Source organism: Streptomyces sp. NPDC001157, assembly GCF_053598255.1.
This window is the reverse complement of the sequence record NZ_JBSFJW010000009.1, coordinates 57,672-113,991: the sequence shown is the minus strand read 5'-3', so window position 1 is coordinate 113,991 and position 56,320 is coordinate 57,672. Positions and strand designations below refer to the sequence as shown.

Genomic DNA, 56,320 nt, shown 5'->3' with positions numbered 1-56,320 from the left:
CTCGGTGCCTTGACGACCAGGTCCTCGCCGTTCTCCAGGTGCACCGTCGCCTTCTTGAACAGCGGTGATCCGATGGCGTACTCGCCGCTGCCCATCACCAGCGGGTAGAACCCGAGCGCGGAGAAGAGGTACCAGGCCGACTGCTCGCCGTTGTCCTCGTCGCCGTGGTAGCCCTGCCCGATCTCGCTGCCGGTGTAGAGGCGGGAGAGCACCTCGCGGACGTTCTTCTGCGCCTTGTAGGGCTGCCCGGCGGCGTCGTACATGTAGATCACGTGGTGCGCGACCTGGTTGGAGTGCCCGTACATGCCCAGCCGGACGTCCCGCGCCTCCGTCATCTCGTGGATGACGCCGCCGTACGAGCCGACGAAGTCCGGGGAAGCCGTCTCGGGGGTGGCGAAGTACTCGTCGAGCTTGTCCGCGAGGCCGCCGCGGCCGCCGTAGAGGTTGGCGAGGCCCCGGCTGTCCTGCGGGGCGGTGAAGGCGTAGCCCCAGCCGTTGGTCTCCGTGTAGTCGTAGCCCCAGACGCGGGGGTCGTACTTGGCGGAGTCCACGCGCCAGTCGCCCTTGTCGTCCTTGCCCTGGAAGAAGCCGGCCTTGGAGTCGAACAGATCCACATAGTCCTGCGCGCGGTTGAGGAAGTACTCCGACTCCTCCCTGTAGTGCTTCTCGCCCGTCTTCTTGTAGAGCGCTTGACCCATCCGTGCGATGCCGTAGTCGTTGACGTAGCCCTCCATCGCCCACGACAGGCCCTCGTGCGTGTCGGTGCTCGTGTAGCCGAGGAAGGGCGAGGTGTCCATTCCCTTGCGGCCCACACCCGCCTCAGGGGGCACGACCGTCGCGTTCTTCAGGGCCGCGTCGTACGCCGCCTTCGCGTCGAAGCGGACGCCCTTGACGTACGCGTCCGCGAACGCCACGTCCGAGGAGGTGCCCGTCATCAGGTCCGCGTAGCCGGGGGAGGACCAGCGTGAGGTCCAGCCGCCGTCCTTGTACTGCTGGACGAAACCGTCGACCATCTCGCCCGCCTGAGAAGGCGTCAGGAAGGAGTACGCGGGCCAGGTCGTCCGATAGGTGTCCCAGAAGCCGTTGTTGACGTACACCTTGCCGTCCACGATCTTCGCGCCGGTGTGCGTCGGGGTGTCCTGGCTGGGCATCGGCGAGAACGGGGAGGCGTACTGGTACGTCGAACCGACCTTCTCGAAGCCGGAGTTGGGGTACAGGTAGAGCCGGTACATGGACGAGTACAGCGTGGTCAGCTGGTCCGGCGTCGCGCCCTCGACCTCCACCTTCCCGAGCAGGCGGTCCCAGATCCGCTGGGCGCGGTTCTTCACCATGTCGAAGGACGTGCCGTCCGGGATCTCCTGGCGGAGGTTGTCCTTGGCCTGGTCGACGCTGATGAGCGAGGTGGCCAGCCGCAGGGTGACCGCGTGGTCGTCGCCGGCGTCGAAGCGCAGATAGCCCTTGACCCCGCTCGACGACCCGTCCGTCACCTTCCTGTCGAAGACGCCGTACACGAACAGCCGGGTCGCGCCCGTCGACAGCCCGGACTTCACGTCCGAGTAGCCGGTGACGATCCCTTTGTCCTTGTCGAGCGTGAGCCCCGCCTGCTCCGTCACGTTGTCGAAGACCACGCTCGCGTCGTCGCCGGGGTAGGTGAACCGGAGCGCCGCCGCATGATCGGTCGGGGCCATCTCGGCCTTCAGACCGTTCTCGAACCGCACCCCGTAGTAGTACGGCCGCGCGGTCTCGTTCTCGTGCCGGAAGGCCAGCCCCCGGGCCTGGCGGCCGGTGTCCGGAGTGCCGGGGGCGGCCGACGGCATCACCTGGAAGGTCTGCCGGTCGCCCATCCACGGGCTCGGCTCGTGACTGGCGCTGAACGCCTGGATCGTCGGCAGGTTGTCGTCGTTGTTCGCACGTGCATAGTCGTACAGCCAGCTCAGCGAGGACGCGTTGGTCACCGGCGTCCAGAAGTTGAAGCCGTGCGGCACGGCGGTCGCGGGGAAGTCGTTGCCGCGTGAGAAGCCGCCGCTGGAGTTGGTGCCGCGGGTGGTGAGCGCGTAGTCGGACAGATGGGCCTTCGGCTGCTCGGGCGCCACCTGCTGGAGCGCGATGTCGTCCAGCCAGCCACGGAACTTCGCCGGGCCCCTGGGGGAGTCGTACGCCACCAGGATCCGGTCGACCGTCCTGCCGGCCGCGACCGATCCGATCCGCGAGGCCACGTTGTTCCACTGGTTGACGTAGAGGGCCTTCGAGGCGCCCTGGCCCTGCGGTGACAGCGTGAAGCCGTGCTGGTCCGTCGCGCCGAGATCGCTCAGATAGGTGCCGTCCGTGAAGGCGAGATCCACCGACACGTTCGTGGCGTCGTAGTCGCGGTCCCCGTCCGCCATCGACGGGAAGATCCGGTACGACAGCCGGGTGCCTGGGCCGACGGCCACGTTCACGTCGAAGACCTTGTTGTACGAGTACGCCCGCCCGTCGGCGGTGTGCCGTCCGGCGTAACGCAGGGCCCTCTTTCCGGTGAACCCTGCGCCCGCCTTGGCGGTGGGCGATCCGCTCGGACCGCGGTCCACCAGCGAGAGCATGTCCTGCGGGACGGGGCCGCCGCTGCCGCCCGTGGAGAACTGCACGTCGGCCAGCTGCAGGATGTCGTCCGCGCCGTTGTTCTTCGTGATGTCGAGCCGGAAGTGCTGGTACTCGGCCGGCTCGGCGAGGTCGTACGACCTCGTCTGGAAGCGCTCGGCGAAGGACTCGCCGGAGCGGCTGTCGACCGTCTTCCAGTCCTTGCCGTCCGTGGAGCCCTGCAGGGTCCAGTCCCTCGGATCGCGCTCGGCGAAGTCATTGGCCGAGGTGAGCGCGTAGGTCACCAGCTTGATCGGCTTGTCCAGGTCGAACTCCACCCAGCCGGTGGGATCGAAGGTCAGCCACTTGGTGCCGGACTCACCGTCGACGAGGTTCTCCTTCACCTCGCCGCCGCCCGCGTTCTCGGCACTGGCGCGCACGTCCGTGACATGGTCGGTGACATTGCCCGGGATGCCGGTGCTGTAGCCGCCGTCGACACCGGAGGCCCGCTTGCTGCCGTCCGCCGCGGTGTCGACGGTGTTGAGCCAGTCGGGCGCCGGGTCGCCCGCCTCGAAGGAGGAGGCGAACTCCCGGTCGGCCTTGGACGGCGCGTCGGGCAGGGCGACCGCCGCCCCCTGCGAGCCGACCGCCATGACAAAGGCGGCCGTGAGCACGACCGCCGGACCCCATCTGTGCCGAGCTCTGTGCCGCATACGCCGACACCCTCCCTGCGCTCCCTGCGCTTGTGGACAACGTTGTCAACTGTGACGCGCAGAGACCAGTAGTGGGTCAAGTGCTCAGTGATGTCAAGGGTGTTGACTGTGGCATTCGGGGCGTATGTCGCGGATTTTTCCGGCAAGGTGGCCACAGGCGGCTCATATTTCCTGGAGGTCTCAACTCGGATAAGACCATTGGCCAACCTTGCATTCGATCTTGCTCCGTTGGCGGGAAGTGGACTATACCTGTCGGCGATTCACCTGATCCGTTCTTCACCATCCGCACTTCCTGCACGACCCTGCTGACCTGACCGCGGTGCCGGGGAGGATCCGGTTCACCGCCTGAGTCCTGGAGAAGGCGAGGACTTGAGCATGGGATCCACTTCCGCCGAGAACACCGGCAACGCGGGTGTCGGCCGCCGCGATCTGATCAAGCGGTCTGCCGCGCTCGGACTGATCTCCGTACCCACGATGAGTTTCCTGTCGGCCTGCGCCAGCAGTGGCGGCGGCGACAATGGGAACAAGGCCAAGGCGGGCAAGAAGACCGCCAAGAACCCGCTGGGCGTGAACGACACCGCGGGTATGGAGTTCGTCCTGTTCGACGGCGGTTTCGGCAAGGAGTACGCCCAGGACGCCGTGAAGATCTACGAGAAGAACTTCCCCAAGGTGAAGGTGAAGTTCTCCGCCACCCAGAAGATCCAGTCCACACTCCAGCCCCGCTTCAACCAGGGCACCCCGCCGGACCTCATCGACAACTCCGGCGCCGAGCAGATGGACATGGGCGTCCTGGTCGGCAAGAAGCAGCTCGCCGACCTCACCCCGCTCCTCGACGCCCCGTCCTACGACGACCCGAACAAGAAGGTCCGCGACACGCTGCGCCCCGGCATCGTGGAGATGGGCCAGTTCGACGGCAACCCCGTCTGGATCATGTACTACGCCTACACGGTGTACGGCGTCTGGTACTCGCAGAAGGCGCTGGACTCGCTCGACGCCCAGTACCCGAAGACCTGGGACGAGATGCTCGCCGTGTGCGAGAAGGCCAAGAAGAAGGGCATGGCGGGCTGGACGTACGCGGGCAAGTACCCGTACTACATCCCGTTCTCGCTCTACCCGATGATCGGCAAGGTCGGCGGCCGCGAGGTCCTCGACGCCATCGACAACCTGGAGCCGAACGCCTGGAAGCACCCCGCCGTGAAGGCGTGTTTCGACGCCTACTACGAGCTCTACAAGAAGGGCTACATCCTCAAGGGCACCCCCGGCCTCGACCACATCCAGTCGCAGACGGCGTGGGCCAAGGGCAAGGCGCTGTTCATCCCGAACGGCTCCTGGGTGGAGAACGAGTCGGCGAACGTCATCCCGGCCGACTTCAACCTCGCGGTCTCCGCGCCCACCGGCATCGACAGCTCCGACAAGATGCCCTTCGGCACCATCTGGGCCTCCGGCGGCGAGCCCTTCATCGTCCCGGCCAAGGCGGCGAACCCCGAGGGCGGGATGGAGCAGCTGCGCATCATGCTCAGCGAGGCCTCCTCGAAGAACTTCACCACCAAGGTCAAGTCGCTGACCGCGTTCAACGGCGGCACCACCGGGATCTCCCTGACCCCGGGCCTGAAGTCCGGTGTCGCGGCGCTGAAGCTGGCCGGGGACAACGTCCTGAATCCGCGCCTCCAGGACTGGTACGTCCAGTTGCAGAAGGAGCAGATTGGTGTGGCGGGCCTCGGCGAGATGATGGCCGGCCGTCTCACCCCGGCCGAAGCCATCAAGAAGATCCAGGGCTTCGCCGACGCGGCCGCCAAGGACACGTCGATCAAGCACTACAAGCACCAGTGAGGGTCCGTCACCACCTGCAGCACAGGCAGCACCCGCCCAGAGATCGGGGTAGGTAGTAATGCAGCACGGCAAGTACCGGTTCATCGTGGGGTTTCTGGCGCTGCCCCTGGGGCTGTATGCGCTGTTTGTCGTCTGGCCGTTCATCCAGTCCATCTACTACTCGTTCACGGACTGGACCGGCCTGAGCCCCGAATTCAAGATGGTCGGCTTCGACAACTACAAAAGGATGCTCGACGACGAGATCTTCTGGAAGTCGTTGCAGCACAGCCTGCTGTTCGCGTTGGTGCTGCCGGTGGTGACGATCAGTCTGGCGTTGTTCTTCGCCTTCATGATCAATGTGGGCGGGCGGAGAAGGCGGGGCGGCCCGGTGATCTCCGGTGTCCGCGGTTCGTCCTTCTACAAAATCGTCTATTTCTTCCCGCAGGTGCTCTCGATCGCGATCGTGGCGCTGCTGTTCGCCTTCGCGTACAACCCGGACAGCGGCGCGATCAACTCCCTGCTGCGGGGAATCGGGCTCGACAGCGTCCAGCCGCTGTGGCTGGGCGACCCGAGCCTGGCCCTGTGGTGCGTGATGGCGGTGCTGGTCTGGTCCACGGTCGGGTTCTTCGTGGTCCTCTTCTCCGCCGGTATGGCCTCCATTCCGGCGGACCTGTACGAGGCCGCGCTGCTGGACGGGGCGAGCCGCGTCAGCACGTTCTTCCGGATCACCCTGCCCCTGTTGTGGGACACCGTGCAGTCCGGCTGGGTCTACATGGGCATCCTCGCGCTGGGAGCCGAGTCGTTCGCGGTCGTACAGATCATGACGACCGGGCCCGGTGGTCCCGACTACTCGACCACCGTCATGGTCCTGTACGTGTACCAGAAGGCGTTCCGGGACGGACAGGCCGCCTACGCGACCACCATCGGCGTCGCCCTGCTCGTCGTCACGCTGGCCTTCGCGGCGATCGTGATGCGGCTGGGCCGGCGCGAGCGGCTGGAGTACTGATCACATGAAGACGACCGACACCCCCGCCTCCGTACCGGCCGAGTCCGGCGCCTCCGTCTCCAAGGTCGACGCCCCGGCCACCGCGCCCGCGAAGGAGAAGAAGGAGGGCAACGTCCTCAACGTCTTCTCCCACGGGATGCTCGTCCTGTGGGCGTTCATGGTGGTCATGCCGCTGCTGTGGGCGGTGATGACGTCCTTCAAGGACGACAGCTCCATCTTCAGCTCGCCCTGGGCGCTGCCGGACAAGCTGCACTTCGACAACTGGGCGCGGGCCTGGACCGACGCCAACATGAGCGACTACTTCCTCAACACCATTCTGGTGGTGGGCGGTTCGCTCATCGGCACGCTGGTGCTGGGCTCCATGGCGGCATATGTGCTCGCCCGGTTCGACTTCCCGGGCAACCGCTTCATCTACTTCCTCTTCATCGGCGGCATGAGCTTCCCGATCATGCTGGCGCTGGTCCCGTTGTTCTACGTCGTGAACAACATGGGCCTCCTGAACACCATCCACGGCCTGATCCTGGTCTACATCGCCTACTCGCTGCCGTTCACGGTCTTCTTCCTGACGGCGTTCTTCCGCACCCTGCCGACCTCGGTCGCGGAGGCGGCGTTCGTCGACGGGGCCTCGCACAGCCGGACGTTCTTCCAGATCATGCTGCCGATGGCCAAGCCCGGTCTGATCAGCGTGGGGATCTTCAACTTCCTCGGGCAGTGGAACCAGTACATGCTGCCGACGGTGCTCAACACCGACCCGGACAAGCGCGTGCTCACCCAGGGCCTGGTGCAGCTGGCGGCCAGCCAGGGCTACAAGGGCGACTGGTCCGGGCTCTTCGCCGGCCTGGTGATGGCGATGCTGCCGGTGCTGGCGGCGTACATCATCTTCCAGCGGCAGGTGGTGCAGGGGCTGACGGCGGGCGCGCTGAAGTAGCGCTCCGACGCCCGGTGTGCGCGTCGTTCCCCGGCCTGGGGGGCACGGCGCGCACATCTCTGTGTGCGGGTGCCCGGGTGGGTTCAAGGGCCCGGAAACAGTTCAACCTCTTGACGGGAGGCGACCCGAACGGCTCAGCTTAGAGTTCACTAGTTGGACATAGACGGGGCCTCATTGAAGCGGTCCCGCGCGCAGGAGGTCGTCGTGGAGACTCCGGGGTCGCAGTCGTCGCTGCACCGAGCCAACCTGGAGCGGGTCGTACGGGCCGTCCGGCTGGCCGGGTCACTCACGCAGGCGGAGATCGCGAGGACCACGGGGCTGTCCGCGGCAACGGTCTCCAACATCGTCCGCGAGCTCAAGGACGGCGGAACGGTCGAGGTCACGCCCACATCGGCGGGTGGCCGAAGAGCTCGCAGCGTCTCGCTCAGCGGCGACGCCGGGATCGTCATCGGTGTGGACTTCGGGCATACGCATTTGCGCGTCGCGGTCGGAAACCTCGCCCACCAGGTGCTGGCCGAGGAGTCCGAGCCGCTGGACGTGGACGCCTCTTCGTCGCAGGGCTTCGACCGGGCGGAAGAGCTGGTCAATCGCCTGATTGCAGCAACCGGTGTCGACCGGTCCAAAGTCGCGGGCGTGGGCCTCGGCGTGCCCGGTCCGATCGACGTCGAGTCCGGCACTCTCGGCTCGTCCGCGATCCTGCCCGGCTGGATCGGCACGAAGCCCGCCGAGGAGCTGCGGGGGCGGCTCGGCGTGCCCGTTCACGTGGACAACGACGCCAACCTCGGCGCCCTCGGCGAGCTGGTCTGGGGCAGTGGCCGGGGGGTCAGGGACCTGGCGTACATCAAGGTCGCGAGCGGTGTCGGCGCGGGTCTGGTGATCAACGGGAAGATCTATCGGGGTCCCGGCGGCACCGCGGGAGAAATCGGACATATTACACTCGATGAATCGGGCCCTGTCTGCCGCTGCGGTAACCGGGGATGCCTGGAAACCTTTGCGGCAGCGCGCTACGTGCTTCCGTTGCTCCAGTCGAGCCACGGCACCGACCTGACGATGGAAGGCGTCGTGCGGCTGGCCAGGGACGGAGACCCGGGCTGCCGTCGGGTGATCGCCGACGTCGGCCGTCACATCGGTTCTGGAGTCGCCAATCTCTGCAATCTGCTGAACCCGAGCCGGGTGGTCCTCGGTGGTGATCTCGCCGAGGCCGGTGAGCTGTTGCTCGGTCCGATCAGGGAGTCCGTCGGCCGCTATGCGATCCCCAGTGCAGCGCGCCAACTGTCCGTTCTCCCGGGGGCACTTGGGGGTCGTGCGGAGGTGCTCGGAGCGCTCGCTCTCGCGCTCAGCGAGATGGGCGATTCGACCCTTTTGGACGGCACCTTGTCGACTGCGACACCTGCCTTCACTTAGAGAACGCATGACGCCGTTGCCATCTCGTTAAGTATTTACTTCTTGACGTCGCACGTGTGGCCGAGTTGACTTCCAGCCACCTCGGCCGCAGCGTTGCGGCCCTGTCAGGGAGGCACCCCCAAATGAACGCAACGATGCGTAGAGTCGTGATCGGCACGGCCGCGGTTTCGATGGCACTGTCCATGGCCGCCTGCGGCAAGGCCGGTGACAAGAAGAACGACTCCGGCAGCTCGAGCTCCGGCGGCACCAAGGCCTCGATCGGCCTGCTTCTTCCCGACAACACGCAGACCCGTTACGAGCAGTTCGACCGGCCGCTGTTCGAGGCCAAGGTCAAGGAGCTGTGCTCCGGCTGCACCGTGCAGTACGCCAACGCCAACGCCGACGCGGCCAAGCAGGCGCAGCAGGTCAGCAGCATGATCACCAAGGGCGTCAAGGTCATCGTGATCAGCGCCCAGGACTCCGCGGCCATCAAGTCCTCGATCCAGACCGCGGTCAACAAGGGCATCAAGGTCGTCGCCTACGACCGTCTCGCGCAGGGCCCGGTCTCCGCGTACATCTCCTTCGACAACGTCAAGGTCGGCGCCCTGCAGGGCCAGGCGCTGCTCACCTCGCTGGGTTCCAAGGCGACCAAGAGCTCCAAGGTCGTCATGATCAACGGTGACGACGCCGACCCGAACGCCGCGCAGTTCAAGAAGGGCGCGCACCAGGCCCTCGACGGCAAGGTGAACATCGCCTACGAGCAGTCCGGCCTCTGGAAGGACACCGTCGCCGCCCAGAAGATGTCCGCGGCCATCACCCAGCTCGGTGCCAAGAACATCGCGGGTGTCTACTCCGCCAACGACAGCATGGCCGGTGGCATCGCCAACACCCTCAAGGGCGCCGGTATCTCCGGTATCCCGCTGACCGGTCAGGACGCGGAGCTCGCCGCCATCCAGCGCATCCTCGCCGGCAGCCAGTCGAGCACCGTCTACAAGGCCTACAAGCCGGAGGCCGAGGGCGCTGCCACGCTCGCCGTCGACCTGGCCCAGGGCAAGAGCATCTCCTCCCTCGCCACCACGACGCTGACCAGCGGCTCCGGCGACAAGGTGCCCTCGCAGCTGCTGACCCCGGTCTCGGTCACCAAGGCCAACATCAAGGACACGGTCGTCAAGGACGGGCTGTACACCGTCCAGCAGATCTGCACCCCCGCCTACGCCAAGGCGTGCGCGGCCGCAGGCCTCAAGTAGACGCCGCACCCGAGTGACCGCCCGGACCCCCGGGCGGTCCTTCGACCCGTGACCGCCCAGCGGTCCCGCGAAGCCTGTCCGGCGCCCGCCCCGGCCCAACCACCCCGCTGCCGGGACGGGCGCCGGACGGAACCGTTGCCAAGCGCAGCGGATTCGCGCATGTTCATCTTGTAAACCGCGTGCGTTCGCGCACGCCTCTCCGCGCACTACCCCAAGCGCGGCATCCCCGCCGGTCAGGCGGCGAAGGAGATGGTTCACGTGTCCGCTACGCCCGTGCTGGCGTTGCGCGGAGTCTCCAAGCGGTTCGGTGCGGTCCAGGCCCTCACCGACGTAGAGCTGGAGGTCCACGCCGGCGAAGTCGTCGCCCTGGTCGGTGACAACGGCGCAGGAAAGTCGACCCTGGTCAAGACGATCGCAGGTGTCCACCCCATCGATGAGGGCGTCATCGAGTGGGAGGGCAACCCGGTCAGCATCAACAAGCCGCACGACGCCCAGGGTCTCGGTGTCGCGACCGTCTACCAGGACCTCGCCCTGTGCGACAACCTCGACGTGGTCGGCAACCTCTATCTCGGACGTGAGCTGCTGCACCGCGGCGCCATCGACGAGGTGACGATGGAGAAGAACGCCCGGGAGCTGCTGTCCACGCTCTCCATCCGCATCCCGAGCGTCCGCATCCCGATCGCGAGCCTCTCCGGCGGTCAGCGCCAGGTCGTCGCCATCGCCCGCGCGCTGATCGGCGACCCGAAGGTCGTCATCCTCGACGAGCCCACCGCCGCCCTCGGCGTCGAGCAGACCGCCCAGGTCCTCGACCTGGTCGAGCGGCTGCGCGAGCGTGACCTCGGCGTCATCCTCATCAGCCACAACATGGCCGACGTCAAGGCGGTCGCGGACACCGTCGCCGTTCTGCGCCTGGGCAGGAACAACGGCTCCTTCCCCGTGAAGGACACCAGCCACGAAGAGATCATCGCCGCGATCACGGGTGCCACGGACAACGCCGTGACCCGTCGTGCGGGGCGTCGCAGCACGGAGGCGGCAAAGTGAGCGACACGTCCAAGGTTTCCAAGACGGACGCCGCGCCGGAGCAGCAGTCAACGACTCCGGCGGACGACCCGACGGCCGCTCCGGTCGCCGTCGTCGACCCGCGGCTGCTGGTCCGCGAAGAGGGCTTCAAGGGCTACCTCACCGAGTTCAAGCGCAAGGTGAAGGGCGGCGAGCTGGGCTCGCTGCCGGTGGTCATCGGGCTGATCGTCATCTGGACGATCTTCCAGCTGAAGAACGACCGCTTCCTCAGCGCGGACAACCTCTCCAACATCAGCTACTACATGTCGGCCACCGGCATGCTCGCCATCGGCCTGGTGTTCGTGCTGCTGCTCGGTGAGATCGACCTCTCCGTCGGCTCGGTCAGCGGCCTGGCCTCGACGATCTTCGCCGTGTTCGTGGTCCAGCACGGAATGAACGACTGGCTCGCGCTGGTCCTGACCATCCTCACCGGCATCGGTATCGGCGCACTGCACGGATTCTTCTTCGCAAGGATCGGGGTGCCGGCCTTCGTCGTGACCCTCGCCGGCTTCCTGGGCTGGAACGGTCTGATGCTGTGGCTGCTGGGCTCCAGCGGCACCATCAACATCCCGGCCGACACCGGCCCCGTGCACCTCTTCGGCCAGAACTCCTTCTTCATGGACCAGGCCGTCATCGGTGCCTACCTGCTGGCGGGCCTCGGCGTCGTCCTGTCCCTCGTGGGCCAGTTCAACGAGCAGCGCCGCCGCCGGGCCGCCGGGGTGCCCTTCCGTCCCACCAGCGAGATCCTGGTGCGCGTCGCTCTGCTCGGTGTGGCGTCCTTCGTGGCCGCGGCCGTGCTGAACAACGCCGCCGGTGTCTCCAACGCCCTGGTGATCTTCCTCGCCTGCCTCGTGGTCGTCGACTTCGTACTGCGGCGCACCACCTACGGCCGCAAGGTGTTCGCGGTCGGCGGCGGCATCGAGGCGGCGCGCCGTGCGGGCATCAGCGTGCCCATGGTCCGTATCACCGTGTTCTCCATCTCCGGCATGTTCGCGGCGATCGGCGGCATGTTCTTCGCCGGCCAGACCGCGAGCGCGACGCTGACCGCCGGTGGCGGCAACACGCTGATGCTCGCCATCGCGGCGGCGGTCATCGGTGGTACGTCGCTGTTCGGCGGCCGGGGTTCGGTGTGGTCCGCCCTGCTGGGCATGCTGGTCATCCAGTCGATCCAGACCGGTCTGGACCTGCTCAACATGAACACGTCCATCCAGTACATGATCACGGGTGCGGTTCTGCTCGGTGCGGTGGTCATTGACTCCGTCAGCCGTCGGAGCCAGAAGGCTGCGGGGCGCGCGTAACGCTCCGCGGTCGTGCCGTAGGGGTGCGGTGGTATTGCGGGTGCCGGCCGTTTGTGGCTGGTCGCGCAGTTCCCCGCGCCCCTGAAGGGGCCGCAGGCGGCCCCAGTTGTCGGCCGTGTGTGGCTGGTCGCGCCCGTGCGGCGGTAGTCGCACATCGATACACCCCCGCGCCCCTGACGGGGCGCTCCTGGTGCCCGGTGCCTCATAGGCGCCGGGCATTGTCGTGTCATAGGCCTGGCCGATCTTGGGTACAGCCGATCGCGTGACCTATCACGCACTGCCCGGGCGTCGTCCGCACAGGCGGAACATTAGACTCGGTGAGCCCGGCAACAGCTCTACTGCAAGGAGGCACGGGTGCCGCTGCTGACCCGCATCAGGGGACCGCGCGATCTGGACCGGCTCAGCCTGGAGCAGCTGGACCAGCTGGCAGAGGAGATCCGGACCTTCCTCGTCGACGCCGTCTCCAAGACCGGCGGCCACCTCGGCCCCAACCTGGGCGTCGTCGAGCTCACCATCGCCCTGCACCGCGTCTTCGACTCCCCGAAGGACAAGGTGCTGTGGGACACGGGCCACCAGTCCTATGTGCACAAACTGCTGACCGGCCGCCAGGACTTCGCGAAGCTGAAACAGAAGGGCGGCCTGTCCGGCTACCCCTCGCAGGCCGAGTCCGAGCACGATGTCATCGAGAACAGCCACGCCTCCACGGTGCTCGGCTGGGCCGACGGCCTCGCCAAGGCCAACCAGATCCTGGAGCGCGACGACCACGTGGTCGCCGTGATCGGTGACGGCGCCCTGACCGGCGGCATGGCCTGGGAGGCCCTCAACAACATCGCCGACGCCAAGGACCGCCCCCTCGTCATCGTCGTCAACGACAACGAGCGGTCGTACGCCCCGACCATCGGCGGCCTCGCCAACCACCTGGCGACTCTTCGTACGACCGACGGGTACGAGCGGTTCCTGGCCCGCGGCAAGGACCTCCTGGAGCGCACGCCCGTCGTCGGCCGGCCGCTCTACGAGACCCTGCACGGCGCGAAGAAGGGCCTCAAGGACTTCATCGCCCCGCAGGGCATGTTCGAGGACCTCGGCCTGAAGTACGTCGGCCCCATCGACGGTCACGACATCGAGGCCCTGGAGTCGGCGCTGGCGCGCGCCAAGCGGTTCGGCGGCCCGGTGATCGTGCACTGCCTCACCGAGAAGGGCCGCGGCTACCAGCCCGCCCTCCAGGACGAGGCCGACCGCTTCCACGGCATCGGCCCCATCCACCCCGACACCGGCCTGCCCATCAAGGCCTCCGGCGCCGACTGGACCTCCGTCTTCGGCGACGAGATGGTGCAACTCGGCAAGGAGCGCAAGGACATCGTCGCCATCACGGCGGCGATGCTGCAGCCGGTCGGCCTGAAGAAGTTCGCGGACGCCTTCCCGAAGCGGATCTACGACGTCGGTATCGCCGAGCAGCACGCGGCCGTCTCCGCGGCGGGCCTCGCCACCGGCGGACTGCACCCCGTCTTCGCCGTCTACGCGACATTCCTCAACCGGGCCTTCGACCAGGTCCTGATGGACGTCGCCCTGCACAAGTGCGGTGTCACCTTCGTCCTGGACCGGGCCGGCATCACCGGCACCGACGGCCCCTCCCACAACGGCATGTGGGACATGTCGATCCTCCAGGTCGTACCGGGCCTCAGGCTCGCCGCGCCGCGCGACGCCGACCAGGTGCGGGCGCAGCTGCGGGAGGCCGTCGAGGTCGAGGACGCGCCGACCGTGGTGCGCTTCTCCAAGGGCGCCGTCGGGCCCGCCGTACCCGCCGTGGGACGGGTGGGCGGCATGGACGTCCTGCGCGAGCCCGGCACGGACACCCCGGACGTGCTGCTCGTCTCCGTGGGCGCCCTGGCCCCCATGTGCCTGGAGATCGCCTCCTTGCTCGACAAGCAGGGCATCTCCACCACCGTGGTCGACCCGCGCTGGGTCAAGCCCGTCGACGAGGCCATGGCGCCGCTCGCGGAGCGGCACCGCGTGGTCGTCACCGTCGAGGACAACTCCCGTGTCGGCGGTGTCGGTTCGGCGATCGCGCAGGCCCTGCGCGACGCGGGCGTCGACGTACCGCTGCGCGACTTCGGCATCCCGCCGCGCTTCCTCGACCACGCCTCCCGCGCCGAGGTCATGACGGAGATCGGGCTCACCGCCCCCGACATCGCCCGCCAGGTCACCGGCCTGGTCTCCAAGCTGGACGGCCGCTTCAACCGTGAGGCGGCCGAGGTCGACGCGGTGGAGCCCGCGCGCGACTGACCCACCTGATACGACCGGATGGGCCGCTTCCACCACCGCCAGGGGTGGTGAAAGCGGCCCATCTGCGTGAATCCGTCCGCGCCGGGGCATACGCAGTACGCCCCCTCTCGATCATGTCGAGGACGACGAAGCGTGGGAGGTAAGCCCGTGAGCAGCACCCTCTTCCGGACGAAGAAGGTCGAGCAGTCCATCCTCGATACCGAGGAACCCGAGCACGCGCTCAAGAAATCCCTGTCCGCGCTCGATCTGACGGTCTTCGGCGTCGGCGTCATCATCGGCACCGGCATCTTCGTTCTCACCGGCACGGTGGCCAAGAACAACGCGGGCCCGGCCGTCGCCCTGGCCTTCGTCGCGGCCGGCGTCGCCTGCGGGCTCGCCGCTCTCTGCTACGCCGAGTTCGCCTCCACGGTCCCGGTGGCCGGCTCGGCCTACACCTTCTCGTACGCCTCCCTGGGCGAACTGCCCGCCTGGATCATCGGCTGGGACCTGGTCCTGGAGTTCGCGCTCGGCACGGCGGTGGTGGCCGTCGGCTGGTCCGGGTACATCGCCTCGCTCCTCGACAACGCCGGCTGGCATCTGCCCGAGAGGCTGAGCGGCAGGGAGGGGGCGCACGGCTTCGGCTTCGACATCCTCGCCGCCGCCCTCGTCCTGGTGCTGACGGCGATCCTCGTGGTGGGCACGAAGCTCTCCGCGCGGGTCACCTCCGTCGTCGTCGCCATCAAGGTGACCGTCGTCCTGACCGTGATCGTCGCGGGCCTGTTCTTCGTCAAGGGCGACAACTACCAGCCGTTCATCCCCAAGTCGCAGACCGTGGAGGCGGGCGGCAGCCTCAAGGCCCCGCTCATCCAGCTGATGTTCGGCTGGGCGCCCTCCAACTTCGGCGTGATGGGCATCTTCACCGCGGCCTCCGTCGTCTTCTTCGCGTTCATCGGCTTCGACGTCGTCGCCACGGCCGCCGAGGAGACCAGGAACCCGCAGCGGGACATGCCGCGCGGCATCCTCGGCTCGCTCGTCATCTGCACGGTGCTGTACGTCGCCGTGTCGATCGTCGTCACCGGCATGGAGCACTACACCAAGCTCTCCGTGAGTGCCCCGCTCGCCGACGCCTTCAAGGCCACCGGGCACCCCTGGTTCGCGGGCTTCATCAGCTTCGGCGCCGCCGTCGGGCTGACGACGGTCTGCATGATCCTGCTCCTCGGCCAGACCCGGGTCTTCTTCGCGATGAGCCGCGACGGACTGCTGCCGCGCTTCTTCTCGCACGTCCACCCGCGGTTCAAGACTCCCCACCGGCCGACCATCCTGCTGGGCGGGATCATCGCGATCGTCGCGGGCTTCACCAGCCTCAGCGAACTCGCGGAACTGGTGAACATCGGCACGCTCTTCGCCTTCGTCGTCGTCGCGATCGGCGTGATCATCCTCCGCAACACCCGCCCCGACCTGCACCGCGCCTTCCGCACCCCGTGGGTCCCGGTCATCCCGATCCTGTCGGTGTGCGCCTCGCTGTGGCTGATGCTGAACCTGCCCGCCGAGACCTGGCTCCGGTTCGCCATCTGGATGGTGATCGGCTTCGTCGTGTACTTCCTCTACGGCCGCTCCCACAGCCGTCTGGCGCGGGGCGAGAAGACGGGGGTCGGTGAGGTCCTCAAGCCGCCGGGGGGCGGGCAGGGGGCGTAGCCGACTCCCTTGTCACGCAGGCCTGACGGTACGAGGTCCCGAGACCTCCGCCCCCAACTCCCGTACCCGCCGCCGCAGTTCCCGGTCCGCGGTCACCACCAGGACCGGGCGTTCCCCCGCCCCGGCGACCAGGTCGACCATGTGGTCGTCCCCGCTGCCCGGCGCCGACTCCACCCGGACGCCGGGCACCGTCTCCACCCCGCGCGCCGCCCCCTCCACCACCAGGACGATCTCCACGGGCCCGGAGTGGCCCGGGAGACCGTCGGTGGCGAGCCGGTCGCGCAGGCGTTCCGCGGCCCCCCGCCGGTCACGCCACCAGCCGTCGGGTACCGACCCGACGACGTTCGCGGCATCCACGATCACGAGCAGGGGGTCGCTCTCAGTCATGCGGCAAGGTTCGCACAGCTGCCGCTGCCGTCCGCCAGGGCCGGTCCGGCGGACCAGCTCGGCGTCGCCGCGTTGTCGTCGCTTGCGGACGTCCCCACTCTCGACTTCGTTCGAGCGGGGGGACCCCAGCGCGTCGCCCGCCGCGGCAGCGGCTGATGTCACAGCCTCCTCCGCCCTGCGGCTGCAGGTACCGGATTGCGTAGTTCCTCATCGCCGACCTGATCCGCCGGACAGCCCCTGGTCCACCGGCTTCTCGTCGAAGCTGGCGAAGTACGCGGCGGCCATGTCCTCGTCGCCGTGGCCCTGCTCGGCGGCCCGTTCCATGCGTGCGGCGGTCGCGGCGGCGACGTCCAGACGGACACCGTTCCGCTGCCCGGCCTCGACGATCAGACGGGCGTCCTTGGCGGCCGTGGCCACCGCGAACTGGGCCGGGGACAACCGACTGTCGAGGACCAGCGACGCCTTGGCCCTGAGGTAGCCCATGTCGAGCGGGCCGCCCGCGATCAGGTCGAAGAAGTTCTGCGGATCGACGCCCAGGGCCTGGGACAGGGCCAGCACCTCGCCGGTCGCCGCGGTCGCGGCGAGAACCCAGCTGTTGGCGACCAGCTTCAGCCGGCTCGCGCTGCCGGCCGCGCCGTCGTCCCCGGTCCACAGCGTGCGGGCGCCCACCGCGTCGAACACCGGCTCCACCGCGGCCCGGCCCTCGACGGGCCCGGCGGCCAGCACGGTCAGCTGCCCGGCCTCCGCGGGCTGGCGGGTACCGAGCACCGGGGCGTCGTAGAAGACGAGCCCGTGCTCGGCGGCGAACGCGGCCAGGTCCGCGATCGCCTCGATGCCGGCCGTGGTCGACTGCACCCAGGCGGCGCCGGAGCGCAGCGCGGGGGCGGCCTCGCGCATGACGTCCAGGGCGGCCGGACCGTCGTAGAGCATGGTCAGGACGACATCGGCGCCCTGGACGGCCTCGGCGGGTGTGCTCGCGATGTGCGCTCCGTCGGCGGCGAGCGGCTCGGCCTTGGCGCGGGTGCGGTTCCAGGCGCGGACGGAGTGGCCGGCGCGGGCGAGGTTGCGGGCCATGGCGGCGCCCATGATGCCGGTGCCGAGGACGCTCACGGTGAGCTGGTCGGTCATGAGATCGGCTTCCTTCTCGCTGTTGCTGTGGTTGCTGAGGAACAGCTTGCCCGCTCGGCGTCCGGACGCACGCACCAGGACGTAGGCCCTGCCGGTTGGATCAGCTCGGCGTCGCGGGGTCTGGCATGCGCTCTCCTACTGCCTCAAAGGCGTGGGGGACCCCGCTCGGGGAGGCTGCAAGGCACCGCTCCCTGCAGCCGACCTGATCCGAACGACAGGGCCTGGGGGCCGGGCCGCGGCCCGCGTGTCGCCCGGCTTAGAGTGAAGCGGTGAACGGCGACTGGCTCCTGCGCGGCCGTGACGGCCGGCTCAGTGTCTACCTCCCCGCGGACGACGCCCTCCTGTGCCGGGCGGAACGCTCACCCGGCGGCCCCTGGACGGCCGCGCACCGGGTCGGCGGCGAGCAGACGCTGCACTCGTCACCCGCGGTCGGACAGGGCAGCGACTCCTACGCCCATCTGGTCTCCTGGCGGCCCACCGTGCCCGGCGAGGCCGGTCTCGTGCACTCCACCCACTTCCGGCCCCGGCTCGCCGCCCTCGACTGGTCGCCCATCGGGCACCCGGACAAGAAGGGAGCCCTCACCGGCCCGCCCGCCGTCGCGGTCGACGCCGAGGGGCGCGCCCATGTCTTCGTCCGCAACAACGGCGGCGGCGTGAGCATGGTCGCGCAGAAGGAGAAGGGCGGCTGGGACCCCTGGCGGGACCTCAAGGGACGTGACGTGCAAGGGGAGTTGGCGGCGGTCACGGGGGAGTCGGGGCGCGTCGAGGTGTACGCGGCCGTCCCCGGCGGCATGCTGCACTGGCGGCAGGAGGAGGCGGGCGCCCAGCCGGTTCTGGAGGAGGCGATGGAGGCGCCGGTCCGCCCGGACACCCTGTACGCGCTGGCCACCTCCCCGGACAGTACGACGCTCTTCTACACCGACGAGTCGGGAGACCTGTGCGCCTGGCGCCCCGGCGCCAAGCCCGTCACCCTGCTGCCCTCCGCCGGGCCCGGCCCCGTCTGCGCGGTGCGCTGCGAACTCGACGGCCACGACTGCACGTTGCTCGCGCAGCGCTCGGCGAGCGGTCGGGTCGCCTTCGCCGCGTACCCGACCGAGGAGGAGTCGGCGGGCGCCTGGTGGACCGAGTCGGGCGCGGCCCTGCCCGCGGACGCCGCGGTGTCCCTCGCGGTGGACGAGGACGGCCGCGTGGTGGCGGCAACGTTGTCCCCGTCGACCGGACGACTCCTGCTCACCCGCCGCAAGGACGAGCCGGGGCTGGCGCTGGAGGCCTGGCGGGAGGCGTGATCGCCGCTGCCCCGAGGCGGCCGGGACCGGCATGCACCATGATGGCCGCCGTGGACACCGAGACACTCATCGACGCCTGGCGGCGTCTCCTCAGCGGCTCCGGAAAGTCATGGGTGCTGTTCGAGCACGGCACCTGCGTGGTGATCGAAGAGCCCACCGGAGAACTCGCCGAGCGGGCCACCGAGACCCTGCGGGAGTTCGGACCTGTGCAGGTGGCGACCTCGGCCGGCGACTTCCGTGTGCTGGAACTCAAGAACGGCGAAGGGTGGCTGGTGACCGGCCACCACCCGGACGTCGTCACCTTCGTCGCGCTCGACGAGTCCGCCGACCCCTCGCACCTCGCCGTCGGCATCCACGGCCGCTCCAAACGCGACCAGGACGCCACCGAGTTGCATGTCATCCACGTCGAGGACAACCGCCCGCCGGCGGAATGAAAATGCCGGTGCCCGGCACATCGACCGATGTGCCGGGCACCGTACGTCCGAACGGGGACCGCTACGCCGGGACGCTCGCCACACCCGGAGCCAGGAACTTCTTGCCGTTCACGCGCTCGGAGACACCCTCGCGGTCCAGGTACGGCGTGATGCCGCCCAGGTGGAAGGGCCAGCCGGCGCCCGTGATCAGGCAGAGGTCGATGTCCTGGGCCTCGGCGACGACGCCCTCGTCGAGCATGAGCCCGATCTCCTGCGCCACCGCGTCCAGAACACGCTCGCGGACCTGCTCCTCGGTCAGGACGACATCGCCCTGCTTGAGCAGCGCCGCGACCTCGGGGTCCAGCTCCGGCTTGCCGGAGTCGTAGACGTAGAAGCCGCGCTTGCCCGCCTTGACGACGGCCGCGAGGTTCGGGGAGACCGTGAAGCGGTCCGGGAAGGCCCGGTTGAGGGTCTCCGAGACGTGCAGACCGATCGCGGGACCGACCAGTTCCAGGAGCACCAGCGGGGACATCGGCAGACCGAGCGGCTCGACGGCCTTCTCGGCGACCTCGACCGGGGTGCCCTCGTCGATGACGTTCTGGATCTCGCCCATGAAGCGGGTGAGGATGCGGTTCACGACGAACGCCGGGGCGTCCTTCACCAGCACCGCGGTCTTCTTCAGCTTCTTGGCGACGGCGAAGGCCGTGGCCAGGGAGGCGTCGTCGGTCTGCTCGCCGCGGACGATCTCAAGCAGCGGCAGGATCGCGACCGGGTTGAAGAAGTGGAAGCCCACGACCCGCTCGGGGTTCTTCAGCTTCGACGCCATCTCGGAGACGGACAGCGAGGAGGTGTTGGTGGCGAGGATCGCGTGCGCCGGGGCGACCGCCTCGACCTCCGCGAACACCTGCTGCTTGACGCCGATCTCCTCGAAGACGGCCTCGATGATGAAGTCGGCGTCGGAGAAGCCCTCGGCCTTGTCCAGCACACCGGTGACCAGGGCCTTGAGGCGGTTGGCCTTGTCCTGGTTGATACGGCCCTTGCCGAGCAGCTTGTCGATCTCGGCGTGGACGTAGCCCACACCCTTGTCGACGCGCTCCTGGTCGATGTCGGTCAGCACGACCGGCACCTCCAGGCGGCGCAGGAAGAGAAGAGCCAGCTGCGAGGCCATCAGACCGGCACCGACGACACCGACCTTGGTGACCGGACGCGCCAGGTTCTTGTCCGGGGCACCGGCGGGACGCTTGCCGCGCTTCTGCACCAGGTTGAACGCGTAGATGCCGGCGCGCAGTTCGCCACCCATGATCAGGTCGGCGAGCGCCTTGTCCTCGGCGTCGTAACCCTGCTGCAGGTCGCCGTTCTTGGCGGCGGCGATGATGTCGAGGGCACGGTAGGCGGCCGGGGCGGCGCCGTGCACCTTGCTGTCCGCGATGAAGCGGCCCTTGGCGACGGCCTGGTCCCAGGCCTCACCGCGGTCGATCACCGGACGCTCGACCTCGACGTCGCCCTTCAGCACCTGGGCGGTCCAGATCAGCGACTGCTCCAGGAAGTCGGCGCCCTCGAAGATCGCGTCCGCGATACCGAGGTCGAAGACCTGCTGGCCCTTGAGCTGCTTGTTCTGGTTGAGGCTGTTCTCGATGATCACCGAGACGGCCTTGTCGGCACCGATCAGGTTGGGCAGGATCGTGCAGCCGCCCCAGCCCGGAACCAGACCGAGGAAGACCTCGGGCAGCGAGAACGCCGGAAGCGCCTTGCTGACGGTCCGGTACTTGCAGTGCAGACCGACCTCGACGCCGCCGCCCATGGCGGCACCGTTGTAGTACGCGAAGGTCGGCACCGCGAGGCCCGACAGCCGCTTGAAGACCTCGTGGCCGCCCTTGCCGATGGCGAGTGCGTCCTTGTGCTCCTTCAGCAGCTCGACGCCCTTGAGGTCGGCGCCGACCGCGAAGATGAACGGCTTGCCGGTGATGCCGACACCGACGATCTCGCCGGCTGAGGCCTCCTTCTCGACCTGGTCGATGGCGGTGTTGAGGTTCGCCAGCGAGGCCGGGCCGAAGGTGGTCGGCTTGGTGTGGTCGAAGCCGTTGTCCAGCGTGATGAGCGCGAAGCGCCCGGCGCCGAACGGCAGGTCGAGGTGGCGTACGTGCGCGGACGTCACGACCTCGTCGGGGAACAGATCGGCCGCGCCCTTCAGGAGTTCGGTGGTGCTCACTTGTTGCCTCCGGCGTCCTTGTGGTTCGGGTTCTCCCAGATCACCGTGGCGCCCATGCCGAAGCCGACACACATGGTGGTGAGGCCGTAACGGACCTCCGGCTGCTCCTCGAACTGGCGGGCCAGCTGCGTCATCAGACGGACGCCGGAGGAGGCCAGCGGGTGGCCGTACGCGATCGCGCCGCCGTACTGGTTGACGCGGGCGTCGTCGTCGGCGATGCCGTAGTGCTCCAGGAAGGCGAGCACCTGGACGGCGAAGGCCTCGTTGATCTCGAAGAGGTTGATGTCCTCGATCGACAGACCGGCCTTGGCGAGGGCCTTCTCGGTCGCCGGGATCGGGCCGTAGCCCATGACCTCCGGCTCGACGCCGGCGAAGGCGTACGAGACCAGGCGCATCTTGACCGGCAGGTTGTTCTCGCGGGCGAAGTCCTCGGAGGCGATGATCGAGGCGGTCGCACCGTCGTTCAGACCGGCCGCGTTGCCGGCGGTGACCCGGCCGTGCACACGGAACGGCGTCTTCAGTCCGGAGAGGTTCTCCAGGGTGGTGCCGGGACGCATCGGCTCGTCGGCGGTGACCAGGCCCCAGCCCGTCTCACCGGCCTCGGCGTTCGTCCGGCGCACCGAGATCGGCACCAGGTCCTGCTGGATCTTGCCGTTGGCGTACGCCTTGGCGGCCTTCTCCTGCGAGCGCACGGCGTACTCGTCGGCGCGCAGCTTGGTGATCGTCGGGTAGCGGTCGTGCAGGTTCTCCGCGGTCATGCCCATGAACAGCGCGGACTCGTCGACCAGCTTCTCGCTGACGAAGCGCGGGTTCGGGTCCACGCCCTCGCCCATCGGGTGGCGGCCCATGTGCTCGACACCACCGGCGATGACGGCGTCGTACGCACCGAAGGCGATCGAACCGGCGGTGGTGGTCACGGCGGTCAGCGCACCGGCACACATCCGGTCGATGGAGTAGCCCGGGACCGACTGCGGCAGCCCGGCGAGGATGCCGGCCGTGCGGCCGAGGGTGAGCCCCTGGTCACCGATCTGCGTGGTCGCGGCGATGGCGACCTCGTCGATCTTCTTGGGGTCGAGACCGGGGTTGCGGCGCAGCAGCTCCCGGATCGCCTTCACGACAAGGTCGTCGGCACGGGTCTCGTGGTAGATGCCCTTCGGGCCCGCCTTGCCGAACGGGGTACGGACGCCGTCGACGAAGACGACGTCCCTGACGGTACGAGGCACGATGGCTCTCCTCCAGATGCGGGATGGCACTGCTGCGGCACGCATGCGCTGAGCGCGCGCTCAGGACCCATGCTACTTACGGGTAACGTAGCTGCACAGTCCTGGGGGGTGGAGCGGCGAAGGTCACATCAAAAACTGGCAGTCCTGCAGCCGCCGACGGTGCTCACCGAGGCGGCGGTGCTGCAGACCCCCGGAGGCGTCAGTACCGGCGTAGGCACGTGATGCGAACCCGGCCCCTCCCTGGTGATCACTGGCTCACCGCGGCGGTGAGGTTCGGCGCGCCCACTCCATGGACACACCGACGCGCGGCGACGTCCTTGATGGTGGCGCGGGACGTGGTCATGGCGTGTGCTCCAGGCAGTACAGGGCGGGCCGGGCGGCAGCCGGGTCAGGAGTGTCCCGGTCCCGAGGGGCATCACCGTCTACAACGGCTTCTACGCCACCTTCCTCTACATACCGTCCCAAGATGTTGGCGTGATCTCGACATCCCTGTTCCGCTTCAAAGGACCGTTCGGCGCCCACTGGGAAACGATCTCGGCAGGAGCAATTCTGGTCATCCTGCCGACACTGATCGTCTTCCCGTGCCTGGAGCGGTACATCTACAACGGCTTCACGAGAGGGGCGACGAGGTGAGGTCTGCCTAGGCGGACAAGGCGGCGACCAACACCGGCGTCACCTGCTCGACCTGCCAGGCCCGCGCGCCGAAACCGGCAAGCGCCGCACCGACCGAGTCCGCGTCGACGACCTTCGGCGGCTCCCAGCACACCCGCCGCACCGTGTCCGGCGTGATCAGGTTCTCCTGAGGCATGTTCAGCTGCTCGGCGAGGGAGGAGACGGCCGCCCTGGCCGCCGACAGGCGAGCCGCCGCAGCCGGGTCCTTGTCGGCCCACGCGCGCGGCGGCGGGGGCCCCGTCACCGGCTGCCCCGGCGCCGGCAACTGTGCCTCCGCCAGCGCCTTCGCACGGTCCACCGCGGCCTGCCACTGCTCCAGCTGCCGCCGGCCCATCCGGTTCCCGAACCCGTTCAGGGCGGCCAGCGCGTGCACGTTGCTCGGAAGGGAGAGCGCCGCCTCCACGATGGCGGCGTCCCCGAGCACCTTCCCCGGCGACACGTCCCGCCGCTGGGCGATCCGGTCCCGCGTCTGCCACAGCTCCCGCACCACGGCGAGCTGCCGGCGCCGCCGCACCTTGTGCATCCCGGACGTACGGCGCCAGGGGTCCTTGCGGGGCTCCGGCGGCGGGGCCGAGGCGATCGCGTCGAACTCCTGCCGGGCCCACTCCAGCTTGCCCTGCCGGTCCAGCTCCTTCTCCAGGGCGTCGCGCAGATCCACCAGGAGCTCGACGTCCAGCGCCGCGTACCGCAGCCACGGCTCGGGCAGCGGGCGGGTCGACCAGTCGACGGCGGAGTGGCCCTTTTCGAGTACGAAGCCGAGGACGTTCTCGACCATGGCGCCGAGGCCGACCCGGGGGAACCCGGCGAGGCGGCCCGCGAGCTCGGTGTCGAACAGCCGTGTCGGCACCATGCCTATCTCGCGCAGACACGGCAGATCCTGAGTGGCCGCGTGCAGCACCCACTCGACACCGGAGAGCGCCTCACCGAGGCCGGAGAGATCGGGACAGGCCACGGGGTCGATCAGCGCGGTCCCGGCGCCCTCGCGGCGCAGCTGGACGAGATAGGCGCGCTGGCCGTAGCGGTAGCCGGACGCGCGTTCCGCGTCGACGGCGACGGGGCCGGAACCGGCCGCGAAGGCGGCGACCATCTCGGCGAGCGCGTCCGCGTCGGCGATCACGGGTGGAATGCCCTCGCGCGGCTCGAGCAAAGGGGTCGGTTCCGGGCTCGGTTCTGCGTTCGGCGCCCCCGTAACAGATGTTCCGCCGTCTTCCGGAGGGGCGCCTCCGGTGGTTCGCAGTGAGCTGTCTGCTGCGGTCTCTTGGGCGTCGGTCACGTGTCAAGGGTATCTGTGTATGGACAGCGCCCGCCGACGTAACGTTCCGTCGACGGGCGCCTGGGGGTCGTAAACCAGTCAGGTCGGTGAAAGATCCGGTTCACGACAGGTGGGACACGGGCGGGGGATCAGTGGCCGATCCTGTTCACGTCCGTGAATGGCAGAGATGTACAGGGGAGGGACCGGGGGAGGGAGCGGGGAAAGGTGAGGGGGAGAGGTGAGGGGGAGAGGTGAGGGGGAGAGGTAAAGGGCAGGGACGTACGGGTCAGTGGATGATGCCGGTCCGCAGGGCCACCGCGACCATGCCGGCGCGGTCGCCCGTGCCGAGCTTGCGGGCGATGCGGGCGAGGTGGCTCTTGACGGTCAGCGCGGACAGGCCCATCGAAACACCGATCGCCTTGTTCGACTGGCCCTCCGCGACCAGTCGCAGCACCTCGACCTCGCGGCCGGAGAGCTCGCGGTAGCCACCCGGGTGACTCGGGGCACCCGGGGGGCGGCGGTGCATACGCGCGGCGGCGGATCCGATGGGGGCGGCGCCCGGCCGGGTGGGGAGCCCGACGTTGGTACGGGTGCCGGTGACGACATAGCCCTTGACGCCGCCCGCGAGGGCGTTGCGCACGGCGCCGATGTCGTCGGCGGCCGACAGGGCGAGGCCGTTGGGCCAGCCCGCCGCGCGGGTCTCCGAGAGGATGGTGAGGCCGGAGCCGTCGGGCAGATGGACGTCGGCGACGCAGATGTCGCGGGGGTTGCCGATGCGGGGACGAGCCTCCGCGATGGACGAGGCCTCGATGACGTCACGCACACCGAGCGCCCACAGATGGCGGGTCACGGTGGAGCGGACGCGGGGATCGGCCACGACCACCATGGCGGTCGGCTTGTTCGGGCGGTAGGCGACCAGGCTTGCGGGCTGCTCGAGGAGAACGGACACCAGGCCTCCTGGGGTGCGGGACGACTTTCAAGGTCACAGTCGTCTTCGGCACCAAACCCGAAGTCCTTTAGGGAAAGATCACGATTTAGTGAGTATCAATTAGTGCAATTCGGACACGCGATCGATCGCGCGATGAACGAATCGGTTCGTTCGCGGCCCTGTTCATGACTGAAAGTGGCCGTATCGACAAAGTGACGGTCAAGACGACGGTGGATGGTGAAGGTGCCGGTCAGCGTGCCTGCGGGTCGCGCCGCTGCGGCAGCGTCACGACCGACGCATCACCCGGACCGGCCGGCGGCAGGCCCGCGACCTGGGCCAGCAGGTCGCACCAGGAGGTCAGATGGGACGCCGTGTCCGGGACCCCGCCCAGGCCCTCGCGAGGCGTCCAGGAGGCACGGATCTCGATCTGCGAGGCCGCCGGGCGCTCCGCCAGACCACCGAAGTAGTGCGAGCTCGCCCGTGTGACGGTGCCGCTCGCCTCGCCGTACGACAGGCTGCGTGCCTGCAGCGCGCCGGTCAGCCAGGACCAGCACACGTCCGGCAGCAGCGGGTCGGCGGCCATCTCCGGCTCCAGCTCCGCGCGCACCAGCGTCACCAGCCGGAAGGCGCCCCGCCAGGCGTCGTGCCCGTTGGGGTCGTACAGCAGCACCAGGCGGCCGTCGGCCAGGTCCTGGTCGCCGTCGACGACGGTGGCCTCCAACGCGTAGGCGAAGGGCGCGAGCCGCTTGGGCGCCGGAGCCGGCTCGATCTCGATCTGCGGCCGCAGCCGCGCGGTCCTCAGCGCGTCGACGGCAGCCCGGAAGGGCAACGGAGGCGTATCGCCGCCATTCCGATCCCCCTCCTTGGTGTCGTCCATTCCGTCAGCGCCGTCCGACAGTCGTCCCTGAGCCGCAGCCATGCGGGGAAGATTAAGGGGAACGGGGGCTTCGCGCAGGGAGGGACACCCGTGCGGGGTCCGCATGTCCGGATAGTGCCCCATGAACCCCGGCCGTGACGCCTCGGGCGCCGTGCGAGACTTGCGGTCGTGAGTGCGAACGAGAGCCCCGCGGGCCAGGCCCGGACACAGCAGGCAGCGACGTACGAATCGGCCTTCCTCAAGGCGTGCAGGCGCGAGCCCGTGCCGCACACGCCCGTGTGGTTCATGCGGCAGGCCGGGCGCTCGCTGCCCGAGTACCGCAAGGTCCGCGAGGGCGTCCCGATGCTGGAGTCCTGCACGCGCCCCGAACTCGTCACCGAGATCACCCTCCAGCCGGTGCGCCGGCACGGCGTGGACGCGGCGATCTACTACAGCGACATCGTCGTCCCGCTCAAGGCCATCGGCATCGACCTCGACATCAAGCCGGGCGTCGGCCCGGTCGTCGCGAACCCGATCCGCACCCGTGCCGACCTGGCCCAGCTGCGCGACCTCACTCCCGAGGACGTCTCGTACGTCACCGAGGCTATCGGCCTGCTGACGCGCGAGCTCGGCTCGACCCCCCTCATCGGTTTCGCCGGGGCGCCTTTCACCCTTGCGAGCTACCTCGTCGAGGGCGGCCCCTCGCGCACGTACGAGAACGCCAAGGCGATGATGTACGGCGACCCGGAGCTCTGGGCCGACCTCCTCGACCGCCTCGCGGAGATCACCTCCGCCTTCCTGAAGGTGCAGATCGAGGCGGGCGCCTCGGCCGTCCAGCTCTTCGACTCCTGGGCCGGCGCCCTCGCCCCGGCCGACTACCGCCGCTCGGTGCTGCCCGCCTCCGCGAAGGTCCTCGACTCGGTCGCCTGGTACGGCGTGCCGCGCATCCACTTCGGTGTCGGCACGGGCGAGCTGCTGCGGCTGATGGGCGAGGCGGGCGCGGACGTCGTGGGCGTCGACTTCCGTGTCCCGCTCGACGAGGCGGCCCGCCGGGTCGGCCCCGGCAAGGCGTTCCAGGGCAACCTCGACCCGACCGTCCTGTTCGCCTCCACGGAGGCCGTCGAGGCCAAGACCCGCGAGGTCCTCGACTCGGCCGCGGGCCTCGAGGGCCACGTCTTCAACCTCGGCCACGGCGTCATGCCGTCCACCGACCCGGACGCGCTGACCCGGCTCGTGGAGTACGTCCACACACAGACGGCCCGCTAGCTCCCTTCTCGACGGCTCACCACGTGTGCCGGGGCCGCGCCCTCCTGCCGAACAGCAGGCCGCGCGGTTCCGGCGGCGGGGGCGTGCCCGGTTTGAGCGGCCAGGCGAGCAGCATGCCGACGAGGAAGCCGACGACGTGCGCCGCGTACGCCACGGTCCCCGCGGTGGAGACGCCCTCGCCGGACGAGTACAGGGCCTGCAGCACGAACCAGAAGCCCAGCACCAGCCAGGCCGGCAGTCTCAGCGGCAGGAAGAGCAGGAAGGGCACGAGGATCCAGACCCTGGCCTTGGGATACAGCACCAGATAGGCGCCCAGGACCCCGGCGATGGCTCCCGATGCGCCGATCAGCGGGTCGGAGGAGTCGGCGTTGGCCAGCGCGAAGCCGTACGACGCCGCGTAGCCGCAGACGACGTAGAACAGCGCGTACCTGATGTGCCCCATGCGGTCCTCGACGTTGTTGCCGAAGATCAGCAGGAAGAGCATGTTGCCGAGCAGGTGCAGCCAGCTGCCGTGCAGGAACATCGCGGTGAAGACGGACACGGGGGGCGACTTGTGGTAGCCCGGCGGGGCCACCACGCAGCCTGCTCCGTGCGCGCCCACCCCTGTGGCGCCCGTGGGGACCAGCCGGGGCATCTGATGGTGGATCAACTCCCGCGGTACGGCCGCGTAGTGGTCCAGGAACGCCTGCAGGTGGCACAGCTGGGACAGGCTGCTGTCGCCCGCCACGGAACCGGCGAGGCCGGGCGTGGACAGGAAGACGTACACGTTCGCGGCGATCAGTGCGTAGGTCACCCAGGGGGTACGGCGCACCGGGTTCACGTCATGGACGGGTATGACCACAAGGGACTAGTGCCCCCGGTGGACCGCGCGAATCGGTGAACGCGGTCACGCGCGCGTGCGTATGTCTCCTCAACCGCCCGCGGCACGGGGAAGGCGGGTCGCGGGGACGACGTGAGGAACAGGCGATGAACGACCGTATTACTCCTCCGATGCATGCCACGCCCGACGGGGAGGCGGAGATCTCCCTGGTGGTGAGGCTGCCGTGGGAGGACGTCGCCCGGCTCGGCCAGGAGGCCGGACGGCTGGCTTCGCAGATGCAGCGGCCGGTGACGCTGGACGAGGCGGTGAGTCACCGGCTGCGGTCCGTACGGAGTGCTGCGCATGCGAAGCCGGCGGGGGAGCAGCCGGCGGCGGTCTCGGCCGCCCCTGCCGTGACCTCCACCGCCTCGGTGTCGTCGTTGCCGCCGCGACCTCCGGCGGAGCAGGCGCGGCAGGCGATCGAGCGGATCAACGGGTCGGCGTAGGGCCACGGGCCCCGCGCCCCTAAAAGCCTTGCGCCACCGCTCGTGATGCCTTGCGGGCCGCAACCAGTACCGGATCCCAGACCGGGCTGAACGGGGGTGCGTAGCCCAGGTCCAGGGCTGTCATCTGCTCCACCGTCATGCCGGCCGTGAGGGCGACCGCTGCGATGTCCACTCGCTTGCCGGCGCCCTCTCGGCCCACGATCTGCACGCCGAGCAGGCGGCCCGTCCGGCGCTCGGCGAGCATTTTGACCGTCATGGGGGAGGGGTTCGGGTAGTAACCGGCGCGGCTGGTGGACTCGATGGTGACCGTTTCGAACTGGAGGCCGGCCCGGCGGGCGTCCTTCTCGCGGAGGCCCGTGCGGGCGATCTCCAGGTCGCAGACCTTGGAGACCGCGGTGCCGACGACGCCCGGGAAGGTGGCGTAGCCGCCGCCGACGTTGGTGCCGATGACCTGTCCGTGCTTGTTGGCGTGGGTGCCGAGGGCGATGTGGCGCTCCTGGCCGGAGACCAGGTCGAGGACCTCCACGCAGTCGCCGCCGGCCCAGATGTTCTCGTGCCCGCGCACCCGCATGGCCAGGTCGGTGAGCAGACCGCCGTGGGTGCCGAGGGGCAGTCCGGCCGCCTTGGCCAGTGCCGTCTCCGGGCGTACGCCGATGCCCAGGACCACCACGTCCGCCGGGTACTCGGCGTCCTCCGTGGCCACCGCCCGCACCCGGCCGTCCTCGCCCGTGTGCACCTTGGTGACCTCGGCGTCGTCGACCATGGTGATGCCCATGCCCTCCATGGCCTCGTGCACCAGGCGGCCCATGTCGGGGTCGAGCGTGGACATCGGCTCGCTGCCGCGGTTGACGACGGTCACCTCGTAGCCGCGGTTGATGAGCGCCTCCGCCATCTCCACGCCGATGTAGCCCGCCCCGACGACCACGGCGCGACGGCCACGCGTGCGCGTGAGCGAGTCGATGAGCGCCTGGCCGTCGTCCAGCGTCTGCACGCCGTGCACACCGGGGGCGTCGACGCCCGGCATGTCCGGGCGGATCGGGCGGGCGCCGGTCGCGATCACGAGTTTGTCGTACGACGTCCAGGACTCGGCGCCGGAATCGACGTCACGCGCGCGTACCCGGCCGCGTGCCACGTCGATCTCCGTGACCTCCGTCCGCAGCCGCAGATCGATGTCCCGCGCGCGGTGCTCGTCGGGCGTCCGGGCGATCAGCTGATCCCGTTCCTCGACGTCACCGCCCACCCAGTACGGGATCCCGCACGCGGAGAAGGAGGTGAAGTGGCCGCGTTCGAACGCCACGATCTCCAGCTCGTCGGGGCCCTTCAGTCGGCGTGCCTGCGACGCCGCGGACATCCCCGCGGCGTCGCCGCCGATCACGACCAGTCGTTCCCTCGCAGCGCTCATGTCCATGCGAACACGCTACGGGGATGCGGCATTTCGGGTCGGTGTCGGTCAGTCCTCGTTCTTGCCGCTCGTGGGTGTGGCCGCGGTCGGCAGGGTCGAGCGGTGTGGGAGTCGGGGGCGGAGGAGTCGCAGCCAGGCGAGTGTGAGCAGGGCCGCCGGCGTGGCGAATGGCAGTACCGCGCCGAACGCCGTCGCGGGCCGGCGCAGCTTCGTCACGTACGTGGTCCGGCTGCGCGAGCCCGCTGTGGGGGTGTGGCGTTTCGGGTCGGTGTCGGTCAGTCCTCGTTCTTGCCGCTTGTGGGTGTGGCCGCGGTCGGCAGGGTCGAGCGGTGTGGGAGTCGGGGGCGGAGAAGTCGCAGCCAGGCGAGTGTGAGCAGGGCTGCGAGCGTGGCGAATGGCAGTACCGCGCCGAACGCCATCGCGAGCCAGCGCAGCATCGTCACGAATGCGCCCCAGCCGCCGGCCAGCGCGTCCGCGAAGCCGGGGCTGTCGTCCTTCGGCGCCGCCTTCACCGGTGTCTCCGAGAGGGACAGGGTGATCGTCGCGAGGCTCGTGCGGTCCTTCAGGGACGCCTGCTGGGCGAGCAGCGCCTCCAGGTCGGCCTCGCGGTTGCTCAGCTCGCCCTCCAGCTCGACCACGTCGCTGAGCTTGGTGGCCCGGTCCATCAGCTCCCGGACCCGGGCCACGCTGGCCCGCTGCGACTTGATACGGCTGTCCACGTCGACGACCTGGTCCGTGACGTCCTCGGCCTTCGCGGTGCGGTCGAGGAGCTTGCCCGCGCCCTGGAGGTCGGCGAGGACCTCGTCGTACTTGTCGACCGGCACGCGCAGGACGACGCGGGTGCGCTCGCGGCCCTTCCCGTCGCGGCTGGTGGTCTCGTTGCCGACATAGCCGCCCGCATTCTGGGTGGTGGTGCGGGCCTCGTCGAGTGCCTTCGGTACGTCCTTGACCTGCACGGTCAGCGAAGCGGTGCGGATGATGCTGCTCGCGGTGAGCTTCGGCGCCCGCTTGTCCCCGGCGCCGCTCGCGTTCTTCTCACCGCCCGGCGCGGCTGCCTTCCCGTCGCTCTGGGCGGCCTTGTCGGCGGCGCTGCTGCCCCCGGAGTCGGAGTTGCTCCCGCTGCATCCGGTGAGCGCGAGGGCCGCGGCGAGCAGGATCGCGGCCAGGGTCGGGACAGGCCGTACAGGATGTCGTGAGCGCATGTGGGTCTACCCCCGAGGGTCGTGACGACTGACCCTCCTTCGACGCCCGAAGGGGCCGGGACGTTGGACCCGGACGGTCCCGATGCGGTCACGGTCAGGACTCGTGAAGGACACCGGGCCGCGGACGCGCTGTCAGAGGGGTCTGAGAGGCTTGGGGACATGCGCGAAGTGGAGAGTCGTACGGGCACCGGGCGGGTCGTCGTCGTCGGAGCCGGGATCGCCGGACTGGCCGCGGCCCACCGGTTGTTGCAGCGGGGCGCGCGGGTGACCGTGCTGGAGGCGTCGGACCGCGTCGGCGGCAAGCTGCTGCCCGGGGAGATCGCGGGCGCCCGCGTGGACTTCGGCGCCGAGTCGATGCTCGCGCGCAGACCGGAAGCGGTGGCCCTCGCCCGCGAGGTGGGCCTCGACGACCGGCTGCAGCCACCTGCCACGGCGACGGCTTCGATCTGGACCCGCGGCGCCCTGCGCCCCATGCCCAAGGGCCACGTCATGGGCGTCCCCGGCACCGCGGCCGCCCTGACCGGCGTCCTGTCCGACGAGGGCCTGGCGCGCATCGAGCGCGACGCCGACCTGCCGCGCACGGAGGTCGGCGACGACGCGGCGGTCGGGGAGTACGTGGCGGCCCGGCTCGGCCGCGAGGTCGTCGACCGCCTGGTGGAGCCCCTCCTCGGCGGCGTCTACGCGGGCGACGCGTACCGCATCTCGATGCGCTCGGCGGTCCCGCAGTTGTACCAGGTCGCCAAGACGCACGACTCGCTCACGGAGGGCGTCCGCGAGCTGCAGGCCAGGATGGCCGCCGCCCAGCAGACCGGCCCCGTCTTCATGGGCATCCAGGGTGGCATCGGCACCCTCCCCCTCGCCGTGGCCGACTCGGTCCGCGCGCGCGGCGGCGAGATCCTGACCGGGACGCCGGTGACCGAGCTGCGCCGCGAGACCCCCGGCGGCTGGCGTGTCGTCGCCGGCGACCGTGTGCTGCACGCGGACGCCGTCGTCGTGGCCGTCCCCGCACCCGCGGCCGCCGGCCTCCTGCGCCCCGAGGCCCCGGAGGCCGCCACCGAGCTCGCCGCCGTCGAGTACGCCTCCATGGCTCTGGTCACCCTCGCCTACCGCCGCACCGACACCGCCCTCCCCGAGGGCAGCGGCTTCCTCGTCCCGCCGGTCGACGGGCGCACCATCAAGGCGTCGACCTTCGCCTCCCAGAAGTGGGGCTGGATCGCCGAGGAGAACCCGGACACGGTCGTCCTGCGCACCTCCGTCGGCCGGTACGGCGAGACCGAGATCCTCCAGCGCGACGACGCGGGCCTGGTGGACGTCTCCCGTCACGACCTGCGCGAGGCCACCGGACTGGACGCCACGCCCCTCGAAACCCGGGTCACCCGCTGGACCGACGGCCTGCCCCAGTACCCCGTCGGCCACCACGCGCGCGTGGCCCGCATCCGCGAGCACGTCGCCAAGCTGCCGGGCCTCGCCGTGTGCGGCGCCCAGTACGACGGCGTCGGTATCCCGGCCTGCATCGCCAGCGCGTACGCGGCCGTGGACCAGATCGGCGGCGACCTGCGGGGTGTGGAGGAGCTCACCGCCAACCCGGTGCAGAGTCTGCACGGCGGAGCGGGAGAATAGCCGCATGAGTGACGACGCCCCCACCACCGCCCCGGACCGCATCGCGAACAAGGGCAAGCTGGCCAAGGACCTCAACGAGGTCATCCGCTACACCCTGTGGTCCGTCTTCAAGCTGAAGGACGTGCTGCCCGAGGACCGCGCGGGCTACGCCGACGAGGTCCAGGAGCTGTTCGACCAGCTCGCCGCGAAGGACGTGACCATCCGCGGCACGTACGACGTGTCGGGCCTGCGTGCCGACGCCGACCTCATGATCTGGTGGCACGCGGAGACCAGCGACCAGCTGCAGGAGGCGTACAACCTCTTCCGCCGCACGAAGCTCGGCCGCGCCCTGGAGCCGGTCTGGTCGAACATGGCCCTGCACCGCCCCGCCGAGTTCAACCGCTCGCACATCCCGGCCTTCCTCGCCGACGAGACGCCCCGCAACTACGTCAGCGTCTACCCCTTCGTGCGCAGCTACGACTGGTACCTGCTGCCCGACGAGGACCGCCGCCGCATGCTCGCCGACCACGGCAAGATGGCCCGCGGCTACCCGGACGTGCGCGCCAACACAGTCGCCTCGTTCTCCCTCGGCGACTACGAGTGGATCCTGGCCTTCGAGGCCGACGAGCTGTACCGCATCGTCGACCTCATGCGCCACCTGCGCGCCTCCGAGGCCCGGATGCACGTCCGCGAGGAGGTCCCGTTCTACACGGGCCGCCGCAAGGACATCGCGGAACTCGTCGCGGGCCTGGCGTAGCCCGCGCCCCAAAGGGGCGCGGGGCTGTATCGATATGCGGCTCCGCCGCGTGGGCGCGACCAGCCACAACGGCGCCGCAGTCGGGCCCCGGCATTGGGCCCCGCGGCGGCGCCGCAGAACCGCAAAGCCAGCGGAGCGCCCCCTCACGGCCGGGCGGTCTTGCCCTTCAGGTTCTCCTTGATGGGGGCCGGGTGGGAGCGGCCGTCCGTCGCGGCCGGGTTCGGCTCCGCGTGCGGGGCGCAGGACCCATCCTCCACCGGCAGTCGGCCCTCCAGCAGATACGCGTCCAGGTAGCCGTTGACGCACCGGTTCGGGCCGCCCGCGATGCCGTGCGTGCCCGCCTCCCGCTCGGTCACCAGGACCGAGTCGCTCAGCCGCCGGTGCAGCTCCCGGGCGCCGTCGTACGGCGTCGCGGCGTCCCGCTCCGCCGCCAGGATCAGCGTCGGCGGCAGCTCACCCGGCCCGGTCCGCACATCGAGGGGCTGCTGCCGGGGCGCCGGCCAGTAGGCGCACGGCAGGTTCATCCATGCGTTGTCCCAGGTCTCGAAGGGCGCCACGCGCGCGAGCTGGGTGTTGTCCCGGTCCCAGACCTTCCAGTCCGTCGGCCAGGGCGCGTCGTTGCACTCGACGGCGGTGTACACGGCGTTGGTGTTCTCCGCCTCGGCGGCCGTCTCGGTGGCCGGCCCGGCCTGCTCGACCAGCGGCTTCTCGTCGCCCTTCAGATACGCCGACAGCGCCTTCGCCCGGGTCGGCCAGTAGTCGTCGTAGTAGCCGGCCGACAGGAACGCCGCCTGCAGTTCGGCCGGTCCCACCTTGCCGCCCGCCGGCTTCGCCGCCAGCTGCTCGCTCGCCTTCTCGTAACTGGCCTGCACCTCGTCGGCCGTCTGCCCCAGCCCGTACACGTCGTCGTGCCGGGCGATCCACTCCCGGAAGTCCTCCCAGCGGCGCTCGAACGCGGCCGACTGGTCCAGGTTGTTGCGGTACCAGATCTGTTCGGGAGCCGGGTTCACCGCCGAGTCGAAGACCATCCGCCGCACGTGCGAGGGGAACAGCGTCGCGTACAGCGCCCCGAAGTAGGTGCCGTACGACGCACCCATGAACGTCAGCTTCCCCTCGCCCAGCGCCGCCCGCACGACGTCCAGGTCACGGGCGTTGTTGAGTGAGTTGAAGTACTGCAGCCCGCCCCCGGACCGCTTGGCGCAGCCCGTCGCATAGGCCTTCGCCTGCTCGATGCGCTCCTGCTTGTACTCCTCCGAGGGGTACGTCGGCGCCTGTGAGGGTGCCTTGAAGAAGAGCTTGGGTTCCTCGCAGGACAGGGGCGAGGACTTGCCGACGCCGCGCGGGGAGTAGCCGACCAGGTCGTAGGCGGCCGCGAGCCGCTTCCACGCCGGGAGCATCCCGACGAGCGGGAAGTACAGGCCGTCGCCGCCGGGCCCGCCGGGGTTGTAGACCAGGGCGCCCTGCCGGGGCACCCGCCGCTTGCTGTTGTGGGGGTCCTTGTGGGTGGCCCGCACCCTGCTGACGGTCAGCTTGATCTGCTTGCCGCCGGGATGCGCGTAGTCGAGCGGGACGGACACCGTGCCGCACTCCATGGTGCCCGGCATGTCCTGCGCGGCGGCGCACTTCCCGAACTCGATGCCCGCCGCCCGGGCACGCGCGGCGGCCACCGCCGTACCCTGCAGTTCGGCCGCGTCCGGGGCGACGGGGGTGCTGCCTGCCGGGCCGGCCGCGAGGGCGGTCAGGAGCAAGGATCCGGCGGCCGAGTAGAGGGCGGCAGCTCTCATGACGTGTCCCTTCGGTGCATGGCAGCGACAAAAGGGATGTTTCGTTCGGTGCATGCAGAAGGCAAGCACCGCCTCGGCGGTGTCGGCCTCAATGCCCCCTATGCGCCCCTGGCGTGTGGTTCGCGCCAGGACTGGTCGCGGTGCGCGAAGGCCGCGCGCAGGTCGGGTTCACCGATCGCGCGGACGCCTCGTACGGCGACGGTGGTGAGATACATACGGTCGTCACCCTGCGAGACGCGCCGGGTCAGGGCGCCCAGCAGCCGCTGCCCGGCCGGGGAGGCCCAGCGCGAGTAGGGGTGGGCCTCGACCCGGGCGATGGCCAGACAGCTCAGCGTCAGCGCGAGCGGCAGGGCGAACCACAGGGCGACCAGGCCGCGCGGCATGTCCGGCTGGGCGGGCACCAGCAGTGCGATCGCACCCAGCGCGAGCACGGCCACCGCGGCGAGTTGCACCTGGCGCACTCCGGCCGCGACGTTGGTCCGGGCGCCTGCGGGTACGGCCAGGCCCGCGTCGACGAGCCGGTCTCCGAGGCCCGCGACCGCGTCCGCGGAGGCCGCCGCCGCGCGGACCGGGGCGATGCGGCTCTGTCCCTCGGGACCGATGGCCCCTATGACGGACCGCTCCATGTCGTCCCGGCCGCGCGGGTCGACCACCGTCGCCCAGCCCGTGTGGGCGAGCAGCAGGCGCCGCTGCCGGGCCATGGAGACCATGGTCAGATCGGCGACCCTGCCGGGCCCGCCGGACAGGAACGCGGCCTCGTAGAGCGTCAGGTCATGGCGCCGGGCATGCGCTCCGGCGTCCGCGTCCCCGGCCGCCGCACGTACGGCGGCCAGGCACAACCGCGTGCACGCGGTGCCGGCGGCGGCCCAGGCCAGCAGCAGGAGAACGACCCAGAACATGCCGCGTTTCTATGCCAGATGCCCGGGGGAATGCCATGCCCTGTTCACAATGTGGACGGAGTGTTGCCGGTATGTGACGTTCCGTTCGGTGGCCCGGCAGAGATCACGGCGGAGGGCTGGAGGCGGCCGGCGGCAGCGTGTAGGCCGGGGACGAGGACGGTTCGAGGGGGACGACGGGGCCGGGGCCCGTGGTCGGGTCGGCCGGCGGGGGAGTGCTCGCGGCCGCCAGGTCCCGGGCGAGCGCGTCCCAGTCGATGTAGCCCGTGGCCTCCAGGACCTTGATGTGGTCCAGCACGGTCGTGTTCGCGTCGTCGGCGAGCGCCCGCACCAGCGAGTTGCGGGTGCTCGCGCGGACCTGGGCGACCACCGAGAACACCTTGCCGTGGGCCAGCCGCAGGATGTTGGCGAACTTGCTGTCGTAGTCCGTGCCCTGCGCCGCGTTCAGGGTCGCCAGCCACTGCTTCTGCTGGTCGCCCGGCTCATTGGGCAGCTGCAGCCCGAGCTTGGCCGCCACATCCCGTACCCGCTGGTCGAGGAAGGTGTGCCCCAGGACGAGATGCTGCCCTGCCATCCGCACGGCCTGGGTGGTGCCCTTCTGTTCGGCCTGCTGTCCGGCCGGCAGCTCCCACAGACCGGCCAGCCGGACCTTCGTGATGAAGTCGCGGTCGAGGGCGGACAGCGGCCCGTACTGCGTCGACACGGTGTCGGCGTTCAACACGTCGGCGCTGACGCCGGTCCCGGACCGGTCGGCGTACGACCAGATCGGGAAGATCAGTGCCAGCAGGGTGGCCGTCAGGCCGATGATGATGACCCCGGTGCCGCTGAATATGCCTCGGCCGGTGACGGGTGGTCGCGGTCGCATGGTGCCTCCTACGGCACCGCATATTACTGCGGGGTTCGGCGGGCCCCCTGCTCGCGGCGGTCACCCCCGCACTCAGCGGTGCAGGAGCACCCGCCGGGCAGCCCTGGCCATCCTCACCGCCGGCCGCTGCGACCGCGGTACGGGCCCCGACCGTTCCAGCCACCACTCCCTGAGCTCCCGCCGGGCCCGGCCCTCCTCCAGACGTCCGTCGAGCAGCAGCTGCCCGGCGAAGTCCAGGGCGTCGCGGCGATAGCCGCCGGTCATCGGGTGACGCTGGGCGTAGGCGAGGAAGGCGGGCCGGTACGTGTCCCCGAGGATCTCCGGCAGCTCGGGCGCGACCTTGGCCACGACATCCGCCCGCTTCCCGGCGAGCGCCCGCGCCTGCACCCCCAGCCGCACCCGGTCGAACCCCTCCGGCACGGGTGTCCCGGCGACGAGCGCGGACAGCAGGGCGGCCTGGGCGAGCCCGAGCCGCTGACGGGCGGCGTCGGAGGCGGGGGCGACGGAACTCGCGGCGGCCTCCGCCGCGACCGCCGCCTCGGCCGCGGTCTCCTCGCGCACCCCCCGTCCCTTCTCCACGGCTCCCCGGATCGCCTCCAACTCCCCCTCCAGCACGGCAGGTTCGGGAAAGTTCTCGTCCCTCTCCAGCAGCACCCCGGGCGGCGAGATGCGCGAGGCGAGGTCGGTCAGGATGTCGAGGACCGGCTCCGGCACCGGGTGGGCGTGGCTGTCGTGCCAGACGCCGTCTCGTTCGAAGCCGCCCGCGACATGGACGTACGCGATGGCCTCCAGGGGAAGTTCCGCGAGCGCCTTGGCCGGGTCCTCGCCGCGGTTGACGTGGTTGGTGTGCAGGTTGGCCACGTCGATCAGCAGCCGTACGCCCGTCCGGTCGGCGAGCTCGTACAGGAACTGCCCCTCGGTCATCTCCTCGCCCGGCCAGGAGATCAGCGCGGCGATGTTCTCGACGGCGAGCGGCACCGGCAGCGCGTCCTGTGCGATGCGGACGTTCTCGCACAGCACGTCGAGGGCGTCCCGGGTGCGCGGCACGGGCAGCAGATGCCCCGCCTCCAGGAGCAGGGACGCCGTCAGCGGGCCGCCGGCCCGTACGAACGCGATGTGCTCGGTGACCAGCGGCGAACCCAGCGCCTCGGCGCGCTCGGCGAGTGCGGTGAGCCGGTGCTCGTCGGGCCGGCCGGCGCCGCCGAGGCCGAGCGAGACGCCGTGCGGGATCACGGTCACTCCGCGGGCGCGCAGCCGCTGCAGCGACTCGGGGAGGTGCCCGGGGCACACGTTCTCGGCCACGGCCTCGACCCAGTCGATGCCCGGCATGCGCTCCACGGCGTCGGCGATCTCCGGCCGCCACCCGATGCCCGTTCCCAGTCGCTCCATGGTCCGTCCCCTCCCTGCGGTCTCCTCCAAGAACGTGACGGGGGTATGGCCCCGCCGCTCGGACGCGAATCCCGTCGCCGGAACCTTCAGAGCAACATTTGAGGTTCGGTCCGGCAGGCTCGGCTCACCGCAGCACACCCTCGGAGTCCACCGGATCCGGCCGGTTCGTGTTGACCGTGCCCGGCGTGCCCGGCGACGGCCGGGAGGTCGTGCCGATGTCACCGGTGCTCTCGGCGGCCGGTGCCGAGGGCGCCACCTGGCCGGGGACCGGCGCCGACGGGCCGGTCGGGCTGGCGGTCGTGGTGGCCACCGCGTCATTGGCGATGGCGTCGAAGTCGACCCGGCCGGTCTTCTCCAGCACCGTGATGTGGTCGAGCACCGTCTGGTTGGCGTCCGAGGCCAGCTGCCGTACGAGCGTGTTCCGGGTGGAGTTCCGGACGGTGCCGATGGCCGGGAAGATCTTGCCGTGCGCCGAACGCAGCAGGTTCACGAACTTGTACTCGTACTCCGCGCCCGTCGCCGCGGTCATCTCCTGCAGCCAGCCCTGCTGTTGCTCGTTGGGCTGGTTCGGCAGTTCGACGCCGAGCCGGGCCGCGACGATCCGCACCCGCTTGTCGAGGTCGGTGTGGCCGACGATGAGGTGGTCGCCCGCCTCCTTGATCGCCTGGCTGGGCGCGCGCTCGATCGCCTGCTGCCCGGCGGGCAGCTCCCACAGGCCCGCCAGCCGCACCCGCACGATCAGATCGCGGTCGGCGGCGGTCAGCGGACCCCACTGGGTGTTCACGGTCCCCGCCGCGACGTTCGCCTGACCGGTGCCCGACCGGTCCGCGTAGGACCACACGGGGAAAGCGATCGCTCCGATGGTGACGACGAGGGCCGCCACGAGCAGGGCCGTACCGTTGATCCGCATGCCAGGGGATACGCGCGGGACCCCCCGCGTTGTTCAAGCAAAAGGAAAAAAGCTAAACGGCTGGTAAAGCCGTAGTGGGTCGCCGTACATCCTCGGGTCAGCGCAGCGCCGGATGATCGGCCACCACCGTGCAGGAGCCGGGCGCGATCTCCGTGAAGCCCGCGTCACGCACCAACGGCAGCCCGCTCGTGGTCAGTTGACCCCAGCGGCCCGGATCGGCGCTCCGTACGGCGAGCGGGAAACCCGCGTCCCGCCAGGCCGCCCGCTCCTCGTCCGACAGCTCCCACCAGGCCAGTTGGGCACCGTGTCCCGCCTGTGCCATCGCCTTGCCGGCGGACATGTCGAGGTCGGGGTTGAGCCACAGCACGGGCACCGCGGGATCCGCCGCCGTCGGCGGCTCCGGGTCGTCGAGATCGGTGCCGGAGACCTGCAATTTGGCCAGGTCCTTGGGCCAGCCGTCGAGCGGTACGGGCGGAAACACCCGTACCTCCGCCGACTTGCCGCTCACCGTGATCCCGGGCAGCGCCTCGGCCCGCCGCCACTCGGCGCCGCGGGCGCGCCGCACCACCTTGCGGATCCGGGCGTCCTGCCAGTCCCGCATGACTTGGGCCCACTCCCCGTCCCCGAGGGACCGCTCGTCGCTGAGCATGACCAGTACGGCCCGGGCGGCGGTCTCCAGAGCGTCGGTACGGGCGGGCGGCGCGGCCTTCTCGATGTGCACGACGAGAGGCAGCACGAACTGCGGCGCCTGATCGCGCTCGTTGGGCTCGGACCGGAACGGGCTGTCCGCGGCGGACGTCACTTCTTGGCTCACATCAGCCAACCTTAAGGGGGTGCCGGGCAGTGCCACTTTGCGAAGATGCCGCCATGCGATGTGATCTCCGGCTCGACAACGTCGGCCGCCGCTACGGCATCCGCGGCCCCTGGGTCCTACGCGGCGTCCACCTCGCCGTGACGCCGGGCACACTGACCCGCGTCGAAGGACCCAACGGCACCGGCAAGTCCACCCTCCTGCGCCTGCTGGCCGGTCTGGACGCTCCCAGCGAGGGCCGCATCACCGGCCGCCCCCGCACGGCGTACGTCCCCGAACGCTTCCCGTCGGCCCTCCCGTTCACGGCGCACGGCTACCTCACCCACCTCGGCACCATCCACGGCCTCTCCCGTCGCACGGCGACCCGCGCCGCGGGCGAGTGGCTGGACCGCTTCGGCGCAGCCGCCTACGCCCGCACCCCCATGGCCCAGCTGTCGAAGGGCAGCAGCCAGAAGGTCGCCGTCGCGCAGGCACTGCTCGCCGAGCCGGAGCTGCTCGTCCTCGACGAGGCCTGGACCGGCCTGGACGCCGCCGCCCGCACCGAGCTGGAGCGGGCCGTCGCCGAGCGCACCGCGGCCGGGGGTGCCGTGGTCTTCGTCGACCACGACCCGCGCCGTCTGGCGGGCGCGCCCGACACCACGTACACCGTGCGCGACGGCGGCCTCGAACGCCGTACCCGCGAGATCACGGCACCGGCCGACAGCGGCCCGCAGGTCGTGGTCGAGGTGCAGGGCCCGCAGGGTGGGCAGTTGCCCACCGACGCACTGGGCGCCCTCGTCTCGGCGGAGGAGGCCGCGCCGGGCACATACCGCCTCACCGTCCTCGCCTCCCACTCGGACGTGGTGCTGCGCACACTGCTGACGGCCCGCCCGCCGTGGCACGTGGTCAGCGTGCATGCTCTCGACGGCCGCCTCGACAAGGACAGCCGCCGATGACCGCCCTCCTGCGCTACCAGGCCGCCCTTCTCCTGCGCTCGCAGCGCTGGCTGCCGCCGGTCATCCTGTACGCGGCGTTCCTCGGCGTCGGTGTGCAGAGCGGGCAGCCCGTCCTCGACTCGCTCGGATACACGGCCGCGGCCCTGCTGCCGGTCGCCGCCTGGCTGGTACGGATCTGCGTCACCGTCGAACCGCCCGCCGCCCGCGCATGCGTGGCCGCCGCCTCCGGGCCGGGGCGGGCACATCTGGCCCGGCTGCTGGCGGGCCTGATCACGGCGGCGGCACTCGGTACGGCCGCGGTCCTCGTCGTGACCCTGATCAGCGCCCCCGTGAGCACGGACCACCGGACCCGGATCGCAGTGCTCCCGGCCGCCGCGGCCGGCCTCCTCGCCGCGCAGGCCTGCGCGGCGCTCGGCACGGCCGTCGGTGCGCTCACCAACTGGCCGGTGCTGCGCGCGCCCGGCCGGGCGGTCCCGGCGATGCTGCTCACGGCGCTGCTGTCGGCGGTGACGACGGGCTCACCGGCGCAGGCGGCGGTGAGCGGCCTGGTCGCCGGCTCGCAGTCGGGCAGGGTCCCCGTCCCCCTGGTGCCGCTTGCCGCGGCAGCCGTCCTCGCGGCGGCGGCGATCGCGGCGGCCTGCGCCCTCGTGTCCCGCCGCTCGCCCTGAGCCGGCGCTCCGCCGGCGGGGTGATGCCCCTGCAGGCCGGTGGGGGCTGGTCGTGCCCACGCGGCGGAGCCGCATATCGATACAGCCCCGCGCCCCTACGGGACGCGGCGGCCTGCGTCTCACGTCCCGACCGTCATCCTGAGCAGGCGGTGCGCTGAGCCTCCTGCCACTCGCACACCGGGCACAGAGTGATCCCCTTGTACGACTCCGGGTACTCGGTCGGCTCGCGGCACAGCACGCACTCGGCGTACGGCGGCCCTCCCGCCCCAGGCGGCTTCGTCGCGTCGCGGATGGTGCCGTAGTCCTCGCTCACACCTCCAGCGTAAGCCGCTCACGGCCGCCCCCTCGTGGCCCCGATCAGCTCGGACACCTTCACGAACCGGAAGCCCTTCCTGCGGAGCTCCGGCACGATCTGGCGGACCGCCCGCTCGGTCACCGGCGCCGCGCTGCGCGTGCAGTGCATGACGACGACCGATCCCGGCCGCACCCCCTCCAGCACCTGCCGGGCCACCGCGTCCGCGTCCGTCGCGAACGCGTCGCCGCTCACCACGTCCCACTGCACGGCGGTGACGCCGGTCGCGGCCAGTGCCTTCAGGGCCTGCCGGTCGTAACAGCCGCCCGGGAAGCGGAAGTACGGCATCGCGTCCGGCACCCCGGCCCTGCGGAACGCGGCGTACGCCCGTTCCACGTCCGAGCGCATCCGGTCCTCCGAGACGGTCGGCAGGCCGTAGCAGTCCCCGGTGAAGCTGTAGTGGCTGTAGGAGTGGTTGGCGACCTCGAAGAGCGGATCCCGACCGAGGGCCCGTGCCTGCCCGGGGTATTCGTCCGCCCATCGCCCAGTCATGAACACGGTCGCCGGCACCTTCAGCGCCCGCAGCGTCGCGATCAGCTCCGGATTGTCGAACCGCTCGCCGCGCGCCGCCCGCGCCCCCTCGTCGGCGGTCATGTCGGCATCGAAGGTGAGGGCGACCGTTCTGCCCTGCGTGCGTGGACCGTTCTTGAACACGGGCGTGAGACCGGCGGGGCCGGGCGCGAGGGTCGGGGGCCGGGACGGGGCGGCGGAGGCCGCGGAGGGTGCCGGATGAGCGGCGTGAGGCGCGTCGGAGGCGCCACAGGCGGTGAGCACGGCGCCGAGTGCACAGGCGACAGCTGCATGGCGTACACGTACAAGTCGTACTCGACTGATCATCGTACGAACATAAGTGGATGAAACGGGCGAATCGCGTATCGCCGCACCACTCCGTGGTCGACGTCCGGCGATCAGCGCCCGTAGCGGCCCGTCAGGGCGCCGGAGGCCGCCGTGCGGCCGGTCAGTGCGCGTTTGACGTCGTCGGCCGTGGCGTCGGCGGACAGGGTGAGGGCCTTGTCGGTGGCGTAGACCGAGAAGACGTAGCGGTGGGGCCTGCCCTTGGGCGGGCAGGGGCCGCCGTATGCGTTCTTCTTGAAGCCGTTGCGGCCCTGAGTGGCGCCCTTGGGTACCTCTCCGGCGGCCCAGTGGGTGTCGTGCGGGTCGATGCCCCACATCAGCCAGTGCACGAAGGTGCCGTGCGGGGCATCCGGGTCCTCGACCAGCGCGACCAGTTCGGCGGCGGTGTCCGGGACGCCGGACATGTCCAGCGGCGGTGAGACGTCCTCGCCGTCGCAGGTGTAGCGGCGGGGGACGGTACCGCCCTCGGAGAAAGCGCTGCTCGTCACGGTGATCCGCCGCGCGGCGCTGGGCGCGGGGACGGACGTACCACCGCCGCCGTCCCCGCACCCCGAGGTGAGCCCCAGTGCCACCGCTGCGGCGACGATCACGAGCCTGCGCTGCATGGACGAAACGCTAGCCGCGCCCTTGTGCCCCCGCTACCTGCGCCCGTCGGGCCAGAAGGTGACGCCTGCGAACCCGACCCACTCGGGGGCATCCAGGGTGCCGCCCCCGGTCTGGCGGCGCGCCGCTGGGTCGTATCGCCGGATCTGGCCGGCTCGTTGGGCGGGAAGCGGCAGAAGAGACCGAAGGGCGCGGCCGCCTCTTGCGGGCAGTGCGGCCATGCCGTCGTGGTCGGAGGGCAACGGCCCTCGCCGGATGGAGCCGGTCGCCCTCGCAGGAGCAGCGTGTCACGTCTCGATCTGGTGGTCCGGCGCGGACGGCGGCTGGTGTTCCTGCGCGCGTTCCAGGAACCGCAGCAGCTCCACCGGGAAGGGGAGCACGAGCGTCGAGTTCTTCTCGGCGGCCACCGCGACCACCGTCTGCAGCAGCCGCAGCTGGAGCGCCGCGGGCTGATCGGACATCTGCTTGGCCGCCTCGGCCAGCTTCTTGGAGGCCTGGAGTTCGGCGTCCGCGTTGATGATGCGGGCCCGCCGCTCGCGGTCGGCCTCGGCCTGGCGGGCCATGGAGCGCTTCATCGCGTCCGGCAGGGACACGTCCTTGATCTCGACCCGGTCGACCTGCACGCCCCAGCCGACGGCCGGGCTGTCGATCATCAGCTCCAGTCCCTCGTTGAGCTTCTCGCGGTTGGAGAGCAGGTCGTCCAGCTCGCTCTTGCCGATGATCGACCGCAGGGACGTCTGTGCCATCTGCGAGACCGCGAACTTGTAGTCCTCGACCTTGACGAGCGCGTTCGCCGCGTCGACCACCCTGAAGTAGACGACGGCGTCCACGCGCACCGTCACGTTGTCCCGGGTGATGCCCTCCTGGGCCGGCACCGGCATCGTGACGATCTGCATGTTCACCTTGTTGAGCCGGTCCACGAACGGGATGATCATCGTGAATCCGGGCTCCCGCACGGCGCCGGCGAGCCGTCCGAGGCGGAAGACCACCCCGCGCTCGAACTGCTTGACGACCTTCGCCGCCGCGGCGAGGTAGACGATCCCCGCGGAACCGGCCACCACGGCCGCCGTCGCCAGCTCAGGAACCATCACGACCCCCTCTGTCAGAGGGCTGGTATGTCTGCTCCTGTAACGATATGCCCGGTGGCTGGTCCCGGGCCACGACGGACCCGGGACCAGCCACCGGTGAGCTAGGCGGCCGTGACGACCCGCACGGGTTCGGTGCCGACCGCGCTGTGCCGCTCTGCCCAGTTCTCCAGGGCCGTACGGCAGGCGTGGTCGAGGTGGTGCAGCCCGGACAGGTCCAGCTCGACCGGGCGGTCCTGGGGCAGCGCCTCCAGACTGTCGAGGATCTTCGGCAGCCGCAGGAAGGTCGCGTTGCCCGACAGGTACGCCTGGACCGGGCCTGCGCCCTTGTCGACGACCTCCAGCTTGATGTGCGAGGCCTCCCAGGCGGTCTTGACGACCGCGAGGGCCAGACCGATGAGGACGCCCTCGAACATGCTGACCGCGACGATCGACACCGCCGTGACCACGAGGATCAGCGCCTCGCCGCGGTGCTCGCGCCACAGCGACACGATCGCACGCACGGGGATCAGCTTGGCGCCGGAGTACACCAGGATGCCCGCGAGAGCCGGGATCGGGATGTAGCCGAGGATGCTCGGCAGCAGGGCCGCGAACAGCAGCAGCCACACGCCGTGCATCACACGGGACGCCTTCGTCCGCGCGCCCGCCTGGACGTTCGCCGCGCTGCGCACGATGACCGCGGTCATCGGCAGCGCGCCGAGCACACCGCACAGCGCGTTGCCCGCGCCCTGCGCGATCAGTTCCTTGTCGTACTCGGTACGCGGCCCGTCGTGCAGCCGGTCCACGGCCGCCGCGCTGAACAGCGACTCGGCGGACGCGATCAGGGTGAAGGCGACGATGGTGCCGAGCAGACCGATGTTCGCGAGGTCGCCGAAGGCGCTCAGCGGGGGCGGCTGAATGGACCCCAGCAGACCCTGCACCTCGACGGTGGCGACGGGCAGCGAGAACAGCAGCGCGACGAGGGTCGCGAGACCGACCGCGGCGAGCGGTCCGGGGACCGTGCGCACCTGCTTCGGCATCCGCTTCCACAGCACGAGTACGGCGATGGTGCCGGCGCCGAGGAGCAGCGAGGCGAGCGCGTCCGTCTTCCCGACGGCGTCGAAGAGCGCGCCGGGGAGCTCGGCTATCTTCGCCAGGCCGGAGGCGGGCGCCTTGGCGTCCGCCATCGAGTACAGCTGCCCGGCGATCAGCACGAGCCCGATGCCGGCCAGCATGCCCTCGACGACCGAGACCGAGATGGCCCGGAAGTAGCGGCCCAGCTTCAGGGTGCCCATGAGGATCTGGAGCGCGCCGGTGGCGAGGACGATCACGCCGAGGGCCGGCAGCCCGAATTCCTGCACGGCCTCGAAGACCAGGACGGTCAGACCCGCCGCGGGCCCGGAGACCTGCAGGCTGCTGCCCCGCATCAGACCGGTGACGACACCGCCCACTATGCCGGTGACCAGGCCGAGTTCGGCCGGGACACCGGAGGCGACGGCCACGCCCACGCACAGCGGGAGCGCGACCAGGAAGACGACCAGGGAGGCGGCGAAGTCCTGCCGCAGGTGAGGGTATTTGGTCATCACGGCGCTCACAGGGCCTTGAAGACGTCGGAGGCGGAGTCGTGCGCCAGGACGGCGCCCGTGTGGACCTCGTAGTACCAGGCGTGCAGCGACAGTTGACGGTCCTTCAGCTTCTTCTCGATGAAAGGGTACGAGCGCAGCCGCAGCAGCTGCGTCAGGACGTGGCTCTGTACGCCCTCGGCGACGGCCGGGTCCTCGACCGCGCCTGCCGGGCGCGGGGTGGCGTGCGCGAGCCAGTCGCGCACGGCGGGGACGGCGGTCAGGTCGTCGCCGCGCACGAGGGCACCGACCGCGCCGCAGTGCGAGTGGCCGCAGACGACGATGTCGTCGACCCCGAGCACCTCCACCGCGTACTCGATGGTGGCCGCCTCGCTGGTGGGGTGCTCGGAGGCGAACGGCGGGACGATGTTGCCAGCGGTGCGCAGCTCGAAGAGCTCGCCCGGGCGGGCGCCGGTGATCAGGGCCGGGACGACCCTGGAGTCGGAGCAGGTGATGAACAGCACCTGCGGGGACTGGCCTTCGGCGAGTTTGGCGAACTCCTCAGGGCGCTGTCCGAACGTACGGGCGTTGTCGATGAGGGGCTGCATGATGTGGTGACTCCTCCTGGCGCGCCGCGACGGCGCGTCGGTGTGGGCAGGACAGGTGTGGGGTGACTGCGCTGTTCTGCTTCTCTCTCAGCAGCGGAAGACCTGAAGTGCCGCCGGAGAGTGGGATGTCGAGGGTCTCGACAGATGATGGGCGCGGTTCGCGACCGGCATGTGGAAGGAGGCCGGGTCCTGCGCCGTCAGTTGGCGCTCGGGCTCCTCCGGCGTGCATCCGGTGTTCACATGACGCTCGCGGGGGCGCAGGGGGCCGGTCGGGGCCCCGGGGACTCCGCAGTCGCGGAACGTCGCGGCCTCGTCACGCAGCGCCTTGCCCGAGAGTTTGGTTCCGGGCAGATCCTTGGCTACGGCATGACGGACCGTGTGCGCGGCTGCGAAGGACGTGGTGGGTGCGAAGAAGGTGAGGGCAAGCAGGGCGGCGGCGAGCAGGGCCAGGGCCGTACGGGTCGTCGTACCTCGGAACATGTGCCCCCCCCTTCTTGCCGCTCAGCTTCTTGCATCAACCAAGGAATGGTCAATCACCGGTCAAGAAACACGTTAACCCTGCAAAGTTGTTTGCAGGGTTAACTTCACGTTTCCAGCTGAAGAGAGCCTGAAATGCGCTGGTGGGGTGGCCTGAACTAGTCGCTCTCGGCGAGTCCCTTGCCGTCTCGGGCCAGCGCGGTGAGCCGGGAGATCGCCCGGAAGTACTTCTTGCGGTAGCCGCCGTTCAGCATCTCCTCGCTGAACAGCCGGTCGAAGGGCAGCCCGGAGGCCAGGACCGGCACCTCGCGGTCGTAGAGCCGGTCCGCGAGCACCACCAGCCGCAGGGCCGTCGACTGGTCGGGGACGGGGCGGACGTCGGTGAGGCAGACCGCCTTCAGGCCGTCGGTCAGCGCGCCGTACCGGCTGGGGTGGACCTTGGCGAGGTGGTCGAGGAGGTGCGGGAAGTCGTCCAGCGAGGCGCCCGGGGTGGCGTACGCCGTCTTCGTCACCTGCTCGTCGGAGAAGGGTGCCGGCGCCTTGGGCAGGCCGCGGTGGCGGTAGTCCTCGCCGTCGATGCGCAGGGCGCGGAAGTGGGCGGACAGGCCCTGGATCTCGCGCAGGAAGTCGGCGGCCGCGAAACGGCCCTCGCCGAGCTTGCCGGGAAGCGTGTTGGAGGTGGCGGCGAGCGCCACACCGGCGTCGACCAGCCTGCCGAGCAGGGTCGACACGAGGACCGTGTCGCCGGGGTCGTCGAGCTCGAACTCGTCGATGCACAGGAGACGGTGGCCGCTGAGCGTCTGCACGGTCTGCTGGAAGCCCAGGGCGCCGACCAGGTTGGTGAGCTCGACGAACGTGCCGAACGCCTTGAGTGCGGGCTCCGCCGGGGTGGCGTGCCAGAGGGAGGCGAGCAGGTGGGTCTTGCCGACGCCGTAACCGCCGTCGAGGTAGACACCGCGAGGGCCCGCCGGGATCTTCGGCGCCTTCGGCTTCCCGAACCCGAGGAAGCCGCGCTTTCCGCCGCCTACCGCGTGCGCCCCGCCGAGCCCGGCCGCGAAGCCCTCGAGGACGCGGACGGCCTCGGTCTGGCTGGGCTGGTTCGGGTCCGGGATGTAGGTGCTGAAGCGGACCGAGTCGAAGCGCGGCGGCGGCACCATCTCGGCGACCAGGCGGTCCGCGGGGACATGCGGCGCACGGGCGCACAGGGACAGCGGGGCCGCGTCGGCTATCGGGCTGAGGCCGGGGGCGGAAGGGGAGGACGACACGGTTCCCCATGCTAAGGGCCGTGCCAGACTGCACGACATGCGACGCCTGTTCCCTGTGACCGACGAGACAGTGCCGAAAGCTCCTGGACCTCCCGGTGAGGAGGGTGTGGCCGGTGTTCCCGAAGTCCCGGCCGACCGCGAGTGGAGCCTCGCCGAGCTCGCCGCCGCCTATGCCTACCCCGAGCCCACCGCCGGCGGACGGCCCGTCCCGTGGCTGCGCGCGAACATGGTCTCCACGCTCGACGGGGCCGCCCAGCACGACGGCCGGTCGCAGCCGATCTCCAGCGCGGCCGACATGCGGATCTTCGGCACCCTGCGCGGGCTGGCGGATGTCGTGGTCGTCGGTGCGGAAACGGTACGTCAGGAGGGGTACCGGCCCGCACGCGCGCGTGCGGAGTTCGCGGAGCTGCGGCAGGCGGCCGGGCAGCCGCCGGCGCCGGCCATCGCGGTGGTCAGCGCCAGCCTGGACCTGGACTTCTCCCTTCCGCTGTTCACCTCGCCGGTGGTGCCGACTCTGGTCCTCACGGGCGCCGCGGCCGCCCCGGACCGGGTCGCCGCCGCGGAGAAGGCCGGAGCCCGGGTGGTGATCGCCGGTGACGGAGTCGGCGTGGAGCCCGCCCGCGCCGTACGGGCCCTGGGCGAGCTCGGATACACCCGGCTGCTGACCGAGGGGGGTCCACGGCTGCTCGGTCAGCTGGTGGCGGCCGGGGTGCTCGACGAGCTCTGCCTCGCCGTCTCCCCGATGCTCACCGCCGGTGACGCGCAGCGCATCGCGGGCGGGCCGTCGGTCGCGGTTCCGCACCGCTTCGTCCTCGCGTCGCTGCTGGAGGAGGAGGGTTTTCTCTTCACCCGCTACCAGCGGCCCTGAGAATCGTTCAGCGGTACCGCCGGTCCCGAAAACGGCGGAACCTACCGTTCCGCTTTGCTCGGGGCGGGCACACTGAATCTCGCAGTCCCCGTGAGATCACGGGGCAGGATGGTTTCCGCAGAAGGGGCGCCCGGTGTTCACAAGCGTATTGATGATCGAGAAGGCCCTGACGTCCGCAGACGTGGAGTTCGTCACCAGCTTGCACGGGGACGAGGAGGTCTCCTTCCATGTGCTGCTCCAGCCCCGCGGCGACCAGGCGGACCGCCTGCTGCGGGCCATCGACGACGTCGCGCTCGGCGAGCTGGACGAGGTCGCGCGCGAGCGGGATGTCCCCGAAGGGGAGGCCGCGAGGCCCTTCGGGGAGCGGGCGTTGGAGGTGTCGCTGCAGGCGCTGCATGCTGCGGGCAGCGAGGCGGAGGGGCGGCTGATCGAGGATCATCCGCTGGATGCGTTGAAGGCTCTCGTGGACGAGAGCGACGCCGATGAGGTGATCGTGCTCACCGATCCCCACTACGTGGAGGAGTTCTTCCATCGGGACTGGGCTTCTCGGGCTCGGCACAAGGTGGGGGTGCCTGTGCTGAAGCTGTTCTCGCACAGCAAGGCCTAGACGCCGTAGGGGGACGGGTGCGTTTGCGGCTGCGGGTGCGTTGTGGCTGGTCGCGCCCACGCGGCGGAGCCGCACATCGATACAGCCCCGCGCCCCTTGAGGGGGTGCAGTCGCCGTAGGCAATAGGCTGGGGCGCTGAACATCCGCCGTATTTGTACGCACAGGGAGACACGCATGGCACCCGGCCTTCCCCCCGCCATGGAGCGACCGCATTTCATCGGCATCGGTGGGGCCGGAATGTCGGGGATTGCGAAGATTCTTGCTCAGCGTGGGGGCAAGGTGGCCGGTAGTGATGCCAAGGAGTCCGCGACCGCTGAGGCGCTGCGGGCGCTGGGTGTGGCCGTGCACATCGGGCATGCGGCGGAGCATCTTGCCGACGATGCCAGCTGTGTCGTCGTGTCGTCGGCGATCCGGAAGGACAATCCGGAGCTGGCCCGGGCCGCCGAACTCGGTGTCCCCGTCGTGCACCGGTCCGACGCCCTTGCCGCGCTGATGGACGGCCTGCGGCCGATCGCGGTCGCCGGGACACACGGCAAGACGACCACGACGTCGATGCTGGCCGTCTCGCTGAGCGAGCTGGGGCTGAAGCCGTCGTACGCGATCGGCGGCGATCTGGACGCGCCCGGCTCCAACGCCCTGCACGGCGAGGGTGACATCTTCGTCGCCGAGGCCGACGAATCGGACCGCAGCTTCCACAAGTACGCGCCCGAGGTCGCGATCGTCCTCAACGTCGAGCTCGACCACCACGCCAACTACGCGTCCATGGACGAGATCTACGAGTCCTTCGAGACGTTCGCCGGACGGATCGTGCCGGGCGGCACGCTGGTGATCTCCTCCGACCACGAGGGTGCGCGCGAGCTGACCCGGCGGCTGGCCGGTTCCGTGCGGACGGTGACGTACGGCGAGGCCGAGGACGCCGACGTACGGGTCCTGTCGGTCGTACCGCAGGGGCTGAAGAGCGAGGTCACGGTCCTGCTGGACGGGCAGGAGCTCACCTTCGCGGTCTCCGTGCCCGGACGTCACTACGCGCACAACGCCGTGGCCGCGCTCGCCGCGGGCGTGGCGCTGGGCGTCCCCGCCGCCGAGCTGGCGCCGGCCCTGGCCGCGTACACCGGGGTGAAGCGCCGTCTGCAGCTGAAGGGCGAGGCCGCCGGCGTCCAGGTCATCGACTCCTACGCCCACCACCCGACGGAGATGACCGCCGACCTGGAGGCCATGCGCGCCGCGGCGGGCGAGGCGCGGATCCTGGTCGTGTTCCAGCCGCACCTGTTCTCGCGGACGCAGGAGCTCGGCAAGGAGATGGGGCAGTCGCTGGCCCTCGCGGACGCGTCGGTGGTCCTCGACATCTATCCGGCCCGCGAGGACCCGATCCCCGGGGTGACGAGCGAGCTGATCATCGAGGCGGCACGGGCCGCGGGTGCGGACGTGACGCCGGTCCACGACAAGGCGGAGGTGCCCGAGGTCGTGGCGGGAATGGCGAAGGCGGGTGATCTCGTTCTCACCATGGGCGCGGGCGACGTCACCGACCTCGGACCGCGCATCCTGGACCGTCTCGCGAAGTAAAGGGGCTGAGCTTCATGTCGTACGACGTCGAAAAGCCGGACGAGCAGTGGCGCGCGGAGCTGACCCCGGCCGAGTACGCCGTGCTGCGCCAGGCCGCGACCGAGCCCGCCTTCACGGGCGAGTACACCGACACCAAGACGACGGGCGTGTACTCCTGCCGTGCCTGCGGCGCCGAACTGTTCACCTCCACCACGAAGTTCGAGTCGCACTGCGGCTGGCCGTCCTTCTACGACCCGAAGGACACCGACGCGGTCGAGCTGATCGAGGACCGCTCGCACGGAATGGTGCGCACCGAGGTGCGGTGCGCGCGGTGCGGGTCGCATCTCGGGCACGTCTTCGAGGGCGAGGGGTATGCGACGCCCACGGACCAGCGGTACTGCATCAACTCCATCTCCCTGCGTCTGACCGCTGACGAGGGCTGACCGTCCTAGTCCGTCGTCCTGACGTACGTGTAGGGGGCCGCGACGGCGCCGCTGTGGTGATCGGCGGCGCGCAGGGCGGCGGTGAGGCGTTCGCGTGGCTTCATGCCGAGGCCGGCGGTGGCGTGGAGGGCGCCGAGGGCGTACTCGTCGCCGCAGCCGACCGCGGCGTACCCGTCGGCGGACTCGCTGACCTGGTAGTCGCCGTGGATGGCGAAGAGGCGGCCGTGGATGCCCACGAGGAAGCTGCCGGCCTGCTCCTGCTCGGACTCCTTGCGCGCCCAGCCGCCGTCCTTGAGGCAGGTGCGGACCGCGTTGACGAAGGTCGTGGCCATGAAGCGGTAGAGGGCGCCCTCCGGGTGCGGGGCCTCAAGTGCGTAGTGCAGCAACTGGCCCATGCGGAAGGACGTGGTGTACCCGAGGACGTAGGGTCCGTTGATGAAGACCTTGGGGTCGCGGCAGATGGTGAGCCGGTAGTCGTTGCTGCCCGCGGAGTCTCCGGCCAGATGGACTCGCTTGCGGTGAACCAGGCCGACGATGACGGTCAAGTCAGCACCCCCGTAGTGGTGTTGAGGCCTTGGTGGCCGCCTCAGGGCATTTCTGCCCGCCCGCTGCGCGGAGTCACCGCTTCCGTTCAGCGGTGGTCCACCAGCATCTGCGCCCGGCCCGGTGCCCTGCGGCCGTGGCGTCTGCTGCGCGGTGGGCGTTGGGGCCAGCACAGGACGTAGGCGGCGGAACCGGCCGCGAAGGCCAGGCGTATGAGGCCCTGGGCGGAGTCCGAGGGGACGAGCAGGGCGCTGCCGTACAGGGAGATCAGGGCGAGCCAGCTGACCCAGGGGACCAGCCGGCGCTGGCCGATCGAGTCCCAGATCAGGGTGCCGAGGAGGACCGAGGCGTTGTAGTACGTGTACACGCTCGGGTCCAGGACGATGCGGGCGTCGGCGGCGAGCAGCACGACGGCCGGCCAGCGGTGCCTGCGGACGGCCAGGGCGCCCAGGGCGATACCGAGGGCCATCTGGGCGGGGCGGTCCCACCACGGGGTGGCGGCGTCGTGCACGCCGAACCAGCGCAGGGCCGAGGCGGGCTGGTTCGGGATCGTGAAGCGGGCGGCGGCCAGGGTGTCCAGGTGGGTGAGGTAGAAGGGCAGCCACGCCACCGCGACCAGCCCGGCGGCCCAGGCGGCGGAGCGCAGCCGGGCGGGGCGCGGCAGCGCCAGCAGCAGGGGCAGGAAGCCGACCGCCCAGGGCTTGGAGTCCACCGCGAGGGCCAGGAGGACGCCGACGGCCGTCGCGTTGCCGCGGACCAGCGCGCGGACGGCGAGGGTGGTGAAGAACAGGGCCAGGACGTCGTCCAGATGCGCGAAACGCACCGAGACCTCCACCCACATGGGGATGAAGGCCGCCCCGGCGATCAGTACGCGCTGCTGGAGGCGCTTGTGGTTGAGCCCGGTGCCCCGGTAGTGGTCGGCGGCGGCGCGGCCGACCAGTACCAGCATGTAGAGACCCAGGCCGGACATGAACGCGTCGGCGAGCTTCTCGCCGAGTTCGGCGGGGAAGGGTGCGAAGAGCCCGGCGACCAGGAAGCTGACCGGGCCGATCTGCAGATCGGGGTGGTTGGCATAGAGGGCGAGGCCGCCGCCGGGGACCTGGTGGAAGAGCAGCTGCTGACCCTGCACCAGGTAGTGCCAGGACACGGCTCCATGGCGTTCGGCCACGAGGAACCAGACGACCGTCCACAGGGCCAGCAGCGCGTTGTGCCGGCGCAGTGGATAGCGGCCGATGCGGCCGATCCGTGCCCCGTCCCCGGGCACGGCTGCCACCGTCTTCCGCTTCCGCACGTTCCGTCCTCCCCCTCGGCCCGCCCCCGGCGTCGGGACGGCCGAGGTCGCGGGCACTACCCGGTCATCCCTGTAGAGGGGGGCTCGGCGCGGTGGGTTGCCTGTCCGGGACCGCGAGCAGACCTCAGACGAGGGACACGGGGGCCGTACGGGCGTCGACGACGGTGGGGTTGCCGACAGAGGCGAGCAGGCCGAGACCGTCGGTGCGGGTGCCGTGGCCGAAGCAGTCCAGGGGCGCTGCGCCGTACTCGGCCGCGGCGCGGACCACGGCCCGGGCCTTGGCCGCCGCCGTCATCGGGTGACGCACCTCGCCGGTCAGGCACCCTTCCGAGTCCACCACTGGTTCGGTGCCCAGGACGAGGTCGGCGCCCAGGTCCTCGCGCAGCGGGGCCAGGCAGGGCGTGAAGGCTTCGAGACCAGGGCGGTGAGGTGCCCGGCGTCCTGGTGGGCGCGGAGCGCGGTCAGGGTCCGGGCGATGAACGGCGGGCCTGTGCGGCGCCCCCGGCGGACCTCCTCGTACCAGCGCCACCCCTGTTCCACCAGCTCGGCCGACCCCGTTCCCGCGTAGCGGCGGTAGTGGGCCCGCAGCAGGTCGGGCGGGTCGATGCCGAGTGCGGCCATGGCGCCCAACTGGTCCACTTCGTAGCGAATCGTGCAGGTCGCACGCCCGACAGCAGGCACGCATGTCCTCGCCGGCACCCTGCACGTCCGACCGGTCGGACATCCATCGCGCCACAGCCAGAACGGCCGAAGCCCGACAGCGTCCTCACAGCACCTTCCGCTGCACCAGCGCCGACAGCACCAGCGCCCCCGGCAGCAGCGGCAGCCAGACCGTCAGGACGCGGTAGCCGATGACGGCGGTCGCCGACAGGTCCATGGGTGCTCCGAGCGCGACCATGGCGAACACGACCGCCGCGTCCACGGGGCCGATGCCGCCCGGTGCGGGCACCGCCCCGACCGCCGTGTTCGCGGCGAGGAACGCGAACGTGACCTGCAACCAGGACAGCGACAGCCCGAGCGCCGCCCCGACCGCGAAGAGCACGCTCGCCTGGATCAGCGGGGCGGCGGCCGACCCTCCCCACAGGGCGAGGATCCGCGCGGGCCGGGTGTGCAGCAGTCGTACGTCGGTGAGCGCGCAGCGCAGGGCGTCGAGGAGGGGGCGGCGCAGCGGCCGTACGGCCGTCACGAGCAGAGCGGTGGCGACGAGGGCGAGGGCCACCGTGCCGGCGACCAGGAGCGACGTCCGCCGGTCCGGCACGAGTCTGCCGGTCAGCAGCGCGTCGGGGAAGGCGGCCAGGAAGACGAGGAGCACCAGCGTCCTCGCGATCGGCTTGACCGCCGAGTACAGGGCGAGCGAGGCGGTGGCCCGGGCCAGGGGGATGCCGCGGCCCTGGAGGAAGCGCAGGGTGACGGCGTGGGCTCCGATACTGGCCGGCAGTACGTGGTTGGCGGCGCCGGCGGCGAACTGTGAAGCGATCAGCAGCCCGGCCGGGAGCCGCTCCGGCAGCGCGCCCTGCCGGATGCAGGGGGCGGCCAGCCAGCCCAGACAGGTGAAGAACAGCGCGACCAGCAGCCACCAGGGGTCGGCGGAACCCAGCCGGGCGGTGCCGTCGTACACGGTCCGCCAGTCGACCGCAGCCCACACGCCGATCACGAGCAGGGGGAGCAGGACCAGGGAGCTGCGGAGCAGGCGGGGAGCGCAGAATCGGAGCGGGGACGGGGTGGGTGAGGGGAGGGCCGTGGGGAGTCGGCCGGGGGCGTCGTCGAGCGGGAGCAGGGACACGGCGGAACCGTTCCCGCCGGGTGTGACGCCGTGGTGTCCGGGAGCCGAAGGGGCGCGGGCGGGCGGGCGACGGCCACCCGGTCGATGAATCATTCATCCAATGAAGTGTTGACTTGCGGATGAATAAGCCAGAACAATCCTGGGGTGACCTCCGAGCAGCTGTCCGTGGGCCCGGCCCTGTCCTCCCTCTCCTCCGACCTGGACGAGGCGGTCCACCGCTGTCTCGTCGCCGGCTTCGAGGGCACGACGACCTTCCCCGACACCCTCAAGCGGCTCATCGACCGCGGCCTCGGCGGCGTCATCCTGTTCACCCGGAACGTGCGCGACGCGGAACAGGTCCGTGAGCTCACCGACGCGC

Annotated in this window: 53 protein-coding genes and 1 pseudogene (2 of these 54 only partly in view); 23 read left to right on the top strand and 31 right to left on the bottom strand. The window is 70.4% G+C overall.

Annotated features, from left to right (window positions below):
- Positions 1-3,269 carry the 5' portion of a GH92 family glycosyl hydrolase gene (locus ACWDAG_RS18830; RefSeq protein ID WP_450696708.1) on the bottom strand. 538 nt of this gene lie to the left of the window's left edge, so only the first 3,269 of its 3,807 coding nucleotides appear in the window; it begins with the start codon at positions 3,267-3,269; its stop codon lies beyond the left edge, outside the window.
- A 375-nt stretch (positions 3,270-3,644) separates the two neighbouring features.
- Here ACWDAG_RS18830 and ngcE point away from each other — a divergent pair, with 375 nt between their 5' ends.
- The 9 genes from ngcE (at position 3,645) to ACWDAG_RS18785 (ending at position 15,956) form a co-directional block, all read left to right on the top strand.
- Positions 3,645-5,099 (top strand): N-acetylglucosamine/diacetylchitobiose ABC transporter substrate-binding protein, encoded by a 1,455-nt coding sequence (gene ngcE / locus ACWDAG_RS18825; RefSeq protein ID WP_450696707.1) that lies wholly within the window; start codon positions 3,645-3,647, stop codon positions 5,097-5,099.
- Between the two features lie 58 nt (positions 5,100-5,157).
- Positions 5,158-6,084: a carbohydrate ABC transporter permease gene (locus tag ACWDAG_RS18820; RefSeq protein WP_450696706.1), complete on the top strand. Its 927-nt coding sequence runs from the start codon at positions 5,158-5,160 to the stop codon at positions 6,082-6,084.
- A 4-nt stretch (positions 6,085-6,088) separates the two neighbouring features.
- Positions 6,089-7,012: a carbohydrate ABC transporter permease gene (locus ACWDAG_RS18815; RefSeq protein WP_450696705.1), complete on the top strand. Its 924-nt coding sequence runs from the start codon at positions 6,089-6,091 to the stop codon at positions 7,010-7,012.
- Positions 7,013-7,216: 204 nt separating this feature from the next.
- The gene (locus ACWDAG_RS18810) at positions 7,217-8,416 is read left to right on the top strand and encodes an ROK family transcriptional regulator (protein ID WP_450696704.1); all 1,200 of its coding nucleotides are present in this window, start codon (positions 7,217-7,219) and stop codon (positions 8,414-8,416) included.
- 134 nt (positions 8,417-8,550) lie between these two features.
- Entirely contained in the window at positions 8,551-9,642 is a 1,092-nt protein-coding gene (locus ACWDAG_RS18805; RefSeq protein ID WP_450696703.1) for a sugar ABC transporter substrate-binding protein, read from the top strand.
- A gap of 249 nt (positions 9,643-9,891) precedes the next feature.
- On the top strand, positions 9,892-10,683 hold the full coding sequence (locus tag ACWDAG_RS18800) for an ATP-binding cassette domain-containing protein (protein WP_351467770.1): 792 nt from the start codon (positions 9,892-9,894) through the stop codon (positions 10,681-10,683).
- Complete coding sequence (locus tag ACWDAG_RS18795; RefSeq protein ID WP_450696702.1) at positions 10,680-11,999, top strand: sugar ABC transporter permease; 1,320 nt, start codon at positions 10,680-10,682, stop codon at positions 11,997-11,999. Before ACWDAG_RS18800 ends, ACWDAG_RS18795 begins: the two co-directional genes overlap by 4 nt.
- Positions 12,000-12,353: 354 nt before the next feature.
- Positions 12,354-14,282 (top strand): 1-deoxy-D-xylulose-5-phosphate synthase, encoded by a 1,929-nt coding sequence (dxs, locus tag ACWDAG_RS18790; protein ID WP_450696701.1) that lies wholly within the window; start codon positions 12,354-12,356, stop codon positions 14,280-14,282.
- 147 nt (positions 14,283-14,429) lie between these two features.
- The gene (locus tag ACWDAG_RS18785) at positions 14,430-15,956 is read left to right on the top strand and encodes an amino acid permease (protein ID WP_450696700.1); all 1,527 of its coding nucleotides are present in this window, start codon (positions 14,430-14,432) and stop codon (positions 15,954-15,956) included.
- Positions 15,957-15,968: 12 nt separating this feature from the next.
- Here the strand turns inward: ACWDAG_RS18785 and ACWDAG_RS18780 are convergent, their stop codons facing one another.
- Positions 15,969-16,343, bottom strand: a complete 375-nt coding sequence (locus tag ACWDAG_RS18780; protein WP_450696699.1) for an NTP pyrophosphohydrolase — start codon at positions 16,341-16,343, stop codon at positions 15,969-15,971.
- Between the two features lie 207 nt (positions 16,344-16,550).
- A complete protein-coding gene (locus ACWDAG_RS18775; protein ID WP_450696698.1) occupies positions 16,551-17,471 on the bottom strand; it encodes an NAD(P)-dependent oxidoreductase in 921 nt (306 codons plus the stop codon).
- A gap of 269 nt (positions 17,472-17,740) precedes the next feature.
- Here ACWDAG_RS18775 and ACWDAG_RS18770 point away from each other — a divergent pair, with 269 nt between their 5' ends.
- Both ACWDAG_RS18770 and ACWDAG_RS18765 read left to right on the top strand, forming a co-directional pair.
- Positions 17,741-18,757 carry a hypothetical protein gene (locus ACWDAG_RS18770; protein ID WP_450696697.1) on the top strand — a complete coding sequence of 339 codons (1,017 nt, stop codon included), beginning with the start codon at positions 17,741-17,743 and terminating at the stop codon, positions 18,755-18,757.
- Between the two features lie 41 nt (positions 18,758-18,798).
- The gene (locus ACWDAG_RS18765; RefSeq protein ID WP_450696849.1) at positions 18,799-19,191 is read left to right on the top strand and encodes a hypothetical protein; all 393 of its coding nucleotides are present in this window, start codon (positions 18,799-18,801) and stop codon (positions 19,189-19,191) included.
- Between the two features lie 61 nt (positions 19,192-19,252).
- Here the strand turns inward: ACWDAG_RS18765 and ACWDAG_RS18760 are convergent, their stop codons facing one another.
- Positions 19,253-21,379 (bottom strand): 3-hydroxyacyl-CoA dehydrogenase NAD-binding domain-containing protein, encoded by a 2,127-nt coding sequence (locus ACWDAG_RS18760; RefSeq protein WP_450696696.1) that lies wholly within the window; start codon positions 21,377-21,379, stop codon positions 19,253-19,255.
- Complete coding sequence (locus ACWDAG_RS18755) at positions 21,376-22,602, bottom strand: thiolase family protein (protein ID WP_450696695.1); 1,227 nt, start codon at positions 22,600-22,602, stop codon at positions 21,376-21,378. The genes ACWDAG_RS18760 and ACWDAG_RS18755 overlap by 4 nt, the downstream gene beginning before the upstream one ends.
- 405 nt (positions 22,603-23,007) lie before the next feature.
- On the opposite strand from ACWDAG_RS18755, the pseudogene ACWDAG_RS18750 reads away from it, so the two are divergent.
- Positions 23,008-23,235, top strand: a pseudogene (locus tag ACWDAG_RS18750) (carbohydrate ABC transporter permease); the annotation flags it as partial.
- A gap of 7 nt (positions 23,236-23,242) precedes the next feature.
- Here ACWDAG_RS18750 and ACWDAG_RS18745 read toward each other — a convergent pair.
- The 3 genes from ACWDAG_RS18745 to ACWDAG_RS18735 all read right to left on the bottom strand — a co-directional run bounded on the left by ACWDAG_RS18745 (position 23,243) and on the right by ACWDAG_RS18735 (position 26,373).
- Positions 23,243-24,547 carry a ribonuclease D gene (locus tag ACWDAG_RS18745; RefSeq protein WP_450696694.1) on the bottom strand — a complete coding sequence of 435 codons (1,305 nt, stop codon included), beginning with the start codon at positions 24,545-24,547 and terminating at the stop codon, positions 23,243-23,245.
- 265 nt (positions 24,548-24,812) lie between these two features.
- The gene (locus tag ACWDAG_RS18740; protein ID WP_030939825.1) at positions 24,813-25,475 is read right to left on the bottom strand and encodes a response regulator transcription factor; all 663 of its coding nucleotides are present in this window, start codon (positions 25,473-25,475) and stop codon (positions 24,813-24,815) included.
- 229 nt (positions 25,476-25,704) lie between these two features.
- The gene (locus ACWDAG_RS18735; RefSeq protein WP_450696693.1) at positions 25,705-26,373 is read right to left on the bottom strand and encodes a DUF3000 domain-containing protein; all 669 of its coding nucleotides are present in this window, start codon (positions 26,371-26,373) and stop codon (positions 25,705-25,707) included.
- Between the two features lie 126 nt (positions 26,374-26,499).
- Here ACWDAG_RS18735 and hemE point away from each other — a divergent pair, with 126 nt between their 5' ends.
- Entirely contained in the window at positions 26,500-27,576 is a 1,077-nt protein-coding gene (hemE, locus tag ACWDAG_RS18730) for a uroporphyrinogen decarboxylase (RefSeq protein ID WP_450696692.1), read from the top strand.
- Between the two features lie 16 nt (positions 27,577-27,592).
- On the opposite strand, the gene ACWDAG_RS18725 is transcribed toward hemE, so the two are convergent.
- Positions 27,593-28,417, bottom strand: a complete 825-nt coding sequence (locus ACWDAG_RS18725; protein ID WP_450696691.1) for a rhomboid family intramembrane serine protease — start codon at positions 28,415-28,417, stop codon at positions 27,593-27,595.
- Between the two features lie 125 nt (positions 28,418-28,542).
- Here ACWDAG_RS18725 and ACWDAG_RS18720 point away from each other — a divergent pair, with 125 nt between their 5' ends.
- Positions 28,543-28,881, top strand: coding sequence for a hypothetical protein (locus ACWDAG_RS18720; RefSeq protein ID WP_450696690.1), 339 nt, complete (start codon positions 28,543-28,545; stop codon positions 28,879-28,881).
- A 19-nt stretch (positions 28,882-28,900) separates the two neighbouring features.
- Here the strand turns inward: ACWDAG_RS18720 and ACWDAG_RS18715 are convergent, their stop codons facing one another.
- The 3 genes from ACWDAG_RS18715 to ACWDAG_RS18705 are packed head-to-tail and all read right to left on the bottom strand — an operon-like array spanning position 28,901 to position 31,485.
- Positions 28,901-30,289 (bottom strand): FAD-dependent oxidoreductase, encoded by a 1,389-nt coding sequence (locus ACWDAG_RS18715; protein ID WP_450696689.1) that lies wholly within the window; start codon positions 30,287-30,289, stop codon positions 28,901-28,903.
- 42 nt (positions 30,290-30,331) lie between these two features.
- A complete protein-coding gene (locus tag ACWDAG_RS18710; RefSeq protein WP_450696688.1) occupies positions 30,332-30,499 on the bottom strand; it encodes a hypothetical protein in 168 nt (55 codons plus the stop codon).
- 59 nt (positions 30,500-30,558) lie between these two features.
- Entirely contained in the window at positions 30,559-31,485 is a 927-nt protein-coding gene (locus ACWDAG_RS18705; protein ID WP_450696687.1) for a DUF4349 domain-containing protein, read from the bottom strand.
- 159 nt (positions 31,486-31,644) lie between these two features.
- Here ACWDAG_RS18705 and hemG point away from each other — a divergent pair, with 159 nt between their 5' ends.
- Together hemG and hemQ are read left to right on the top strand one after the other, a co-directional pair.
- Positions 31,645-33,105, top strand: a complete 1,461-nt coding sequence (hemG, locus tag ACWDAG_RS18700) for a protoporphyrinogen oxidase (RefSeq protein ID WP_450696686.1) — start codon at positions 31,645-31,647, stop codon at positions 33,103-33,105.
- Positions 33,106-33,109: 4 nt separating this feature from the next.
- Complete coding sequence (gene hemQ / locus ACWDAG_RS18695) at positions 33,110-33,841, top strand: hydrogen peroxide-dependent heme synthase (RefSeq protein WP_450696685.1); 732 nt, start codon at positions 33,110-33,112, stop codon at positions 33,839-33,841.
- 143 nt (positions 33,842-33,984) lie between these two features.
- Here hemQ and ACWDAG_RS18690 read toward each other — a convergent pair whose 3' ends face one another.
- The 6 genes from ACWDAG_RS18690 to ACWDAG_RS18665 all read right to left on the bottom strand — a co-directional run bounded on the left by ACWDAG_RS18690 (position 33,985) and on the right by ACWDAG_RS18665 (position 40,499).
- Complete coding sequence (locus tag ACWDAG_RS18690; protein WP_450696684.1) at positions 33,985-35,625, bottom strand: alpha/beta hydrolase; 1,641 nt, start codon at positions 35,623-35,625, stop codon at positions 33,985-33,987.
- A gap of 98 nt (positions 35,626-35,723) precedes the next feature.
- Positions 35,724-36,524, bottom strand: coding sequence for a TIGR04222 domain-containing membrane protein (locus ACWDAG_RS18685; protein ID WP_450696683.1), 801 nt, complete (start codon positions 36,522-36,524; stop codon positions 35,724-35,726).
- Between the two features lie 103 nt (positions 36,525-36,627).
- On the bottom strand, positions 36,628-37,386 hold the full coding sequence (locus ACWDAG_RS18680; RefSeq protein ID WP_450696682.1) for a DUF4142 domain-containing protein: 759 nt from the start codon (positions 37,384-37,386) through the stop codon (positions 36,628-36,630).
- A gap of 72 nt (positions 37,387-37,458) precedes the next feature.
- Complete coding sequence (locus tag ACWDAG_RS18675; RefSeq protein ID WP_450696681.1) at positions 37,459-38,775, bottom strand: DUF692 domain-containing protein; 1,317 nt, start codon at positions 38,773-38,775, stop codon at positions 37,459-37,461.
- Between the two features lie 124 nt (positions 38,776-38,899).
- On the bottom strand, positions 38,900-39,685 hold the full coding sequence (locus ACWDAG_RS18670) for a DUF4142 domain-containing protein (protein WP_450696680.1): 786 nt from the start codon (positions 39,683-39,685) through the stop codon (positions 38,900-38,902).
- Positions 39,686-39,782: 97 nt separating this feature from the next.
- Positions 39,783-40,499, bottom strand: a complete 717-nt coding sequence (locus ACWDAG_RS18665; RefSeq protein WP_450696679.1) for an aminoacyl-tRNA hydrolase — start codon at positions 40,497-40,499, stop codon at positions 39,783-39,785.
- Positions 40,500-40,552: 53 nt separating this feature from the next.
- On the opposite strand from ACWDAG_RS18665, the gene ACWDAG_RS18660 reads away from it, so the two are divergent.
- The gene (locus ACWDAG_RS18660) at positions 40,553-41,431 is read left to right on the top strand and encodes an ABC transporter ATP-binding protein (protein WP_450696678.1); all 879 of its coding nucleotides are present in this window, start codon (positions 40,553-40,555) and stop codon (positions 41,429-41,431) included.
- Positions 41,428-42,099 (top strand): ABC transporter, encoded by a 672-nt coding sequence (locus tag ACWDAG_RS18655; RefSeq protein ID WP_450696677.1) that lies wholly within the window; start codon positions 41,428-41,430, stop codon positions 42,097-42,099. Before ACWDAG_RS18660 ends, ACWDAG_RS18655 begins: the two co-directional genes overlap by 4 nt.
- Positions 42,100-42,232: 133 nt before the next feature.
- Here the strand turns inward: ACWDAG_RS18655 and ACWDAG_RS18650 are convergent, their stop codons facing one another.
- The 8 genes from ACWDAG_RS18650 to zapE form a co-directional block, all read right to left on the bottom strand.
- Positions 42,233-42,412, bottom strand: coding sequence for a hypothetical protein (locus tag ACWDAG_RS18650; RefSeq protein ID WP_450696676.1), 180 nt, complete (start codon positions 42,410-42,412; stop codon positions 42,233-42,235).
- A gap of 18 nt (positions 42,413-42,430) precedes the next feature.
- Positions 42,431-43,288, bottom strand: a complete 858-nt coding sequence (locus ACWDAG_RS18645; RefSeq protein ID WP_450696675.1) for a polysaccharide deacetylase family protein — start codon at positions 43,286-43,288, stop codon at positions 42,431-42,433.
- Positions 43,289-43,359: 71 nt separating this feature from the next.
- The gene (locus ACWDAG_RS18640) at positions 43,360-43,911 is read right to left on the bottom strand and encodes a YbhB/YbcL family Raf kinase inhibitor-like protein (protein ID WP_450696674.1); all 552 of its coding nucleotides are present in this window, start codon (positions 43,909-43,911) and stop codon (positions 43,360-43,362) included.
- Between the two features lie 285 nt (positions 43,912-44,196).
- Complete coding sequence (locus tag ACWDAG_RS18635) at positions 44,197-44,997, bottom strand: slipin family protein (RefSeq protein WP_450696673.1); 801 nt, start codon at positions 44,995-44,997, stop codon at positions 44,197-44,199.
- Positions 44,998-45,098: 101 nt separating this feature from the next.
- Positions 45,099-46,556 (bottom strand): SulP family inorganic anion transporter, encoded by a 1,458-nt coding sequence (locus ACWDAG_RS18630; RefSeq protein ID WP_450696672.1) that lies wholly within the window; start codon positions 46,554-46,556, stop codon positions 45,099-45,101.
- 8 nt (positions 46,557-46,564) lie between these two features.
- Complete coding sequence (locus ACWDAG_RS18625; RefSeq protein WP_450696671.1) at positions 46,565-47,143, bottom strand: carbonic anhydrase; 579 nt, start codon at positions 47,141-47,143, stop codon at positions 46,565-46,567.
- A gap of 87 nt (positions 47,144-47,230) precedes the next feature.
- Positions 47,231-47,623, bottom strand: coding sequence for a hypothetical protein (locus tag ACWDAG_RS18620; RefSeq protein ID WP_450696670.1), 393 nt, complete (start codon positions 47,621-47,623; stop codon positions 47,231-47,233).
- Positions 47,624-47,778: 155 nt separating this feature from the next.
- Positions 47,779-48,885, bottom strand: a complete 1,107-nt coding sequence (gene zapE, locus ACWDAG_RS18615; RefSeq protein ID WP_450696669.1) for a cell division protein ZapE — start codon at positions 48,883-48,885, stop codon at positions 47,779-47,781.
- Between the two features lie 37 nt (positions 48,886-48,922).
- Here zapE and ACWDAG_RS18610 point away from each other — a divergent pair, with 37 nt between their 5' ends.
- From ACWDAG_RS18610 to msrB, 4 genes are all read left to right on the top strand, one after another.
- A complete protein-coding gene (locus ACWDAG_RS18610) occupies positions 48,923-49,753 on the top strand; it encodes a pyrimidine reductase family protein (protein ID WP_450696668.1) in 831 nt (276 codons plus the stop codon).
- Between the two features lie 133 nt (positions 49,754-49,886).
- Positions 49,887-50,360, top strand: a complete 474-nt coding sequence (locus tag ACWDAG_RS18605; protein WP_450696667.1) for an indole-3-glycerol phosphate synthase — start codon at positions 49,887-49,889, stop codon at positions 50,358-50,360.
- A gap of 174 nt (positions 50,361-50,534) precedes the next feature.
- Positions 50,535-51,923: a UDP-N-acetylmuramate--L-alanine ligase gene (gene murC, locus ACWDAG_RS18600; protein ID WP_450696666.1), complete on the top strand. Its 1,389-nt coding sequence runs from the start codon at positions 50,535-50,537 to the stop codon at positions 51,921-51,923.
- Between the two features lie 14 nt (positions 51,924-51,937).
- The gene (gene msrB / locus ACWDAG_RS18595; protein WP_450696665.1) at positions 51,938-52,345 is read left to right on the top strand and encodes a peptide-methionine (R)-S-oxide reductase MsrB; all 408 of its coding nucleotides are present in this window, start codon (positions 51,938-51,940) and stop codon (positions 52,343-52,345) included.
- A gap of 5 nt (positions 52,346-52,350) precedes the next feature.
- On the opposite strand, the gene ACWDAG_RS18590 is transcribed toward msrB, so the two are convergent.
- The 5 genes from ACWDAG_RS18590 to ACWDAG_RS18570 form a co-directional block, all read right to left on the bottom strand.
- Positions 52,351-52,890, bottom strand: a complete 540-nt coding sequence (locus ACWDAG_RS18590; RefSeq protein WP_450696664.1) for a hypothetical protein — start codon at positions 52,888-52,890, stop codon at positions 52,351-52,353.
- An 86-nt stretch (positions 52,891-52,976) separates the two neighbouring features.
- A complete protein-coding gene (locus ACWDAG_RS18585; RefSeq protein WP_450696663.1) occupies positions 52,977-54,179 on the bottom strand; it encodes a hypothetical protein in 1,203 nt (400 codons plus the stop codon).
- Positions 54,180-54,303: 124 nt separating this feature from the next.
- The gene (locus ACWDAG_RS18580) at positions 54,304-54,474 is read right to left on the bottom strand and encodes a hypothetical protein (RefSeq protein ID WP_450696662.1); all 171 of its coding nucleotides are present in this window, start codon (positions 54,472-54,474) and stop codon (positions 54,304-54,306) included.
- A gap of 20 nt (positions 54,475-54,494) precedes the next feature.
- Positions 54,495-54,860, bottom strand: a complete 366-nt coding sequence (locus ACWDAG_RS18575) for a hypothetical protein (protein ID WP_450696661.1) — start codon at positions 54,858-54,860, stop codon at positions 54,495-54,497.
- Between the two features lie 85 nt (positions 54,861-54,945).
- Positions 54,946-55,962, bottom strand: a complete 1,017-nt coding sequence (locus tag ACWDAG_RS18570; RefSeq protein WP_450696660.1) for a lysylphosphatidylglycerol synthase transmembrane domain-containing protein — start codon at positions 55,960-55,962, stop codon at positions 54,946-54,948.
- A gap of 144 nt (positions 55,963-56,106) precedes the next feature.
- Here ACWDAG_RS18570 and nagZ point away from each other — a divergent pair, with 144 nt between their 5' ends.
- Positions 56,107-56,320, top strand: partial view of a beta-N-acetylhexosaminidase gene (nagZ, locus tag ACWDAG_RS18565; protein WP_450696659.1) — the beginning only. Its footprint extends 1,286 nt past the window's final position; 214 of the gene's 1,500 nt are visible here — the first part of the coding sequence; the start codon lies at positions 56,107-56,109; its stop codon lies off the right edge, out of view.

What these genes read in the sequence shown, in the direction of transcription:
- ngcE (WP_450696707.1), top strand. Translation starts at nt 3,645, where the DNA reads ATGGGATCCACTTCCGCCGAGAACACCGGCAACGCGGGTGTCGGCCGC.
- ACWDAG_RS18820 (WP_450696706.1), top strand. Translation starts at nt 5,158, where the DNA reads ATGCAGCACGGCAAGTACCGGTTCATCGTGGGGTTTCTGGCGCTGCCC.
- ACWDAG_RS18815 (WP_450696705.1), top strand. Translation starts at nt 6,089, where the DNA reads ATGAAGACGACCGACACCCCCGCCTCCGTACCGGCCGAGTCCGGCGCC.
- ACWDAG_RS18805 (WP_450696703.1), top strand. Translation starts at nt 8,551, where the DNA reads ATGCGTAGAGTCGTGATCGGCACGGCCGCGGTTTCGATGGCACTGTCC.
- ACWDAG_RS18800 (WP_351467770.1), top strand. Translation starts at nt 9,892, where the DNA reads ATGGTTCACGTGTCCGCTACGCCCGTGCTGGCGTTGCGCGGAGTCTCC.
- ACWDAG_RS18780 (WP_450696699.1), bottom strand. Translation starts at nt 16,343, where the DNA reads ATGACTGAGAGCGACCCCCTGCTCGTGATCGTGGATGCCGCGAACGTC.
- ACWDAG_RS18775 (WP_450696698.1), bottom strand. Translation starts at nt 17,471, where the DNA reads ATGACCGACCAGCTCACCGTGAGCGTCCTCGGCACCGGCATCATGGGC.
- ACWDAG_RS18765 (WP_450696849.1), top strand. Translation starts at nt 18,799, where the DNA reads ATGGCCGCCGTGGACACCGAGACACTCATCGACGCCTGGCGGCGTCTC.
- ACWDAG_RS18735 (WP_450696693.1), bottom strand. Translation starts at nt 26,373, where the DNA reads ATGGCTGCGGCTCAGGGACGACTGTCGGACGGCGCTGACGGAATGGAC.
- ACWDAG_RS18720 (WP_450696690.1), top strand. Translation starts at nt 28,543, where the DNA reads ATGAACGACCGTATTACTCCTCCGATGCATGCCACGCCCGACGGGGAG.
- ACWDAG_RS18715 (WP_450696689.1), bottom strand. Translation starts at nt 30,289, where the DNA reads ATGGACATGAGCGCTGCGAGGGAACGACTGGTCGTGATCGGCGGCGAC.
- ACWDAG_RS18705 (WP_450696687.1), bottom strand. Translation starts at nt 31,485, where the DNA reads ATGCGCTCACGACATCCTGTACGGCCTGTCCCGACCCTGGCCGCGATC.
- hemG (WP_450696686.1), top strand. Translation starts at nt 31,645, where the DNA reads ATGCGCGAAGTGGAGAGTCGTACGGGCACCGGGCGGGTCGTCGTCGTC.
- hemQ (WP_450696685.1), top strand. Translation starts at nt 33,110, where the DNA reads ATGAGTGACGACGCCCCCACCACCGCCCCGGACCGCATCGCGAACAAG.
- ACWDAG_RS18690 (WP_450696684.1), bottom strand. Translation starts at nt 35,625, where the DNA reads ATGAGAGCTGCCGCCCTCTACTCGGCCGCCGGATCCTTGCTCCTGACC.
- ACWDAG_RS18685 (WP_450696683.1), bottom strand. Translation starts at nt 36,524, where the DNA reads ATGTTCTGGGTCGTTCTCCTGCTGCTGGCCTGGGCCGCCGCCGGCACC.
- ACWDAG_RS18680 (WP_450696682.1), bottom strand. Translation starts at nt 37,386, where the DNA reads ATGCGACCGCGACCACCCGTCACCGGCCGAGGCATATTCAGCGGCACC.
- ACWDAG_RS18675 (WP_450696681.1), bottom strand. Translation starts at nt 38,775, where the DNA reads ATGGAGCGACTGGGAACGGGCATCGGGTGGCGGCCGGAGATCGCCGAC.
- ACWDAG_RS18670 (WP_450696680.1), bottom strand. Translation starts at nt 39,685, where the DNA reads ATGCGGATCAACGGTACGGCCCTGCTCGTGGCGGCCCTCGTCGTCACC.
- ACWDAG_RS18660 (WP_450696678.1), top strand. Translation starts at nt 40,553, where the DNA reads ATGCGATGTGATCTCCGGCTCGACAACGTCGGCCGCCGCTACGGCATC.
- ACWDAG_RS18655 (WP_450696677.1), top strand. Translation starts at nt 41,428, where the DNA reads ATGACCGCCCTCCTGCGCTACCAGGCCGCCCTTCTCCTGCGCTCGCAG.
- ACWDAG_RS18645 (WP_450696675.1), bottom strand. Translation starts at nt 43,288, where the DNA reads ATGATCAGTCGAGTACGACTTGTACGTGTACGCCATGCAGCTGTCGCC.
- ACWDAG_RS18640 (WP_450696674.1), bottom strand. Translation starts at nt 43,911, where the DNA reads ATGCAGCGCAGGCTCGTGATCGTCGCCGCAGCGGTGGCACTGGGGCTC.
- ACWDAG_RS18635 (WP_450696673.1), bottom strand. Translation starts at nt 44,997, where the DNA reads ATGGTTCCTGAGCTGGCGACGGCGGCCGTGGTGGCCGGTTCCGCGGGG.
- ACWDAG_RS18630 (WP_450696672.1), bottom strand. Translation starts at nt 46,556, where the DNA reads ATGACCAAATACCCTCACCTGCGGCAGGACTTCGCCGCCTCCCTGGTC.
- ACWDAG_RS18625 (WP_450696671.1), bottom strand. Translation starts at nt 47,143, where the DNA reads ATGCAGCCCCTCATCGACAACGCCCGTACGTTCGGACAGCGCCCTGAG.
- ACWDAG_RS18620 (WP_450696670.1), bottom strand. Translation starts at nt 47,623, where the DNA reads ATGTTCCGAGGTACGACGACCCGTACGGCCCTGGCCCTGCTCGCCGCC.
- ACWDAG_RS18610 (WP_450696668.1), top strand. Translation starts at nt 48,923, where the DNA reads ATGCGACGCCTGTTCCCTGTGACCGACGAGACAGTGCCGAAAGCTCCT.
- murC (WP_450696666.1), top strand. Translation starts at nt 50,535, where the DNA reads ATGGCACCCGGCCTTCCCCCCGCCATGGAGCGACCGCATTTCATCGGC.
- msrB (WP_450696665.1), top strand. Translation starts at nt 51,938, where the DNA reads ATGTCGTACGACGTCGAAAAGCCGGACGAGCAGTGGCGCGCGGAGCTG.
- ACWDAG_RS18580 (WP_450696662.1), bottom strand. Translation starts at nt 54,474, where the DNA reads ATGACGGCGGCGGCCAAGGCCCGGGCCGTGGTCCGCGCCGCGGCCGAG.